Here is a 57,671-nt window from a genome sequence, read left to right on the forward strand (position 1 = left end):
AGCGCATTGGTCGCGTGCACGGCCTGCATGCCCTGGGCGCCCAGCAGCGCGCAACCGGCGACGGCGGCAGCGCGATCGTCATCCACCAGCAGCACCCGGCCGGCGGCCGTATCCCCGCCGCCCCCCTCGTGCCCTGCCACGGCCGGCATCGGCAGGCTTACCTGCACGCGCCACTGCCTGCCTTCGGCCGCGTGCACGCGCAGCGCACCACCCAGCGCGCCGGCCAGCCGCTCGGCGGCGGCAAGCGCGGCGCACAGCGCGTCCGCCGACGGTGTCGGCATGACCGCCGCGCGCCCGCCACGCGGCGCCACGCGGCCGGCGGCATCGAACGCCAGCAGCAGGCCGTCGCGTCCCAGCCGCCAGGCCACCTGCAGCACCACCCGCCCTGCCCCGGTCCGCCGGCCGAGGGTGCGCCCCACGGTATCCATCAGCTGGGCCAGCCGCTGTGGGTCGCCGTGCGCGCGCGCGCCCGCCTCCACGTGCAGGCACAGCGCCAGCGCGGTGCCGCGCCGGCAGGAGGCCACCACCTGCCGCGCGAGCCACTGCCGGTGCACGGCCACCACGTCGAAATCGATCGGTTGCAGCGGCGCGCAGCCGGCCTCGAGGCGGGCTTCATCCAGCGCCGCGTCGACCCGTGCCAGCAGGGCCTGGCCACCGGCCCGGATCTGCTCCAGCGAACGTCGCTGCGCGGCATGCAGCGGCGAGGCCAGCAGCAGCTCGCTCATGCCCAGCACCCCGGTCAGCGGGGTTCGGATTTCATGCCCGAGCGTGGCCAGGTAATGCGCCTTGGCCTGCGCCGAACGCAGGGTCAGGGCCAGACGTTGGCTGGACGCATCCGCGCGCCGGCCGCGCGCGACCCGGCGCAGTGCCGCCCAGGCGCCGACGCCGACCAGCAGCACGCCGGCGCCCACCCGTGCCCCTTCCAGCACCGGGTGGTACCAGCCGCTGCGTTCGACCTGCAGCAGCAGCGCCTGCGTTGACGACCAACTGCCATCGGCCAGCCGCGCCTGGAACTCCAGGCGATGCTCGCCCGGTGGCACCCGCGCAAAACCGCGGGTGCCACTGCGGCCCACCCGGATCCATTCGCGATCCAGTCCGCACACGCGGAACCGGTACTGCTGGCGCGCATGCACGGGCGCCCCCAGCAGGCGCACGCTTACCTGCAGGTCGCGGTCGCCGGGACGCAGCGGGATCACCGCCGCAGGCGGCAGCGTCTGCAGTGCGCCGTCGCGATACAGCTGTACCCGCTCGACCACCAGCGCCGGCTCGCTGCGACGGGCCGCCAGGCCCATCGGGTCGAAGCGCGTCGCGCGGCCGTGGCGGTCCACCGCCAGCATCTGCGTACCGGCAGGTTGCAGTTGCGCGTTGATCACCGCATCGGGCACGCCTTCGCTGCGCGTGTACAGCCGCACCAGGCCTTCGCGCGGGCGCAGCCGCAGCAGGCCGCGCGCACTGCTGGCCCACACCGCGCCGTGCGCGTCGGCGGCCAGCGATACCAGGCGCACTGCGGGCAGCCCCTGGCGGGCATCCACCTGCACGCCGGGTCGGGCCACGCCGTCCTGGATCTGATAGCGACTCACCCGCTCGGGGCTGGCCACCCACAGCGTCGCGGCATCGACGCCATGCAGGGCGGTAACGTCCCCTTCCACACCCGGTACCGGATGGAAGCGCCCTGCGTGCCAGCGGGCCAGGCCATGTCGTCCGCCCCACCACAAGCCAGCGCCCCCATCGCAGTGCAGCGCCAGGGGACCGCTCGGCGGCGCCTTCTCCAGCGCGTTCCAGCGCCAGCGTTGCGGGGCGGCACCGTCGGGCGGATGTCGTTCAATGATGGCGGCATCGAGCCGCCAACGACTGCCGTCCGCACAGGCCAGCTGCACCGGAGACCGGTCCGGGTCCAACAGCACGCCGCTCGCCGCAGGCGCCCCTGCAGGCATCGGGTCGATCGGCTGGAAGTGTTGCCAGTGGGGCGGCAGGCGCCAGACGCCCAGATGCCTGCCCAACAACCAGACGCTGCCATGGCGGTCCTCCATCGCCGTGCGGAACTGCGGCCGGTCCGGGCTGCCCAGCGGCGCCACCGCGACCTCCGGCACGGGTTCCGCGCCGGGCCGCCATACCTGCGCGTCGTCGCCCAGCCACGGCCCACCGCGACGGGACAGGCCCAGCGCGCGGGTGCCGGTACTGGCATCCACCGGATCCAGCCGGCCCGCGCGGGTCCAGCGCCACGGACCCGCTGCACTGCCCACCCAGAGGTCGCCTTCGGCATCCACCAGCAACGCACTGACCGGTGCGTCCGCCAACACCGCAGGGGCGGAAATGAAGCGACCCTCGCGCCAGCGCACCAGGCCGCGCGGCGTGCCGACCCAGAGCGTGCCATCGGCGGTCAGTGCCAGGTGGTCCACGCGCCGGTCGGGAAGACCATCGCCCCGCAGCGCGGGCAGGAACTGGCGCAGGCGTTGGTCCGGTCCCAGGCGGAACAGGCCGGCGTCGCGGCTGCCGAACCACACCGCACCTTCGGGCGTGGGCAGCAGCACGCCGATCGCCGCGTTGGCCAATGCCGGGTAACGCGTACGGTCGAAATGGACGATGTGGCTGCGGTCGGCCGACATCCGCATCAGCTGTCCGTGGGCCGTGCCGATCCACAGCTGGTCGTCGCTGTCGACCGCGATCGAGAGCAGCTGGTTGTCCGACAGGCCCTGCTCCCGGCGCCAGATCCGGAATCGCTCACCGTCGAACCGGGCCAGGCCATCGTCGGTTGCGAACCACAGATAGCCGACGCGGTCTTCCACCACCTGGTGCACCGCGTTGGACGGCAACCCGTCGGCGGTGGTGAAGCGCACGGCATTGGGCGGTGCCGCGCGCGCAACGCCGGCACACAGCAGGACGGCCAGCAGCACGGCCACGCAGCGCAGGCGCGAATGCATCGCCTCGATCACGCCGCCTCCAGCGCTGCTGCCAACCGCGTACCGGTCAGCGGCAGCCGCGCGAACCGCTCGAAACCGCCAGCCCGTGCATCGCGCTCGGCGCAGGCGTCGGCGCGCGCGGTCAGCGCCATCCGCCGCACCCCCGGCCACAGCCAGGGCAAGCGCGCACTGAGCCGCCCGCCCGCGACCAGCAGGTCCGGATCGGCCACGATCAGATCCCACGGTCCGGGGTCCACATCGTGCACCCAGGCATCCGCGTTGCGCACACCCACCACCTTGTGGCCCTGCGCGCGCAGCATCGCGCAGACCACCTCCACGGTCTCGGCCTCGTCCGGCGACAGCATCAGCATGATCCGCAACGGGGTTGCCGGAGCAGGCGCGCAGGCGGTAGCCGCCACTGTCGCGCCCGGCGGAAGCGGGTGCCAGGGGAGCAGCAACTGGAACTGCGTGCCCCGCCCGCGCTGGCTGTCCACCACCAGGCTGCCGCCCATGGCCTGGGCCAGTTCCCGGCTGATGGCCAGGCCCAGGCCGCTGCCGCCATGGCATGCCCCGGTCGCCGGCGCGTCCACCTGGCTGAAGCGCTGGAACAGCCGCTGCAGCTGCGCCGGGGTCATGCCCGGTCCGGTATCGGACACGCACAGCAGCACCCCATTGCCATCCGGTGCCGGCCGCGCGGCCAGGCGCACCTGTCCGTGCGCGGTGAACTTCAGTGCATTGCCGAGCAGGTTCAACAGGATCTGGCGAAGACGCTGCACGTCGCCGAGATAGCGGGTGTCCGGGTCCAGCGCACTGCTCCAGTGCAGGGCCAGCGCCTTGCGCCGCGCCACCGGCAGCAGCAGGGCGTGCAGCTCGCGGATCAGCTCGGCCAGCACGAACGGAACAGGCTGCAACTGCAGGCGGCCGGACTCGATGCCGGCCAGGTCCAGTGCATCATCCATCAGCTGCAGCAGATGATGTCCCGCCTGTTGCAGGCTGCCGACCTGCTCGCGTTGCAGGGGCGATAACGGTGACTGCAGCAGCAGCTCGCTCCAGCCGAGCACGGGCGTCAGCGGCGCGCGCACCTGGCTGCCAAGCTCGGCCAGGAAACGGCTGCGCTGCAGCGAGTCCTGTTCTGCGCGCTGCTCGCGCGCACGCGCCTGGCGTCGGCGCGCGCGTTGCCGTTGCCGCTGTTGATGCAGGCGCGACAGCCCGACCGCCACCAGGCAGATGGCGATGCCGGCGACGCTGCGCCCCACGGTTGTTTCCCACCAGCGCGGCACCACCCGCAACGGCAACTGGCGTACGCTCGACCAGGGTCCGCCGGCGTGGCGGGCCTGCACCAGCAGGGTATGGTCGCCGGCCGGCAGACGGGTAAACAGGCGCTGCGCCACCGGTCCGGTGTCGACCCAGCCCGGGTCCTGGCCGAGCAGGCGGAAGCGGTAGTGGATGCGGTCCGGGTCGCCGCGGCCCAGCAGGCGGACCGCCACGCGCACGTTGCGGTCGGCGGTCCCCAGGATCACCGGCTGCATCGACACCGGTACCTGGATGATCCGGCCATGGCGGCGCCGGCTCATCGCGTCGAATACCAGTACCGGGGGCGACACCGGCGTGCGCAGCGCGCGCGGGTCGAAGGCCAGCAGCCCGCCTTCGCGCATGCCCGCCACGACCGCGCCCGCACCGGTGCGCAGCAGGCGATGCGACAGCACTTCCTGCACCGGCAGGCCCTGCGCGGTGCCGAGCACCGTCACCTCACCCGGGCCCGGGTCGACCCGCACCAGTCCACGCGCCGCGCCGGCCCACGCCACGCCGTTGCCGCCCACCACCAGCGCTTCGGCGCGCAGCTGCGGGTAGCCTTCTGCAGGGCCAAGCCGGCGCAGGCGCTGCAGCCTTCCGTGCACGCGGCGGTACTGTTCCAGCGCGGCATCGCGGCTGATCCACAGCGTGCCATCGTCGGCCTCGGCGAGCGCCAGGCTTGCGCCCACGCCGTCTCCCGGTACCGGTTCAAAACGTTCGCGGGAGGGCGACCAGCGCATCGCACCGGCCGGATCGGTGGCCCACAGTTCGCCGTCGCGCGTGCACAGCAACTGGCGCAGCGGCAGGTCGTTCGCCAGACCCACCGCCTGCGGCGCGAGGTGACGCAGCCGCTCACCGCCTGGCGACCACTGCTGGATCGCCTGTGGGTGGGCCAGCCACACCTGCTCCTGCGCGCACACCTGCAGCGACAGCGCACCTTGCGGCGCGTGCAGGCCGAGTGGCCATGTCCGACGCTGTCCCTGCTGCGGGTCGTAGCGCAGCAGACGGTCCGCACTGGCCAGCCAGACCCGGCCACGCGCGTCCTCATCCAGGCCGACCGGCAGCGCGGTCACCCCGGCGTGCGGGTACGCACCGACATCGCGGCCGTGGCCGGTACGCAGGTCCAGGTGCTGCAGGCGCCCGCGGCTGCCGGCCACCCAGGCGTGGTGCGGACCCGACGCCGCCAGGGCCAGCGCGTAGTGACTGCCGATGCCCGGTGTGCCGTCGGCGACAGCGGGCAATGCGGTGAACTGCCGCCAGCGCCCCGACAGCCACCACAGCCCGTGGCGTTCGCTGACCCACCACAGGTCGCCGCCACGGTCTTCCCAGGCCTGGCGGATCACCACCGGACCCGGTGCGGCGCCCGGCGGCAGTACCAGCGACACCGGCAGCACGCGGCCGGCGTCGCGCCGTTGCAGGCCGCGTTCGCCGTGCTGCCACAGGGTTCCATCGGTACTGCGCAGCACGCTGCGGTCGCCGGGCTCGAGGCGGCGCGCTCGGGTGGCCGCCCCGACCGCCCAGCTGCCCCGCGCCGTGGTCACTTCGATGCCACCCTGCGGATCAGCCCACAGTGACTTGATCGGCGCTGCAGCGGAACCCGGCAGGGCGACGCGCGCGAAATGCGCACCCTGCCAGCGCCACAACGCCGCAGGCTGGGCGGCCCACAGCGTGCCGGTACTGTCGCGCACCAGCGCGATCACCGTCGCACCCGGCAGCGGGTAACGCTGCCATTGCCCATCGCGTGGAGACAGCGCATGGAGCTGCTGGTCGCTGCCGATGGCCCAGACCCGGCCATCGCCGCTGCTGCTGACCTGCCGCAGATGGCCCTGCCGCAGCGCAAGCGGGGCCGATGCCGACATCCGCTGGAAGCCGCTGCGATCACTGCCCATCATCACCAGCCCCTGGTTGGCGGTGCCGAGCCACAACCGGTCGCGCGCGTCGACGTGGATCGCGCGCAGGTCCACGTCCGGCAGGCCTTCCTCGCGCCGCCACTGGCGGAAGCGCTGTCCGTCGAATCGCATCAGGCCATCGCTGCCGGCCAGCCACAGGTAGCCGGAGGCATCCTCTGCGATGGCCCGCACCTGGGGATCGTGAAGCCCGTCGGGAATGCCAAGCAGGCGTGGCGCCGGAATCTGCACCACGGTCGGGTTGCCCGCCACCGGCCAGGCAAGCAGGCAGGCCAACAGCACCACGATGGCCCGGGCATGCAGGGTTGCGCGCGGAAGCGTCACCGTTCAGCGCAGCGTGATCGTTCTCATTGCTGCAACGGTAGAGCGTTCATCGGCCGCGCGCAGCGCCGGACCTGTAACGGCGTCACACTCGGGCGAATCAAGTTTTGAATGGATTTCGCGTTTTCAAATTGCGTTGCCTATGGCGAGATCGTCGCATCCGGCGTTCCGCGACGCTTCGCGCAGGCCTGGGCGATCGCCGAGACCAGCAGGTCGCCGGTCACCGGCTTGCGCAGGAAGCCGTCGAAGCCGGCCGCCAACACCTGCTGTTCGGCGTACGCATCCGAGCGCGCAGTCACCGCGATCAACGGCAGCGCGTAGCCCATCGCCCGTAGCTGCCCGGCAATGGCGATGCCGTCCAGCGCGGGCAGGTCGAGATCGAGCAGGCCTACGTCGAAACGACCGGCGGCCACTTCCGACAACGCGGCCAGGCCGTGCAACGCGTGCACGACCGCGTGGCCGCGCGCGCGCAGCAGGCCGGCGATCACCTCGGCCACGGTCGCGTCGTCCTCCACCAGCAGGATCCGCAGCGGCGGCAGGACCACCGGGCTGCCATCGGGGACCGCCGGCGATCCTGCGCCAGGGCGCTGGCACCACGGCAGCGGCAGGTGCACGGAGAAGCGCGCGCCCTGTCCGGGCTGGCTGTCGATCTCGATCCGGCCGCCCATCGCCACCGCCAGTTCCTGGCAGATCGCAAGACCCAGGCCGCTGCCGCCATAGCGCGAGGCCGTCCGCGGACCGTCGGCCTGTTCGAAACGATGGAACAGGCGTTCCTGCTGGTCGCGGTTGATGCCCGGGCCGGTGTCGGAGACCTCGAAGACGACGCCATTGCCGTGTTCGACCAGCTCGATGCCAAGCCCGACATGGCCGTGTTCGGTGAACTTGATCGCGTTGCCGAGCAGGTTCATCAGGATCTGGCGGACGCGCATCTCGTCGCCACTGAGCTGGACCGCGCCCGGCAGGGTGAAGCTGCGTTCGTAGGCCAGCCCCCGGTGGTGCGCCATCGGCTCCATCAACGCATCGACCTGGGCCAGCATCGAAACCAGGTCGAACGGCCGGATGTCCAGCTCCAGGCGCCCCGCTTCAATGCGCGCCAGGTCGAGCGCGTCGTTGACCAGCCGCAGCAGGTGGGCGCCGGCATGCTGGATCGAGGCCGCATACCCGCGCTGCAGTTCGTCCAGCGGCGTCGCCAGCAGCAGCTCGCTCATGCCCAGCACGCCGGTCATGGGCGTACGGACCTCATGGCCCAGCGTGGCCAGGAAGCGGCTCTTGGCCTGCGAGGCCTGCTCGGCGATCTGCTGCTTGTGTACGGTCAGCTGCCATTGCTGGCGCCGGCGCAGGCGCGCGCGGGCGAAGGCGGCCACCGCGGCCACCAGCAGCAGCCCCAGCATGACGTAGCCCAGGATCGCCCAGCTGCTGCGCCACCACGGCGGCTGCACGCGCACACTGATGGTGCGCGACGACGTCCAGTCGCCATGCGGCGTGGCCGCCTGCACGTCGATGGCGTACTCGCCGGAAGGCAATCGCGACAGCAGGCGTTCGCCGTCAGCGTTCTGCATCACCCAGTTCTGGTCATACCCGGACACGCGGTAGCGGTAGCGGTTGCCCATCGGGCTCGCATAGGACAGCAGCCGCGCGGAGATGATCAGGTCGCGGTCGTCAGGGCCGAGCAGCAGCGGCGCGTTGACCGGCAGCGACTGCTGGCCCTCGGCGTCGTCGCGGCGCACCTGGATGTTGTCGATGACCAGCTGCGAGGGAGGCAGCGCCAGGTCCGGTGCGTTCGGGTCGAACGCCACCAGCCCGGTGGCGGTCACCGCCAGCACGCGACCGTCGGTCCCCATCACCGGTGGGCGCCCACTGAACTCGATGTCCGGCAGGCCGTCGCGCTCGCCATACACGCGCAGCCGGCGCTCGCGCGGATGCCAGCTCACCAGGCCGCGCGGCGTGGTCGCCCAGACCTGTCCGTCCCGGCCCAACGCCAGGCCGCCGATCGACACCGGCGGCATGCCCTGGCCGGCGCCGACGCGCTCGCGCAGGGTCATGGACAGGCCATCCCAGCGGTAGCGCTCCAGGCCGCCCTTGCGCGCCAGCCAGGCTTCGTCCGGGCTGATCCAGACCATGTCATGGATGTTCCCCGGGGCGACGCCCGGGACCCGTTGGAAGCGATCGTCCTGCCAGCGCAGCAGCCCCATTTCCCCCAGGTCGCCCATGATCCAGAGCTGGCCGCGCGGATCGAACAGCATCTGTTCCACCGGCACGTCGACCAGGCCGCGGTCGGCGTCGACGCGGATCTCGTCGAGCAGCGTGCCGTCAGCGGCGCGGCGTTGCACGCCGAGGTTGGTGATCGCCAGCCACACCTCGCCATCCGGGGCCTGGCGGATCAGCTCGATGCGCTGGCGCACGTCGGTACCGCTGCCGATCTTCCACTCACGCAACTGGCCGCTGCGCGGCTGGTACAGCCCCAGCCGCCCGGCGCGGCCCAGCCAGAGCGCGCCGTCAGCACGGGGCAGCACCGAGCGCACCGCACCCACGCCGAGCTGCTTTTCAGCTGCGATCTGGCGCAGGTGTCCGCCCGCGTCGAGCAGGTACACGCCGTGCGCGCCGGCAATGTAATAGTCGTTGCCGGCCGCGGCGGCGCTGAGCAGGTAGGCGCTGTCCAGCGGCTTGCCGTCGAGCTGGTACCACGTGGAGAAGCGCTTCCAGTCCGGCGGCAGGTAGGCCAGTCCCTGGGTCAGCATGGCGAACCACAGCCCGCCTTCATGGTCCTGCAGCATGTCCAGCACGCCGCTGCGCTCGGTGAGGAAGCCGCTGCCGGCATCGCCGGCGAGCAGGCGCACGCGGTGCTCGTCGCCGCGGTACAGGCCGTCGGCGGTGCCGAGCCAGTAGCCGCCGTTGCGGTCGTGCACGACCGACGCGGCGCGCACGTCGGCGCTGGGCGTCCAGGGCGCCGGGCGCACGCTGTCGTCGCTGCCGATGCGGAACAGGCCGCCCTGGGTGCCGGCCCACACGGTGCCGTCGCGGTCGCGGGTCAGGCGGAACACGCTCTTGTCGCCCAGCACGTCCGCGGCGATGCGGGTGAACCCGGTGCCGTTCCAGCGCGCGACGCCGCTGCCAGTGCCGACCCAGACCCGCCCCTGCGGGTCGGACAGCATGCTGTAGATGGTGTCGCTGGGCAGGCTGTCCGGATCGGCGGGGTCGGCGCGGTACCGCACCAGGCTGCCGTCTTCGTCGCGGCGGCAGATGCCATGCGCGTTGGTGCCTATCCACAATGCCTTGCCGGCATAGGCGAGCGACCAGAACTGCCCCTCGCACAGAACGCTGATGTCGGGGAACTGCTCGAAGTGCTTGCGGTCCGGTCCCAGCATGCTCAGGCCGCCGCCATTGCTGCCGACCCAGACGCGGTCCAGCGGATCGACCAGCAACGTTTCGATTTCATTGCTGGGCAGCGAGCCGGGATCATCCGGCTCATTGCGCCATACCCGCAGGCCGACCCCGTCGACCCGCGCCAGGCCATCGTCGGTGGCCGCCCAGATATAGCCCTGGCGGTCCTGGGCGAGCGCCAGCACCATGCGCGACGGCATGCCTTCGGCGGCACCGAAGCGGCGCATGCGCGGTGTTTCTGCCGATGTCCCTGCGGCCCACAACGCCGACGGTACGGCACATGCGGCCAGTACCAGCAGCACGATGCCTGCCCGCCAACCGCGCGCGCTCAACGCCATCGAGTTCTCCCTGTAGGCGGCGATTGTCACACAGCGGGCGGTACTGCGCGCCTGGGGGCGCCACGATCTGTTGCAGCCATGGAGCTGCCGGGCATCACGGGGCAGCGCGTATGATCGGCCCAGCCCTGAACGGAGCCGGCCGTGATCCATCGCCTGACCCTTGCCCTGCTACTGTGCGCGACCCCGTGGGTAGCGTCCGCCGCGCCCGAGACCTACCGGCTCGACCCGGTGCACACGCGGGTGCTGTTCGCGGTGGAGCATGCGGGCTTCTCGCAGGCGCTGGGTACGGTGTCCGGCAGTGAGGGCACGCTGGCGTTCGACCCGGACGACTGGCGCAGCGCGACGCTGTCGGTCAGCGTGCCGTTGCAGCGCCTGGACCTGGGCGACGACAAATGGAACACGGCGGCGCTGGCGCGCAACCTGCTGGATGCAGAGCGGTTTCCCGAGGCACGCTTCGTGTCGAACCGCATTGAACCGGTCGATCCTACGCATGCCCGGGTGATCGGCGAGCTGACCCTGCATGGGGTGACCCGCGAGGTCACGCTGGAGGTGACGCTCAATGCGGTCAAGCGCCACCCGATGCCGCCGTTCCGCCGCACGGCGGGCTTCTCGGCGACGACCACGCTCAGCCGCAGTGCGTTTGGCGTGGATGCGTGGCCATCGATGATCGGCGATGAGGTGCAGCTGCGGATCGAGGCGGAAGCGGTACGTGATCGTTCGGCCGCCGATCCGCAGGACACACCGTCCGTCGAAGAGCCGGGAACTCCGGCGCCGACCGATGACTCGGACACTTCACCTTCGCCAGCCGGGACGCGCTCGCCATGACCATCCGAAACACCTCCGACCGCTGGGGCAACGTCAGCCAGGGCCTGCATTGGCTGATCGCGCTGTTGATCCTGCTGCTGGGCATCGTCGGGCTGACCATGGGCGAGCTGCCGCGTACGCCGAAGTATTTCTGGGTATACACGGCGCACAAGTCGCTGGGCATCACGGTGCTGGCGCTGGTGGCGCTGCGGCTGGGCTGGCGCGTCTACGCCGGTGCGCCGGAACCGGTGCCGGGTACGCCGAGCTGGCAGGAGCGGATCGCGTCGGCCACGCATTGGCTGCTGTATGTGCTGATGTTCGCGCTGCCGCTGTCGGGCTGGATCTACGATTCGGCCAGCGGGCTGCGCCCGTTTCGCTGGTTCGGGCTGGTGGAGATGCCCAAGGTGGTGGCGCCGAACCCGGGCGCGGCCGAGATTTCGCATGCGATCCACGAGTGGGGCTTCTGGCTGCTGATCGCGGTCGTGGTCGCGCACGCGGGCGCGGCGCTGTACCACCATCTGTTCCAACGCGATGCCACGCTGGCGCGCATGCTGCCGCAGGGCTGGCTCACCTCCCCCCAGAAGGATTGACGATGACCATCAAGCTCACCTCTCCCGCCGCCGTAGCCGCTGCGCTGGCCGGCCTCATGGCCACTGCGCCGGTGCTGGCCGCCGACTATGAGCAGGCGCCGGGCGCCGGTTCGCACCTGGCGTTCGCCACCAAGTACGACGGCGAGACCTTTACGGGCAGCTTTCCGGGCTTTTCGACCCGGCTGAGCTTCGACCCGGCGAATCCGGCCGCGGGCTCGCTGGACGTGACCATTCCGCTGGCCGGGGCAAAGAGCGGCAACAGCGACCGTGATTCGACCCTGCAGGGGGCGGAATTCTTCAACGTGGCCAAGTTCGCCGAGGCGCGTTACACCGCCAAGGGCTTCACCAAGGTTGCCGAGGGCAAGTACGAAGCCAAGGGCACGCTGGAGCTGCGCGGGGTGAGCAAGCCGGTGACCCTGAGCTTCGAGTGGAAGCCGGGCGCGAATCCGGTGCTGACTGGCAAGGCTACGGTCAAGCGCCTCGACTTCGGTGTGGGCGAAGGTGATTGGAAGGACACCAAGACCATTCCGAACGAGACTGCGATCAGTACGGTGGTGAAGTTCCAGGCGAAGTAACCCCTGATGCGTAGTGCCGGCCGCCGGCCGGCTCCTCGCATGACCCGGGACCCCGTGGAGCCGGCCGGCGGCCGGCACTACGCGGTGAAGGCTGCCACTTTCTCCGTATCGAATGGCCAGTCCAGCTCACGGCCTTTCGCATCTCTGAGTACCGGGACCCGGACCCCATATTGGGATTCGAGGTCCGCGTCATCATCAATGAACACAGTCTCCAGCCCCCTGACCCGGGCCTGGGCCAGTACGGCCAGGGCCTGGTCGCAGAGGTGGCAGTCGTCGCGCTGGTAAAGAATGAACATTTGGCTCCAGATCGTCGGAAAATGCTGCGCCGCAGCCAGGCCGCGCGCCGGGGACAGCATAGAATAGCGCTCCATCCGATACCCGCAGTTTGGCAATCATGGCTGTCAGCACGTTCGACGTTTTCAAGATCGGCATTGGCCCGAGCTCCTCGCACACCGTAGGGCCGATGAAGGCTGCCGAACGCTTCGTGCACCGCTGGCTGCTGGACCCGGGCTGCCTGCAGGACGTGGTGCGCATCCGTGCGGATGTGTACGGTTCGCTGGCCCTGACCGGGCGCGGCCACGGGACCGACAAGGCGGTGCTGCTGGGCCTGGAGGGCCAGCGTCCGAACATGATCGATCCGGACATCATTCCCGATACGCTGGAACGCATCCGCAGCACCAAGCGGATCCGGCTGATGGGTACCCATGAGATCGCCTTCGACGAGAAGCGCGAGCTGGGCCTGAACAAGCGCCAGAAGCTGCCGTACCACACCAATGGCATGCGCTTCACTGCGTACGACGCGCAGGAGCAGGTGATCGCCACGCGTGATTATTACTCGGTGGGCGGTGGCTTCGTGGTCAACCAGGACGATGCTGCCGACGACCGCATCGTGCCGGATGAGACCCCGCTGCCCTACCCGTTCAAGAGCGGCGACGAGCTGCTGGCGCAGACCGCGCGCAGCGGGCTGAGCATCGCGCAGCTGATGTTCGAGAATGAGAAGTGCTGGCGCAGCGAAGACGAGATCCGCGAGCAGCTGCGCGAGATCTGGAACGCCATGCAGGCCTGCGTGACCCGTGGCATCCGCCAGGAAGGTACGTTGCCGGGTGGGCTCCATGTGTCGCGGCGCGCGCCGGCGCTGTACCGCGAGCTGTCGTCCAAGCCGGAAGCGGCGATGCGCGACCCGCTGACCACGCTGGACTGGGTGAATCTGTACGCATTGGCGGTGAACGAGGAAAACGCGGCCGGTGGTCGCGTGGTGACCGCGCCGACCAATGGAGCGGCCGGGGTGCTGCCGGCGGTGCTGCATTATTTCGACCGGTTCTGCCCGGGCGCGAACGAACAGCGCGTGTTCGATTTCCTGCTGACCTCGGCGGCGATCGGCATCCTGTACAAGGAGAACGCGTCGATTTCGGGCGCGGAAGTGGGCTGCCAGGGCGAGGTGGGCGTGGCCTGTTCGATGGCAGCCGGTGGGCTGGTCGCGGCGTTGGGAGGCAACCCCAGCCAGATCGAGAATGCGGCCGAGATCGGCATGGAGCACAACCTGGGCCTGACCTGCGACCCGATCGGCGGGCTGGTGCAGATTCCGTGCATCGAGCGCAATGCAATGGGTGCGGTGAAGGCGATCAATGCGTCGCGCATGGCGATGCGTGGTGACGGCAAGCACAAGGTGTCGCTGGACAAGGTCATCAAGACCATGCGCGACACCGGCCGCGACATGCAGGACAAGTACAAGGAAACCAGCCGCGGTGGGCTGGCGGTGAACGTCATCGAATGCTGATGTAATGCGCGGGCGGTTATGCTCCAGTCTCCCCCACTGGAGACCGCCATGCGCATCCTGGCTGCCACCCTGCTTGCCTGCCTGCCCCTGACTTCGTTCGCTGCCGAGACCTACGACGAACGCCTGCAGGGATTCGATTACGGCTGGCCGGTCAATACCTTCCGCTTCGAGTCGCAGCGCCAGCCGCTGGAAATGGCCTATCTGGACGTGGCGCCAACGGGCGCCGCGATGGCCGGCACGGTGGTGCTGCTGCATGGCAAGAATTTCTGCGCCGGTACCTGGCGCGACGCGATCACGGCGCTGAGCGCAGCCGGTTACCGGGTGATCGCGCCGGACCAGGTGGGCTTCTGCAAGTCCAGCAAGCCGGAGCGGTACCAGTATTCGTTCGGGCAGTTGGCAGCCAATACCGAAGCGTTGCTGGCCCATTTGAATCTCGACAGCACCCAGGTGAACCTGGTCGGCCACTCCATGGGCGGCATGCTGGCCGCGCGATTCGCGCTGATGTATCCGCAGCAGCTGCGCACGCTGGCGCTGGTCAATCCGATCGGGCTGGAAGACTGGAAGGCCAAGGGCGTGCCGTGGCGCAGCGTGGATGCCTGGTATGCCAACGAGTTGAAGACCAGCTTCGACAGCATCAGGAAGTACCAGCTGGACGTGTACTACGGCGGCGACTGGACCCCGGAATACGAACACTGGGCGCGCATGCAGGCCGGCATGTACGCCGGTACCGGCAAGCAGGCGGTGGCGTGGAGCCAGGCGCTGACCTCGGACATGGTGTTCAACCAGCCGGTGGTGTACGAACTGCCGAACCTGCGCGTGCCGACGACCCTGTTCATCGGGCAGAAGGACCGCACGGCGATCGGACGCGACCTGGCGCCGCCGGCATTGAAGGCCACACTGGGCGACTACCCCGCGCTGGGCAAGGCCGCTGCAGCCGCGATTCCCGGTGCGACGCTGGTGACCTTCGACGACCTGGGACATTCGCCGCAGGTGCAGGATCCGAAGCGGTTCAATGCGACGTTGTTGAAGGCGCTCAGATAACGGGGGTCGGGTGGGTAGAGCCACGCCCTGCGTGGCTCTACCGGGCTCGGGTGATGGTCAGCACATCGTCGAGAAGCGCGGCCGCGGTGATGTCCGCGCCTGCACCGGGCCCCTGGATCAACAACGGTTGGGCGTTGTAACGGTCGCTGTGGATGGCGACGCGGTTGTCGGTCTGGGCGCCGCCGGCCAGGGGATGGTCGCGCGGGATGATGCGCAGGCCGACCGTGGCACCCTCGGCATCGAAGCCGCCGATGAAACGCAGGCAACCGCCCTGCTCGCGTGCCTGTTCCCATTGCGCGTGCAACGGCGCGTCGAGCAACGACAGCTGCTCGATTGCAGCAGCCGTCGGCAACGCGGCCAAGGCGGCAGGCACGAGCGACGTGACCTGCACCTGCTCGGCGCGCAGCGCGATGCCGCTGGCGCGGGCCAGGATCAGCAGCTTGCGGCGCACGTCTTCGCCGGACAGGTCCACGCGCGGATCCGGTTCGGTGTAACCCGCCGCCGCGGCCTCGCGCACCCAGTCCGAGAACGGACGCTGGCCGTCGTAATGGTGGAACAGCCACGCCAGCGAACCGGACAGCACGCCTTCGACCCGATGGATGCGGTCGCCGCCGGCGACCAGCCCACGCAGGCTGCTCAACAGCGGCAGGCCGGCGCCCACGGTGGCGCTGTCGCCGTAATGGGCGCCGCCGCCCTGGCCGCTGTCGGTGATCGCCTGGGCGCGGGCCAGCTGTGCGCCCTGCCCCAGCTTGTTGGCGGTGACCACGTGCACGCCACGCGCCAGCCACTGTTCATGCCAGTTGGCCACGTCATCGCTGGCGGTGGCGTCGACCACCACGTCGCCGCGCTGCAGGCCTTCGGCTTCGGCCCAGGGCTGCAGCACCGGTACGTCGCGTGCCGCGTCGTTGGCGTGCTGCAGGGCCTGCGCCGGCTGCTGCCCGCAGGCGCGTGCGGTGCGTGAGTTGGCCAGCCAGGAGAACTGCGGCAGGTCGATGCCGCGCGACTGCAGCGACTGGTAGCGCTGTACAAACGCGGTCCCCACGGTCCCGGTTCCCAGCAACGCCAGGCGGCGCGACGCCGGCCGTGCGAACGGCAGCACCGCGCTCATGCATCCACCCGTTTGCGTTCGGCCAGCTGCACCTGGCGGTCGATCACCGCCTGGGCACGTTCCAGCCCGGCCTGCAGGTCGGCCACCAGGTCTTCGGAGGCTTCGATGCCCACCGACAGGCGCAGCAGCCCTTCGCTGATGCCGGCATGCGCGCGCGCTTCGGCGGTCATGGCTGCATGGGTCATGGTGGCCGGGTGCGCGACCAGGCTTTCCACGCCGCCCAGCGACTCGGCCAGGGTGAAGCAGCGCAGTCCGTCGACAAAGGCACGTACCGCCGCGTGCGGGTCGTCGCCGGGGCACGAGGCCAGTTCGAACGACAGCATCGCGCCGAAACCGCTCTGCTGGCGCGCGGCGATCGCATGGCCCGGGTGGTCGGCCAGTCCCGGGTAATAGACCTGCGCGACGGCGTCACTGGCCGCCAGCAGCTGCACGATGTCGGCAGTGTTCTCCTGGTGCGCGCGCAGGCGCGCGCCCAGCGTGCGCAGGCCGCGCAGGGTCAGGAACGCGTCGAACGGCGAACCGGTCAGGCCGAGCGCATTGGCCCACCACACCAACTGCTCGTGCAACGCCGGGTCACGCGCGATCACCGCGCCCCCCACTACGTCGCTGTGGCCGTTGATGTACTTGGTGGTGGAGTGCAGCACCACGTCGGCGCCGAAGGCAATCGGCTGCTGCAGCGCCGGCGAGAGGAAGGTGTTGTCGACCACCACCTTGGCGCCCGCGCGGTGCGCGGCGTCGATCACGAAGCGCAGGTCGGTGATGCGCAGCAGCGGGTTGGACGGGGTTTCCACCAGCACCAGGGTCGGCGACTGCGCCAGCGCCTCGGCCAGCGAACGCGGATCGGTCAGGTCGGCGGTGACCAGGGTGAAGTGGCCCTTCTTCGCCAGTGCGTTGAACAGGCGCCAGCTGCCGCCGTAGGCGTCGTGCGGCACCACCAGGGTATCGCCCGGCTGCAGCAGCGCATTGAGCACCAGGTTGATCGCGCCCATGCCGGTGGAGGTGATGACGCCGCCGGCGCCGCCTTCCAGTTCGGCCAGCGCTTCGCCGAGCAGGTCGCGGGTGGGGTTGCCGCTGCGCGTGTAGTCGTACTGGCGCTTGTTGCCGAAGCCGTCGAAGCTGAAATTCGACGACAGCACGATCGGCGGGGTCACCGCCCCGTGCGCGGTATCGCGGTCGATCCCGGCGCGCACGGCGGCGGTGACACGGCTACAGGACGGTTCGGAACCGGCGGACTGGCTCATGCGTTTTCTCCCGGGGTACGAAATGCAGTGGCGAGGATCGCGTCGATGCGATCGGTTTCTTTGAGGAAGGCGTCGTGGCCATACGGCGAGCGCAGTACGCGCAGGCTGCCGCGCGGGCCCAGTCCCTCGACCAGGCCGACCAGGTCGGCCAGCGGCACCAGGCGGTCGCCCTCCACGGCGACCACCACGGTCGGCACGCCGATCGCGGCGGGGTCGACGCGGTGCAGGTCGATGGACTCGGACAGGCGCAGGTAGGCCTCCACCGGCGTGCGCGCGACGTACTGCGCACCGGCGGCGTCCAGGTAATCTTCGGCAGCCACGCGCACCCGGCCATTGACCACTTCCGGCGGCGCGTCGAAGCGCTCACCGAACTCTTCCGGGGTGCGGTAGCTGAGCATGGCGAACTGCCGCGCCAGCGCGAGGCCATGGTGCTCGGCGCACTGCAGCTGACCGAGGGCAACCGCGCGACGCTGCAGCGCGCGCCAGGCGGCGGCATACGGATGCGGGCGGTGCGCGCCGCTCACCGCGACCAGGCGGGCCAGGCGCTGCGGGTGGCGCACCGCGAACTGCTGCCCCACCAGCGCACCGTAGGAATAGCCGACGAAGCTCTGCAGCCGGGCAATGCCAAGATGATCCAGCAACAACGCCAGCGCGTCGGCCTGGTCGGCAGTGTCGATCGGCAGGTCGAGCGCACCGTCGGCGCCGATGAAGTCGAAGGCCAGCACCTGGCGCACGGCCGGATCCAGCGTGCGGCCCGCCGCGACCAGGCCTTCGGCCCAGCCCTTCTCGGGGAACTCGGCATTGGCGGCCACGTGGCGATGCGCGGAGATGCCACCGGCCAGCACCACCACCGGCGCGCCGGCGCGGCCGACCAGTTCGTAGCGCAGGCGCACCGGACGTGCACCGCCGTGGCGCATCGACAGCACCGCGGCGATCTCGCCGCGCACGGCGCTGCGCCCGGCATCGACCGGAATGCTCAGGGGGGCGAAGGATTCGGTGGCAACAGCAGCGGTGGCGAAACTCATGGCGGTATCCCGAGGAGGAAAACGGCCATCGAGCTTTCGCGGAGCTCGCGTTCGAAGCGCACGGTGCGTGCACGGTTCGAACCATCTTTCGGTGGACGCCACGGTCCCCGCAGGATTTGGCACCTACGCAGGTCGCTTGCGCGCCTGCGGGCTGCCCCGGCTTCAAAGGGCCTGTCCCTCTGCCGGTCTCGATGGTGGAGCCACGATGCCAGCCCTTTCGGCCGATGTCAATCCTTTCATCCGCATGAAGCGATATTGCATTTCCTCATGTAGAGTCCGCCGACCTTTCCGTGAAGATCGAACATGCGCCGGATCCTGCTGCTGCCGCTGCTGTTGTGCCCGCTGGTGACCGTTGCAGCCGGCGCCAGCCCGGCGGCCAGCTGGCGCACGGGTTGGGGCCTGGTGCCCACGGCCGATGCGACGGCGCAGGGAACGGTAGCCGGCCCGGTGGCCTCGCTGACGCTGGAGGGCGGCGCCCCGCAGTGGCAGGCCCGGGTCGAAAACCACCTGGCCGGCCCGGTCCAGGTGGCCCTGCGCCCGGGCGCCGGTGCCCCCGCGCTGCCCGGCCTGCCCCTGCAGACCGTGCTGCCAAGCTCGGCCAACAGGGTGGTGGCCCGGCTGCAGCTGCCTCCGGACGCCCAGCGGCTGGACCTGCTGCTCGACGCCGTGCCCGGCGACCCGTCCGCACGGCCGCAGGACGTGGCCTACCGGTTGCCGTTCGATGCCAGGCGCTTTCAGGTCACCCAGGCGCCGCAGGGCCGTTTCAGCCATGGCGACGCCGAAAACCGCGACGCGGTGGACTTCGCCCTGCCCGAAGGCACGCCGGTACTGGCCGCCCGCGCCGGCAAGGTGATGCAGGTCCAGGGCAATTTCAGCGGCAACGGCCAGGACCCGCTGCGCGACCGTGAGCGCGCCAACTTCATCCGGATCCTGCACGAAGACGGCAGCATGGCGGTGTACGCCCACCTGCGCGAGAACGGGGTGCTGGTGCGCAGCGGCCAGCGGGTGGAGGCCGGCCAGCGCATCGGCGTGTCCGGCAACACCGGCTTCAGTACCGCCCCGCACCTGCATTTCGTGGTCCAGGCCAATGTCGGCATGCAGCTGCGCTCGATCCCGGCCCGGATCGTGGCCCCACAGGGCGAGCTGCACTTCGCCCGTGAACAGGGCGATGCCGGCCAGGCGGCCACGCCCTGACCCGCCGAGGCGGGCAGCCCGGTATACTGATGGGCTTGTCTCTTTGAATAGCGCCCCGGGCGGGCGCGTGCCGCCATGTCCGAAGTCGCCACCGAAGCTGCGCGCCGCCGCACCTTTGCCATCATCTCCCACCCTGACGCCGGCAAGACCACGCTGACCGAAAAGCTGCTGCTGTTCGGCGGTGCGATCCAGATGGCCGGCTCGGTGAAGGGCCGCAAGGCCGCCCGCCACGCCACCTCCGACTGGATGGCGCTGGAAAAGGAACGCGGCATCTCGGTCACCTCGTCGGTGATGCAGTTCCCGTACGAAGGCAAGATCGTCAACCTGCTCGACACCCCCGGCCACGCCGACTTCGGCGAGGACACCTACCGCGTGCTGACCGCGGTGGACTCGGCGCTGATGGTGATCGACGTGGCCAAGGGCGTGGAAGAGCGCACCATCAAGCTGATGGAAGTGTGCCGCCTGCGCGACACCCCGATCATGACCTTCATCAACAAGCTCGACCGCGAAGGCAAGGAGCCGATCGACCTGCTCGACGAGGTGGAAAGCGTGCTCGGCATCCAGTGTGCGCCGGTGACCTGGCCGATCGGCATGGGCCAGCGCCTGAAGGGCGTGGTGCACCTGATCTCCGGCGAAGTGCACCTGTACGAGCAGGGCCGCAACTTCACCCGACAGGACTCGACCATCTTCCCGTCGATCGACTCGCCGGGGCTGGCCGAGAAGATCGGCGAGCGCATGCTGGCCGACCTGCGCGACGAACTGGAACTGGTGCAGGGCGCCAGCCATCCGTTCGACCTGGAGGCCTACCGCGCCGGCAAGCAGACCCCGGTGTTCTTCGGCTCGGGCGTGAACAACTTCGGCGTGCAGCCGCTGCTGGACTTCTTCGTCGAGCACGCGCCGCCGCCGCAGCCGCGCGAAACCACCGGGCGGGTGATCGCGCCGCAGGAAAACAAGCTGACCGGCTTCGTGTTCAAGATCCAGGCCAACATGGACCCGCAGCACCGCGACCGCGTGGCCTTCATGCGGGTCTGCTCGGGCCGTTTCACCGCCGGCATGAAGACCTTCCACGTGCGCAGCGGCAAGGACATGAAGCTGGCCAATGCGCTGACCTTCATGGCCAGCGACCGTGAGATCGCGGCCGAAGCGTGGCCGGGCGATGTGATCGGCATCCACAACCACGGCACCATCTCCATCGGCGACACCTTCACCGAAGGCGAAGCGGTGAGCTTCACCGGCATTCCGAACTTCGCGCCGGAGCTGTTCCGCCGCGCGCGCCTGCGCGACCCGCTCAAGCTCAAGCAGCTGCAGAAGGGCCTGGCCCAGCTGTCCGAGGAAGGCGCCACCCAGTTCTTCCGCCCGCTGATGAGCAACGACCTGATCCTGGGCGCGGTCGGCGTGCTGCAGTTCGACGTGGCGGCGTACCGGCTCAAGGACGAGTACGGCGTGGAAGCGGTGTTCGAGCCGGTCAGCGTGACCACGGCGCGCTGGGTGACCTGCAGCAACGAGAAGAAGCTGGAAGAGTTCCGCGAGAAGAACGCGAACAACCTCAGCATCGACGCGGCCGGCCACCTGGTCTACCTGGCCCCGACCCGGGTCAACCTGCAGCTGGCCCAGGAGCGCGCGCCGGACGTGCGCTTCGCCGCCACCCGCGAGGCGGCGCACAGCATTTCGGTCGGCTGACCGGGTGCACCGGCGGTGGCGCGTGCACGCGCGCGCCATCGCGGCGATGATAGGGGGGGAGCGGGCTCCCCCACCCCGCGCGACGATCATCGCCATGACCTCTGTTGCTTCCGTACGTGAAGAAATCGCCAGCGCCCTGACCCACGGGCTCGGCGCCGTTGCCGCGCTGGCCGGCAGCGCGGTCCTGATTACCCTGGCGGCCATCTATGGCGACGCCTGGCAGCTGGCCAGCGCCATCGTGTTCGGGGTGGCGCTGCTGCTGCTCTATACGGCTTCCACGCTGTACCACGCCATCCAGCACCCGGTCGCCAAGGGCCGGCTGAAGGTGTTCGACCACTGCGCGATCTACCTGCTGATCGCCGGCACCTACACCCCGTTCACCCTGATTGGACTGCGCGGTCCGTGGGGCTGGGGATTGTTCGCCGCGATCTGGGCGCTGGCCCTGTTCGGGGTGGTGTTCAAGCTGTTCTACACCGGCCGCTTCAAGCTGCTCTCGACGATCATCTATATCGCGATGGGCTGGATGGTGATCGTGGCGATCAAGCCGATGTGGTCATCGATCGACGGCTGGACGCTGGGCTGGCTGTTCGCCGGCGGGCTGTCGTACACGCTGGGCACCTACTTCTACCACCGCGAGTCGATCCCGTATTCGCACGCGATCTGGCACTTGTTCGTCATCGGCGGCTCTGTCTGCCACTTCGTAGCGGTGACGGCACAGGTGCTGTAACGGCTACGCTGACACGACGCTTACGTCTGCTTCGCGTTGTGTGCACGATGGGCGGGCAACCATGCGGGGGTGAATACTGAATCCGCTCAGGTTACGCCTCCCCCTTCCCGCCCGCGCTGGCGCCTGCGTCGCCCCGGTAAACGCGGGCAACGCTGGCTGGCCATCCTGGTATTCCTGTTCGCGCTGATCCTGCTGATCATCGCGTTGTGGGACTGGAACTGGTTCAAGGGACCGGTCGAGCGCGCGGTGCAGGCCAAGACCGGGCGCGAGTTCCATATCGGCGGCAATCTTGATGTGGACCTGGGGCGCACGCTGACGGTGCGCGCCGATGGGCTGACCTTCGCCAATGCGGAGTGGTCGAAAACCCCGCGCATGGCCAGCGCCGACCGCGCCGAGATCGATCTGCGTGCGTGGCCGCTGCTGCGTGGCCAGGTCCGTATTCCGGAAATCCGCCTGACCCGTCCGGACCTGTTGCTGGAAACGGCGCCGGGCAAGGACCAGCCCGGCAACTGGGATTTCCTGGGCCCGAGCGACGGTGAGCCGCCGGTGCTGCAGCGGCTGCTGGTTGATGACGGTCGTCTCAAGTTCCTGGACGCGGCAGGGAAGACCGACATCCTGGTGTCGCTCAACAGTGGCAAGCCGCGCACGGCAGACGGCGCCCCGCCGTTGCTGGTCAATGGCAAGGGCCGCTGGCAGGGCAATCCGTTCACGCTGGATGGCAACACGGAGTCGCCGCTGGAACTGACCAACAGCGACCATCCGTTCCGGATTCATCTGGACGGACGCGCGGGTGCGACCCGCGCAATCGCCAGTGGCACGCTGACCAATCCGTTCGCGCTGCGCACCTTCGACCTGGATTTCGCGCTCAGCGGCCAGGACATGGAGGACCTGTACCCGCTGATCGGGCTGGCCATTCCCTCCACGCCGCCGTATCGGCTCAAGGGGCGCCTGAAGCGCAACAACGATACGTGGCGTTACGAGAACTTCACCGGCGTGGCCGGTGACAGCGACCTGGGCGGCACGGCGCAGATCGAGGTTGGCGGTGAACGCCCGTTCCTCAAGGCGGACCTGGTATCCAAGCGGCTGGACTTCGACGACCTTGCCGGCTTCGTCGGCGCGCCGCCGAAAACCGGCGCGGGCGAATCGGCCAACGCCGAACAGAAGGCGGAGGCTGCGGCGCTTGCGGCAAAGCCCACGGTGCTTCCGGATACGCCCTACGACCTGAGCAAGCTGCGCGCGATGGATGCGGACGTGAAGTGGAAGGCGCAGCGGATCAACGCGCCAAAACTGCCGTTGGATGACATGGACGCGCACCTGAAGCTGGACGACGGACTGCTGCGCCTGGAGCCGCTGAATTTCGGCGTGGCGGGCGGCGACATCCGCAGCACGATCCGGATGGACGCGCGCAAGCCGACCATTTCTACGCAGCTGAAGGCGAGCATCCGCAAGGTGCAGCTGGGTGGATTGTTCCCCGACGCGAAGCTGGCCGAGCAGGCGTCGGGCGGGATCAGCGGTGAAATCGATCTTGCCGGCACCGGCAATTCGATCGCGGCGATGCTGGGCAGTTCGGACGGCAAGGTGGCGGTGGGCATGGGCCGCGGCCATATCGGCAACCTGATCATGGAGCTTGCGGGTCTGGACGTGGCGGAGTCGCTGAAGTTCCTGTTTACCGGCGACAGGCAGATCCCGCTGCGCTGCGCCTGGGGCGACTTCGGCGTGCAGCGCGGTTTGATGACCTCGCAGCAGATTGCATTCGACACCACGGACACGCTGGTACTGGGCGAAGGCACCATCGACCTCAAGCAGGAAAAACTCGACCTGCTGCTGCGTCCGCGCCCGAAGGACATCAGCATCCTGGCGCTGCGCTCGCCACTGCGCATTGGCGGCACCTTCAAGGACCCGTCGTTCCGCCCGGACTTCAAGGCCCTCGGCATCCGCGGCGCGATCGCGCTGACGCTGGGCAGCATCGCCCCGCCAGCGGCATTGCTGGCCACCATTGAAACCGGCCCGGGCGAAGATTCGAATTGTGGTGGGCGGTACGCGAAGTAGCGCCGGGCTCTGCCCGGCTGCGACGTGGATGCAATCTTGGTAGAGCCGGGCCCTGCCCGGCTGCTGTTGGATTCAGGCGAACAGCCGTGGGTTGCGAGGTGTCCCTGGTCAGGGCCGTCGGGCGCGGGTTTGTGGGGGACGCTGCAAGTACGTCCATGTAAGCTCATCGCCGCATCCATGCGGCTCGTGCCCCCTCAAACCCACCCCCGCCGACCCTCCGATAGTTGGCAGGTGGCCACAGGAAACCCCACTACACCGACGGACCACCCGCGTAGGGATATGCCATGCGTGTCTGATTTCCACACCGCACACGACCCTGTATGGGGGCGGCCGCCGGGTAGCCCCCGGAGGGACGCTAGAAAACATGGATGTTTTCTAGCAGCCTACATGGACGTATTCACGGCGTGTCCCGGAGCGGGGCTGCCCGGCGGCCGCCCCTGCACGTAAAAACAGAGACGCTGCTCTACGCGCAAAAACTCAGCCAGCAACTATGTACTGCTGCAACTGATCCAAGGTCTGCTTCTGCTCATCGATCACAGACTTCACAAGATCGCCAATTGAAATCACACCGATCACACCACCGCCATCCACCACCGGCAGGTGCCGGATGCGGTAATCGGTGACCAATTGCAGGCAATGCGCCACCTGCTCAGAAGGCGCCACCGTCACCACCTTGGCAGTCATGATGTCGCGCACCTTCGTCGTGCTCGACGAACGATCATGCAGCACGATCTTCCGCGCATAATCGCGCTCGGAAAGGATGCCGACCAGCTGGCGGCCGTCCATCACCACGACCGCGCCGATTCCTTTTTCGGCCATCAGCCGGATCGCGTCGATTACCGCCGACTCCGGACCTACCGCGAATACCTCAGGGGACTTGCCTTCCAACAGCTGTCGTACCGTGGTCATCTCGCTGCCCTCCACCGATGGGATGCACCGCCGAGTCTGCCACGAACGGTGCATGCCAGGTGTCAACCAGGTACAGCGGCCGCTGCTTGGATTCCTCGTACAGCCGGCCCAGGTATTCGCCGATCAGGCCCAGCGCGATCAGCTGTACCCCGCCCAGGAACAGGATCACCGCCATCATCGTCGGATACCCCGCCACCCGGTCGCCGTACAGCGCCGCCTTCACCACCACCCACGCGCCGAACACGAACGCCGCACTCGCCGTCAGCAGGCCCAGATAGGTTGCCGCCCGCAGCGGCGCCGTCGAAAAGCTGGTGATGCCCTCCAGCGCGAAATTCCACAGCTTCCAGAACCCGAACTTGGTGTCGCCCACCATCCGCGCGTGGCGGTGGTACGGCAGTGCCTTGCGCCGGAACCCCACCCAGCCGAACAGCCCCTTCATGAACCGGTGGCGTTCACGCAGCTGACCCAGTGCCTGCAGCGCGCGCGGCGACAACAGCCGGAAGTCGCCCGTGTCGGCCGGAATCGGCGTTTTCGACAAGCGCCCGATGACCCGATAGAACGCCGACGACGTGCCCCGCTTCAGCCAGGTCTCGCCATCGCGTTCCTGCCGCGTCCCGTAGATGTTGTCGTAGCCCTGCCGCCACAGCGCCACGAACTGCGGAATCAGTTCCGGCGGATCCTGGCCGTCCGCGTCGAGAATCATTGCCGCGCCGCCATCGACGAAATCCAGCCCTGCGGTAAGCGCCGCCTCCTTGCCGAAATTGCGCGACAAGCGCAGCAACCCGACGCTGTCGTCGGCCGCCGCCAGCGCCTGCATCACCTGCCAGGTCGCGTCCGTGCTGCCGTCGTCCACGTACACGATGCGGCCTTCGATGCCGTCCAGCCCATCCAGCACTGCGCGCAGCCGCGGATGCAGCAGCGGCAGCGCCATCGCCTCGTTGTGCGCGGCAATCACCAGGGTGAGGCGTTCATTGGACATGGCCGCTCAATCCTCCTGCAGGTAGGCATCGCCGCCCAGCTGCCGTGCCTGGCGCTGGATCCAGTTCGCCCGGCGCTGCACGTAGGGCCCCGGTCGCGCCGCATTGTAGCGGCGCGGCGCTGGCAGCACCGCCGCCAGCTTCGCGCTTTCCGCCGGCGTCAGCTTTGCCGCGTCCTTGTTCCAGAACTGCCGCGACGCCGCCTGCGCACCATAGATGCCATCGCCGAACTCGGCGATGTTGGCGTACATCTCCAGGATCCGCGACTTCGGCCACAGCGCCTCGATCAGCACCGTGTACCAGACCTCCAGCCCCTTGCGTACCCAGCTGCGGCCCTGCCACAGGAACAGGTTCTTGGCCACCTGCTGGCTGATCGTGCTGGCCCCGCGCAGCCGCCCGCCGCGCGCATTGTGGTCGCGCGCCTTCTCGATCGCCTTCAGGTCGAAGCCGTTGTGCTCCGGGAAGCGCTGGTCCTCGGCCGCCACCAGCGAAATCGGCAGGCTTGGCGCCATCTGGTCCAGGTCGCGCCACTGGTAATGCAGGCGGTAGCCCCAGTCGCGCTGGCCCAGCGCCTCCCCGTAGCGCCACAGCATCACCGTCGACAACGGCGGGTCGATGAAGCGCAGCACGGCCACCTGCAGCACGCTCCCGGCCACGAACAGCACCGGCAGCCACAACAGGTACTTCCAGCGCCAGCGACGCCGGCGCGACGGTTCCAGGCCCGGTTCGGCCTTGTGGTTGCTGCGCTCTGCCCCCATTACTGGTGCATCCTCTGCTTGCACGGTTGTCGGCGCATTATCCGGCAACACGCCCCCATTACTTAAGCGCAGCCACCGACCGATGACCGCCCAGACCGATTCCCTGCTCCGATTCCTGCTCCCCGCTGCCGGTGTGCGCGGCGTGCACGTCCATCTTGACGCCAGCTGGCAGGAGATCCTGTCGCACGGCAGCTACCCGCCGGCCGCCGCCGAGCTGCTGGGCGAGGCCTGCGTCGCTTCGGCGCTGTTCACCGGCCACACCAAGGTCGACGGCCGCCTCTCGATCCAGCTGCGCAGCAGCTCCCCGCTGCGCGCCCTGTTCGCCGAATGCACCGCCGCTGGCACCCTGCGCGGGATCGTCCAGCTCGCCGATGAGGGCGACGCCCCGCGCGACCTGACCACGCTGGGCGACGACGCCGTGCTGGCCGTCACCATCGAGAACCCGGGCCTGGACCCGCGCGAGCCGCAGCGCTACCAGAGCCTGGTCGGACTGGGTGCGGCCGCCCTGGACGAGGCCTTCGAAGACTATTTCCGCCAGTCCGAGCAGCTGCCGACCCGGCTGCTGCTGGCCAGCGACGGCACCCGCGCGGCCGGCCTGCTGCTGCAGAAGCTGCCCGGCGACGAAGGCGACAGCGACGGCTGGACCCGCGCCAGCGCCCTGTTCGAAACCCTGGGCAAGCAGGAACTGCTGGACGTGGCCGGGGACACCCTGCTGCTCCGTCTGTTCCATGAGGAGCAGGTGGAACTGCTGGGTGAGCGCGCGCTGCGCTTCGCCTGCTCCTGCTCGCGCGAGCGGGTCGAGGCCATGCTGCAGTCGCTGGGTGAGGAAGAAGCCCGTGCCGCCGCCGAGCCGACCGGCGCGGTTGAAATCCGTTGCGAATTTTGCGGACGGGAGTATCACTTTCCGTTGACGGAATTCGACATACTGTTCCACGACGCCGCCGTTCCCGTACCGGCTCCTGAACGGCTTCAGTAATCGTCACACGAGTTTTGTTCTGGGGAGAACCAAGACTTGTTAAGCCACCACTTGTTAAGAAATCATAAACGCCCTAGGATCAGTGTCCCGCTTCGGCGGGAACTTGTGCTCATCGCTGCTGTCTGAGAGTTCCCATGCGTTCCCTTCTGCGTCTACCGCTGGCCCTGATGATCGCCCTCGCCGCGATCCCGGGCGCGCATGCGCAGTCCAAGGCCCGCCAGGACAGCACCGTGATTCCGGTCTGGAACAAGGGCAGCGGCAAGGTCGAAGCCCTGCTCTACCTGGAACCCACCGGCGAACAGGCCGCTGGCGCACGCTGGCATTTCGGGCGCAGCTCGCTGGACGCGGCCTTCGGCCTGTCCTCGGGCGACTCGCTGGGCCTGCTCTGCAACAGCAGCCGGGGCACCAGCATCAGCGGCCTGGCCAGTCATTGCATGCTGGCCAGCCTGGGCGATGATGACGACAACGGCCTGAGCCGTCGGGTCACCGGTACCGCCGCGTTCAACCGTCCCGGCGGGCGCCTCGGCATCACCGCCGGCACCGGCAAGGACACCCTGCCGGCCTGGCTGGCCGGCCCGAACAAGTCGCCGGCGCTGCGCGCCGAGCAGAACGACCTCACCGTCTTCGGCCAGAAGAACATCGGCCGCGAAGGCTTCGTCTCCATCGGCGGAACCTACGCCAAGGCGCGCCTGGTCCCGTTGTCGGACATGTCGCCCGCGCTGGTCGACCGCTGGGACAGCAAGAGCCTCACCCTGGGCGCCGGCTACGGCAACTTCAGCGGCAACATCATCGGCCGCGTGGTCGACGTGCCGGGCCAGCCCGGCAAGTGGGAAGGCCTGGGCCTGGGCCTGACCTGGCGCACTCCGTGGAGCGGCCAGCTGACCGTAGGCGCAGAGAACGTGATCACCCGCGGCAAGAATCCGTTCGCCCCGCGCAACGAGAGCACCGACGAGGGCACCGTGCCTTACGTCCGCTACGAACAGGACCTGTAACCGCCTGCCCATGTCGCAGGCTGGACCCGGAAAGGCGCGCCCATGGCGCGCCTTTGTCGTTGTGGCGACCGCTGAACACGCCAACCTGATACAGAGCGTGACAAAACAACTGCAACTATTTTTCTCACATTTCACTAACAAATGAGATGACTGTCGCTTTCCACCTCTCCAGGGCATTGATCCACAAGGACTTTGCCGAATTTCACACAGATCACAGGCAACATTAACGCTACTTTAATTCTTGCGAAGTGGCAGTTACTATCGAGTCAGCCTAGTGGTCTTTGGTGCTTCAGTTGGCACCGCCCCGGGCAAACACCCCAGTGAATACCCAAGATTCCCTTGGAGAGAGAGAGCAATGAACTTTAAGTCCAACAAGCTGCGTGATGCAGTGGTCGTTGCACTGGTCGTCGCGGCCGGCAGCGCTACTGCGCAGGCCCAGGAAGCTACCGACAACACCACGAACCTCGACCGCATCTCGGTTACCGGTTCGCGCATCCGCCAGGTCGACACGGAAACCGCCCAGCCGGTCCTGACCATCAGCCGCGCCCAGATCGAACAGCAGGGCTTCAAGTCGGTCGCCGACATCCTGCAGAACATCCCGGCCGCGGGCTCTCCGGCCATCAGCCGTACCTCTCCGCTGAGCTCGGGTGAAGCGGTCGGTGGTTACTACATCGACCTGCGCAACCTGGGTGCCAACCGCACCCTGATCCTGATCGACGGCCGCCGCCTCGGCATCACCAACGACGGCCTGCAGGACGTTGCCTCGATTCCCTCGGCCATGGTCGAGCGCATCGAAATCCTGAAGGACGGCGCGTCCACCATCTACGGCTCCGACGCCATTGCCGGTGTGGTCAACATCATCACCCGCAAGGACTTCGAAGGCGCCGAAGCCAACGTCTACCTGGGCCAGTGGGACCAGGGCGACGGCCAGCGCCAGAACTTCGACTTCATCATGGGCTTCCGTGGTGAGCGCGGTTCGCTGACCGCCGGTGTCGAGTACACCGACGAAGATCCGGTGTGGGCGAAGGACCGCTGGTTCTCGCGTGACCGCTTCCCGACCGGCGAGAAGAGCGCTGCGCGTCCGGGCGGCCTCTCGGGCACCACCCAGTGGGGCCGGTTCGTGTACAACGGCGGCACCTACACCCTGCGCCGCGACGTGCCGGGCCTGGACGTGACCGACTTCGCCAGCTTCCGTCCGACCAACGGCACCGACACCTCGAACCCGGCGCTGGCTTCGACCGTGTACAGCGGCATCAAGCGCAAGTCGGCGTTCTTGAACGGCACGTTCGAGTTCAGCGACAACGTGCGCTTCGATACCAGCGTCATGTACACCGACCGCGACTCGTTTGCGCAGAATGCGGGTTACCCGTTCGCCAGCGCGAACTTCGACCTGAGCTCGGGCGGTCTGTCCGCTGACAGCGTGTTCAACCCGGTCGACACCGACGTGCAGTACGTGCGTCGTGGCTGGGAAGTGCCGCGTGAAGTGTTCAACAGCCTGACCACCACCCGCTTCACCGGTGTGTTCAGCGGCTCCTTCCAGACCGGCGAGCGTTACTGGGACTGGGAAGCAGGCTACCTGTACAACCAGAACAAGGGCACCCAGATCAGCACGGGTAACCTGAACACCTACGCCGTCGGCCAGGCCACCGGCGCGTCGTTCATCAATGCCGACGGTCTCGCCCAGTGCGGTACCGCCGCCAACCCGATTCCGCTGGGCAGCGGCCCCGGAGCCTGCACCCCGTGGAACCCGCTGATCCCGTTCGGCTACAACTCGCCGAACGGCCTGGACGATCCGAACGTGCAGGCCTACCTGTACCAGCCGGGCCAGGCGCTGTCGCGCACCACCACCAAGAACTACTTCGCCAACATCTCCGGCTCGATCCTGACCCTGCCGGGTGGCGACCTGGGCGTGTCGGTCGGCGTGGAGCGTCGTGAAGAAAGCGGCTCGTTCTCGCCGGACGCGCTGGCGCAGACCGGTATCTCCACCGATCTGGCCGCAGGCCCGACCGCTGGCGCTTACAACCTGAACGAAGTCTACGCCGAGTTCCTGGTGCCGATCCTGTCGGACGTGACCTTCGCCCGCGAACTGAGCATCACCGCGGCGACCCGTTACTCGGATTACGACACCTTCGGCGACACGTTGAACAGCAAGTTCGGCCTGAAGTGGAAGCCGATCGACTCGCTGCTGGTCCGCGGCACCTGGTCGGAAGGTTTCCGTGCTCCGACCGTGGCCGATCTGTACGGTGGCCTGTCGCAGACGTTCGAGGACTACACCGATCCGTGCGACACCGTGTATGGTCCGGCCGCGGGTAACGCACGCTGCCTGCAGGACGTGCCGGCTGGCTTCCGCCAGCTCAACGCCTCGGGCACCGCCCCGTCGCCGGGTCCGGGTGAGCAGACCAACGTGCCGTTCGTGACCGGTTCGACCCCGACCCTGACCCCGGAAACCTCCGAGTCCAAGACCTTCGGCTTCGTCTGGAGCCCGGAGTTCCTGCAGGGCTTCAACACCTCGCTGGACTGGTGGAACATCCGCATCGACAACACCATCGTTGCCGATACCCCGACCGACAAGCTCAATGACTGCTACCTGCGTGGCATCGAGTCGCGTTGCGAAGGCTTCACCCGTAACGGCGCGGGCAACATCACCTCTCTGAACTTCGGCCTGCGCAACGCCGGTTACGTGGAAACCGAAGGTTTCGACTGGGATATCAACTATCGCTTCGAAACCGGCTTCGGCAACTTCACCACCTCGATCCAGAGCACCTACGTCACCAAGAACGAGATCAAGCAGGACAACTCGGACAACCCGCCCAGCCAGACGAACGGCTTCGGTGGCAACTTCCGCCTGCGCTCGAACGCCACCATCAATTGGCAGCTGGATAACCTGTCGGTCACCTGGACCGCGCGTTACTACTCCGGCACCAAGGAAGAGTGCTTCTTCGACGACCGCTGCACCCTGCCGGATTACGCCGCGCCGGATACCGCGGGCCAGATCCTGTCGCAGAACGAGCTGGGCTCCAACACTTTCCACGACCTGCAGGTGGCTTACAACCTGCCGTGGAATGCGACGGTGGCCGTCGGTGCCAACAACGTGTTCGACCATTGGGCTGCTCCGGCCTACGCGCAGCCGAACTCGGGCTACTCGTACTACGGCGGCTTCGACATCGGTCGCTTCGTGTACATGAAGTACCAGCAGAAGTTCTGATCGCTCCACTGATCAGCACCTGACGCAGCAACGGCCCCGCAAGGGGCCGTTGTTTTTTGTGCAATGCCGCTGCCCACACCGTCGAACACGCACAAAAAAAGCCGCTTTCGCGGCTTTTTTGCTTCATCTGCAAAACGCCTCACCCGATCGGAATCAGCGTCTCGATCACATGCTCCACGTACGCTTCGAAATCCTCGCGTGCCGGCTTGGGCTGCTGCAGCTGCAGCGACAGCTGCAGGAAGCCCACGTACGCCGCATAGGCCAGCCTCGCACGGTGCTGCGCATCGGTACGGCTCAACCCGGCCTGGCGGAACGAGGCCACGAGATACTCCAGGCGACGGTGCGAGACGCGGTCGATCACCGGGCGCACCATCGGGTGGTCCAGTGCCTTGAGCAGTTCGCTGTAGATGATGTGCGGCTGCACCTCATGCGCCACCACCTGGAACAACTGGCGCAGGCGTGCGCGCGGATCGGGCACGTCTTCCAGGCTGCCGAACACCTGCTCCTGTTCGAACAGTTCCCAGCGCTCCAGCGCGGCCTGCAGCAGCGCATCGCGCGAGGGGAAGTGCCAGTAGAAACTGCCCTTGGTCACCCCGAGGCGACGCGCCAGCGGCTCCACCGCAACGGCGCCAACACCTTGTTCAGCGATCAGGTCCAAGGCGGCCTGCGCCCAGTCTTCCGCGCTCAGGCGGCTGTTGCGGCCGGCACGGGGCTCGCCGGCGGAAGCTTCAGGTTCATTCATGCTGACGATTTAACCATACGCCGGGGTCGGTTTGTGTGGAATTCACACTTCGACCATACCCATCGGTATTGACAGGCCAGAACGCAGGTCCATACTAGCCGGTATGGTAACGCCGACCCTCCGCCTGACTGCCGCCCACGACACCGTGCTGGCCGCCACCCGCAGCGCCCCCGGGCGTCGCGGCACCGTGCTGTTCGCCCATGGCTTCGGCCAGACCCGGCACGCCTGGACCGCCACCGCGCAGTCGCTGGAAACGGCCGGTTACCAGACCCTGGCCTACGACGCGCGCGGTCACGGCGATTCGGACTGGAACCCAGCCGACCTGCCCTATCACGGCGAACAGTTCGCCGATGACCTGATCGTGCTGGCCGGCGAACAGCCGCAGCCGCCGGTGCTGGTGGCGGCCTCGATGGGTGGCCTGTTCGGCCTGCTCGCCGAAGCGCGCTGGCCGGGCCTGTTCTCGGCCATGGTACTGGTCGACATCACCCCGCGCTGGGATACCGCCGGGGTCGAAAAGATCCTGATGTTCATGACCGCGCACCCGGACGGGTTCGCGTCGCTGGAACAGGCCGCCGACGTGATCTCCGCCTACATGCCGCACCGCCCGCGCAAGTCGGAAGACTCGCTGCGCGCACTGCTGCGCGAAGACGGCCACGGCCGCTGGCGCTGGCATTGGGACCCGCGCCTGGTCGCCGAACTGGCGCGCGACAGCGAACAGCACCAGGACGCGCTCGCCGAGGCGGCGCGCCAGGTGAAATGCCCGGTGCTGCTGGTCAGCGGCGGGCGCAGCACCCTGGTCACCCCGCAAACGGTGGCCGAATTCCTGGCGTTGGTACCGCACGCCCGCCACGTGCAGTTGCCGGAGGCCACCCACATGGTCGCCGGCGACGACAACAACGCCTTTACCGCTACTGTGTTGGACTATCTGGACGTGTTGCCCTCGGCCTCCGCCGTGGCACTGTCCGCCACAACCGAGCACGTCACCGGAGCACGCTCATGAGCTATGTCGTCCCCTTCCTTGCCATCCTGCTGGCAGGCGCCGTCGTCGCCTACCATCGCGGCCGGCTGATCACCTGGACGCTGGCCAGCCTGGCGCTGCTGGCGGCCTGCTGGTTCATTCCATACGTCAACCAGACCGCCACGATCGTGGCCGCGGCCGTCGTCGCCGTCATCGCCGTGCCGCTGCTGCTGCCGTTCATCCGCAAGCCGCTGCTGACCGCGCCGATGATGAAGGTGTTCCGCAAGGTGCTGCCACCGCTGTCGCAGACCGAGCGCATCGCCCTGGAAACCGGTTCGGTCGGTTTCGAAGGCGAGCTGTTCACCGGCGACCCGGACTGGAACAAGCTGCTCAACTACCCCAAGCCGCAGCTCACCGCTGAAGAACAGGCCTTCCTCGACGGCCCGGTGGAAGAACTGTGCGCGATGGTCAACGACTGGGAAATCACCCACGTCTACGCCGACCTGCCGCCGGAACTGTGGGCCTTCATCAAGAAGAACAAGTTCTTCGGCATGATCATTCCGAAGGAATACGGCGGCCTGGGCTTCAGCGCGCTGGCCCACCACAAGGTGATCCAGAAGCTGGCCTCGGTGTCGAGCGTGGTGAGCTCCACCGTCGGCGTGCCGAACTCGCTCGGCCCGGGCGAACTGCTGGTGCATTACGGCACCCAGGCGCAGAAGGACCAGTACCTGCCGCGCCTGGCCGACGGCCGTGAAGTCCCCTGCTTCGGCCTGACCGGCCCGTTCGCCGGTTCGGACGCGACCTCCATTCCCGACTACGGCATCGTCTGCCGTGGCGAGTGGAACGGCGAGCAGGTGCTCGGCGTCAAGCTGACCTTCGACAAGCGCTACATCACCCTGGCCCCGGTCGCGACCCTGATCGGCATGGCCTTCCGCATGTACGACCCGGACGGCCTGATCGGCCCGACCCGCGACATCGGCATCACCCTCGGCCTGCTGCCGCGCGACACCGCCGGCGTTGAAATCGGCCGCCGCCACTTCCCGCTGAACTCGACCTTCCAGAACGGTCCGATCCGCGGCAAGGACGTCTTCATTCCGCTGACCCAGCTGATCGGTGGCGCGGAAATGGCCGGCAAGGGCTGGAACATGCTCAACGAGTGCCTCGCCGTCGGCCGCTCGATCACCCTGCCCTCCACCGCCAGCGGCGGTGCCAAGGCCGGCGCGGTGGTCACCGGTGCCTACGCCCGCATCCGCAAGCAGTTCGGCCTCTCGGTCGGCCGTTTCGAGGGCGTGGAAGAAGCCCTCGCGCGCATCGGCGGCAAGGCCTACGCGATCAGCGCCCTGTGCCAGGCCACCGCGGCTGCGGTGGATCGCGGCGACGTGCCCTCGGTGCCGTCGGCAATCGCCAAGTACCACTGCACGACCATGAGCCGTGAAGTGATCTCCGACGTCATGGACGTGATCGGCGGCAAGGGCATCATCCTCGGGCCGCGCAACTTCGCCGGCCGCAGCTGGCAGGCCGCGCCGATCGCGATCACCGTGGAAGGCGCCAACATCATGACCCGCAGCCTGCTGATCTTCGGCCAGGGTGCGATCCTCTGCCACCCGTGGGTGCTGCAGGAAATGAAGGCTGCGCAGGACCCGGACACCAGGGCCGGCCTGCAGTCGTTCGACCGTAGCCTGTTCGGTCACATCCGCTTCGGCATCTCCAACGCGGTCCGCTCGTTCTGGCTCGGCCTGACCGGCGCACGCTTCGGCGCCGCGCCGGGCGACGCCTACACCCGCCGTTACTTCCGCAAGCTGGACCGTTACTCGGCCAACCTCGCGCTGATGGCCGACATCTCGATGATGACCCTGGGCGGCAAGCTCAAGTTCAAGGAATCGCTGTCCGGCCGCCTGGGCGACGTGCTGAGCCACGTGTACATGACCAGCGCCATGCTTAAGCGTTACCACGACGAAGGCGCACCGGCGGCCGACCAGCCGCTGCTGGCCTGGGCCTTCCATGACAGCGTGCACAAGATCGAAGAGTCGCTGTCGGCTGCGCTGCGCAACTTCCCGATCCGCCCGATCGGCTGGCTGATGTGGCTGCTGATCTTCCCGTTCGGCCGCCGCGCCGAAGCCCCCGGCGACCGCCTGGGCCACCGCGTGGCCGCGCTGCTGATGGCGCCCAACGAAGCCCGCGACCGCCTCGCCAGCGGCGTGTTCCTGACCCCGTGCGAAAACAATCCGGGTGGCCGCATCAACAGCTACCTGTCCAAGGCGATCATGGCCGAACCGGTCGAGCGCAAGTTCATCAAGGCACTGAAGACCAAGGGCATCGAAGCCCTCGACTTCACCGCCCAGCTGGACGAAGCCGTGGCCGAAGGCGTGATCACCCAGGACGAGCGCACCCTGCTCGAAGAGCTGCGCACGCTGACCATGGACACCATCACCGTGGACGACTTCGAACCGCACGAACTGCGTTCGGCCAGCTACTACGACCGCGAACGCAAGGACGCCCAGTCGCAGGCGGCATAACCGCCACCAGCAGCACCCCAACGGCGGACTTCGGTCCGCCGTTTTTTTTGAGGACGAACCCATGACCGCACCCCTGTTGACCCTCTACCACCGCATGCAACGCTGGCCGGCCGGCCAGTGGCTGTTCTCCCGCGCGGTCTGCTTCAAAGCCCCTTACTTCGCCAGCATCGCCCCGCGCATCACCCGCCTCGAACCCGGCCGCTGCGAAGGCCGCATCGCCCACCGGCGCAAGGTCACCAACCACATCGGCACCGTGCACGCGATCGCCCTGTGCAACCTGGCCGAACTCACCGCCGGCCTGATGGTCGACGCCTCGCTGCCACGCGGCATGCGCTGGATCCCGAAAGGGATGGAAGTGAAGTACCTCGCCAAGGCGGTGGGAACCCAGCACGCGGTGGCGGTGCCGGAGATTCCGATTGTCTCGGCGGCGGCGGGGTATGGGCTGCCGGTGAAGGTTGTCGTCAGCGATGACGGCGGCACTGCTGTGTTTGAAGCGAAGATCGAGATGTGGGTGTCGCCGGTGAAGCGTGGTTGATTGCCTGTTCCGCTCAAAGCAGCGCTTCAGTGCTACGTGCAGGGGCGGCCGCCGGGCAGCCCCGCTCCGGGACACGCCGTGAATACGTCCATGTAGGCTGCTAGAAAACATCCATGTTTTCTAGCGTCCCTCCGGGGGCTACCCGGCGGCCGCCCCCATACAGGGTCGTGTGCGGTGAGGAAGAGCAGCCGGGCAGAGCCCGGCTCTACCGCCTTTGGATGACTCACCTGCCCACTATCGGAGGGTCGGCGGGGGTGGGTTTGAGGGGGCACGAGCCGCATGGATGCGGCGATGAGCCTACATGGATGTATTTACGGCGTCCCCCACAAACCCGCACCCGACGGCCCTGACCAGGGAAACCATGCAGACGGCTGCTGTTCGCCTGAATCCAACAGCAGTCGGGCAGAGCCCGGCTCTACGGACGGTGTGCAATCCGGGATGGTGTGGACGTACGACATGCAATCATGCAGGCACGAATTGCCAGGCGATCACGGCGAGGATCGCCGGCACTGCCTGGATGAAGAAGATCCGCCGGTTGACGCTGTACGCCCCGTAGCAGCCCGCCACGATCACGCAGCCCAGCATGAAGTTCACCAGCATCGGCAGGTGATCGAACAGGCCCCAGAACAGGCCTGCCGCCAGGAAGCCGTTGTACAGCCCCTGGTTGGCCGCCAGTACCCGCGTCAGCTCCGCCTTCTCCGGCGTGTTGCGGAACGTCTTCAGCCCCAGCGGGCGCGTCCACAGGAACATCTCCAACACCAGGAAGTACACGTGCAACAGCGCGACCACCAGGGTCAGGATTACAGCGGTCCAGTACATGCGCACACCTCGAACAAGTTGGAAACAGCTTACTCCGGCCGCTCCGCCGGCAGCTTCTTTTCTTCGCGCAGCAGCCCGAACGCCGCCGTCGTCATGATCCCCGCCACCACCAGCCCGCCCGCGAACACCGCACTCGAACCGAACACCGACAGCCCCTTGTGTACCCACGCGAACGTCAGGTCGCCCGCTCGGTACACCACCGTGTCGATCGCCGCGCCCGCCTTGTAGCGCCACTGCCGGTCCACCCGCGTGAAGATCGTCTCCCGCGCCGGCTTCGCCAGCGAAAACTCACTCGCCCGCGTCAGCACCTGCACGATCGCCACCATCACCGGCAGCGGCGACGCCGCCAGCACCGAAAACCCCGCAATGATCGCAAAGCCCGGAATCAACAGCGCCGGCGCGATCCCGAACCGCGACAACAACCAGCGCGTCACCCCCAGCTGCAGCACCAGCGTCAGCGCATTGATCGCCAGATCGATCCGCGAATAGAACGCCGTGCTTGCCGCCGCATCCGTATACAACCGCCGCACGATCGACGCCTGCTCGTTGTACAGCAGCGTCCCGATCCCCACCCCGAACACCACCATCACCGCCAGCCAGCGCAGCAGCGGCTCACGCGCGATCAGCCTCAGCCCATCCAGCACGCCCCCGCCCATCGGCGTCTCCCCCGACACCAACTGCTGCTCCCGCTCGCGCGCCACCGCCCACAGGCGCAGCCGCCAGATGCAGAACAGGCAGATGCACAGGAACCCCGCCGACACCAGCATCAGGTTCGCGATCCCCACCCGCTGCACCAGCGTCGACGTCAGCGTCGGCCCCAGGAATGCCCCGATCGTCCCCGCCGCCCCGATGTACCCGTAGAACGCCCGCGCCTGCACGTTCGAGAACACGTCCGCCATGAAGCTCCAGAACACCGCCACCGCGAACAGGTTGAACACCGCCGCCCAGAAGAAGAACAGCATCCCCCGCCCCGGCACCCCGCTGTCGAACAGCACGTAGAACCCCAGCAGCGTCGCAATGAAGAACCCGTACACCAGCGGCAGGAACACCCGGCGCGGATAACGGCTCACCAGCGCCCCGTACAGCGGCTGCAGGATCACCATGATCACGAACACCCCCGTGAACAGCACCTGCAGCACGAAGTCCTGCAGCGCGATCCCGCGCCCCGCGAACCACCCGATCAACGCCGGCGGGAACACCGCCTGCAGGTCCGCCGACGCCGCCATCGCCTCCCGCACCGGGCGCAGCACGTAATACCCGCTGAGCAGGCAGAAGAAGTACACGCACGCCCACAGCAGCGGCGGCGACTGGCGCAGCGCCGCGCGCAGGCCGGTCGGCGCGGTCGAAGGTACGGCGGTCATGGCGCGTGCGCATTCCGGGCGATAAAGCGCGCACGGTAAACGATGCACCGCAACATCGCCAGTGGTGCCTTATGCTGGCCCGATCACCGTTGGGGAGCGGGCATGTACGACTACATCATCATCGGCGCCGGATCGGCCGGCTGCGTCCTGGCCAACCGGCTCAGCGCCGACCCGCACTGTCGCGTCCTGCTGCTCGAAGCCGGCCCGCGCGACCGCAACCCCTTCATCCACATGCCCGCCGGCCTCGCCCGCCTGGTCAACAACCGCAGCATCAACTGGAACCTGTACACCGAACCACAGCCCGCCCTCGACGGGCGCCGCCTGTGGTGGCCGCGCGGCAAGGTGCTCGGCGGCTCCAGCGCCATCAACGCCATGTGCTACGTGCGCGGCGTGCCCGCCGACTACGACCGCTGGGCCGCCGCCGGTGCCTCCGGCTGGGAATGGGCACAGGTGCTGCCCTGGTTCCTGCACAGCGAAGCCAACAGCCGCGGGGCCAGCGAATGGCATGGCGACGCCGGGCCGCTCTCCGTCGCCGACCTGCGCCACCACAATCCCCTGTCCGACGCCTTCATCAACGCCGCCGTCGAAGCCGGCCACGCCCGCAACCCCGACTTCAACGGCGCAAGCCAAGCCGGTGTCGGCCTCTACCAGGTTACCCAGCGCGACGGTGCACGCTGCTCCAGCGCCACCGCCTACCTGCGCCCCGCGCGCGGCCGCCGCAACCTCACCGTGCTGACCGGCGCACGGGCGCGCGCACTGAGCTTCCAGGGCGACACCGCCACCGGGGTGTACTTCCACCAGCATGGCGCGCACCGGCACGCACTGGCCGCGCGCGAGGTCATCCTGAGCGCCGGTGCGATCCACTCGCCACACCTGCTCATGCTGTCCGGCATCGGTCCCCATCGCCAGCTGCGCGCGCACGGCATCAGCACCCGCGCCGACCTGCCCGGTGTCGGCGGCAACCTGCAGGACCACCTCGACATCTGCACCCTCGTGCACACCCATCCCGGGGTCAGCTACGACCGCAGCAACCAGGCCCGCATCGCCTTCGACTACTTCCTGCGCGGGCATCGTGGCGCCGGCACCAGCAACATCGCCGAAGCCGGCGGCTTCGCCCGCTCGCCGCTCGCCCCCGACGCCGGTGCCGACGTGCAGTTCCACTTCGTGCCCGCCATGCTCGACGACCACGGCCGCCACCGCCTGCCCGGCGACGGCTACACCCTGCATGCCTGCGCGCTGCACCCGCGCAGCCGCGGCCGCATCCACCTGCGCGATGGCGACCCCACTTCGCCCCCCAGGATCGAACCCAACTATTTGGGCGATGCCGACGGCCACGACCTCGCGATGATGCGGCACTGCGTGCGCATGTCGCAGCAGATCCTCGCCCAGCCGGCCTTCGACCGCTGGCGCAGCGCACCGATCTTTCCCGCGCGCACCGACCTGGACGACGCCGCGCTGGACGCCTTCATCCGCGCCAAGGCCGAAACCATCTACCACCCGGTCGGTACCTGCGCGATGGGCCAGTACGCCGATGCCGTGGTCGACCCCCAGCTGCGCGTGCACGGCGTGCGCGGGCTGCGCGTGGTCGACGCCTCGGTCATGCCCACCCTCGTCAGCGGCAACACCAACGCGCCCACGATCATGATTGCCGAGCGCGCCGCCGCCTGGCTGCGCGACACCTGAACAGGCCCTCACATGCGGCCATTCTTCCCCTGCAAAAACCGGGCCTTTTCAATGCGATACGCATTCATCTTCGCTCAATTTGTGCAATCACGAAAAGCGGCGCTAGAATCGGCCCAAGCAGCTGCGCACAGGCCTTACACGATGAAAGAAAACAGCAGGCGCCGTCCGATCCGTTCGGCGGCCACCGGTTTGCTGGGCATGCTCATGCCCATCGCCATGTCGTCCACCGCCCAGACCCCGAGTGCGGCCCCGGCCGCCTTCCCGGTCAACATTGAAAACAGCGCCGCGCCTGCCATCGCGCATACCCAGCCCGCCGCCTACCGGGCCACCTCGACCACCCCGACCGTGCTGCCACCGGCCGCCGGCTTCAACGTGGCCAACATCGAATCCATGGCCCAGCAGCTCACCTATGGTGAGCGCGTGCCCGGCATGGCGGTGGCGATCGTGCAGGGCGGCCGCGTGCTCAGCGCGCGCGGCTATGGCGTTACCGACGTCAACAACCCGCAGATGGTCGACGCGCACACCGTGTTCCGCCTGGCGTCGCTGTCCAAGGCCTTCGCCGGCACCATGGCCGGCCTGCTGGTCAACGACGGCACCCTGCGCTGGGACAGCAAGGTCACCGACTACGTGCCCGGCTTCCAGCTGAGCACGCCAGAGGCGACCGACAAGCTGACCGTGGCCGACCTGCTCAGCCATCGCGTCGGCCTGCCGTACAACGCCTACGACCGCGACGTGGAAGCCAACGCCGAGTACTACACGCTCACCCACAAGCTCGCCTCGACCTCGCTCAAGTGCCAGCCGGGCGACTGCTACGCGTACCAGAACGTGGCCTTCAGCCTGATCGGCGACGTCGTGTACGCCGCCTCCGGCAGCTTCTACGAGCAGTCGGTGGAACGCCGCCTGTTCAAGCCGCTGGGCATGGACGATGCCAGCCTGGGCCTGGCCGGCATCCAGGCCAGCTCGCGCTGGGCGCGTCCGCACGTGCGCAGCCGCAATGGCTGGGTGTCGCTGACCCCCAAGCCCACCTACTACCGCCTGGCGCCTGCCGCGGGCGTCAATGCCAGCGCCAGCGACATGGCGCAGTGGCTGCTCGCCCACACCGGTCACCGCCCCGACGTGCTGCCGGCGCCACTGCTGGCCACCCTGCATTCGACCCTGATCAACACCCCCGGCGAAATGCGTTCGGGCTGGCGCCGCGAACGCCTGCACTCGGCAGGTTACGCGCTGGGGTGGCGCAACTTCGATTACGCCGGGCATGAAGTGATCTTCCATGCCGGTGCCGTGCAGGGCTATCGCGGCCTGGTCGCGCTGGTCCCCGAGCGCGACCTCGGCATCGCCATCATGTGGAACGGCGAAAGCAGCCTGCCCAGCGGCCTGCTGCCGACCGTGCTCGATGCGGCCATGGGCCTGCCCGCGCAGCGTTGGCTGGACGTGGATACGGACTTCGGCAGCGACAACCTGATGACGGAAGACAGCAGCCCCGGCAAGCGGAAGGGTGTGTCTTCGGATCGGGCGGTGGCTTCGCCGCGGTAAGGCGATCCGGATGATGGATGCTGAAAAGCGGCCTACGGGCCGCTTTTTTTTTTGGTGCACGCTTCATTGCCGCTGGTGCCGGCCGGTGGCCGGTTCCTGACACCGCCTGGGCCGGCCAGCGGCCGGCGCTACCTATCGGGATCAACGTTCGTTGATCCCTCGCGGGAGGGATTTTTTTTGCCGCGCAAAAAAAAACTCCCTCCCGCTGGGCTGCCGGGAAGGAGTTTCAGGTACGGCTATCGGGAATCGATCAGATCAGCGGTGCCGGGGTTGCCGGCAGGGCGACCGGTGCAGCCTTCTTCTTGCGGACCGCCGGCTTGCGCTTGGCGACCTTCTTCACTGCCTTCTTGGCCGAAGCCTTCTTGGCGGCCGGCTTGCGCGCGGTGGCCTTCTTGGCGGTGGCCTTCTTGGCGACCTTGCGGACGGCCTTTTTGGCGGTCTTCTTGGCAGCGGCCTTCTTGGCTACCTTGCGGACGGCCTTCTTGGCGGTCTTCTTGGCAGCCGCCTTCTTGGCTACCTTGCGGACGGCCTTCTTGGCGGTCTTCTTCACTGCCTTCTTGGCGGTCTTCTTGGCGGCGGCCTTCTTGGCGACCTTGCGGACCGCCTTCTTTGCCGTCTTCTTCACTGCCTTGCGGGCAGTCGCCTTCTTGGCTGCCTTCTTTACCGTCTTCTTGGCAGCCGCCTTCTTGGCTACCTTCTTCACGGCCTTCTTGGCAGCCGCCTTCTTGGCGACCTTCTTTACGGCCTTTTTGGCGGCCGGCTTTTTCTTCGCAGCTTTCTTGGTTGCCATGGGATTGGCTCCTCGTCAGTGATCTATGGAGTTGAAACGCCCAGGTAAAACAAACCCGCCATTACAGCGTTGCGGGGACCGCCGTCGCGTCATGCGCGTCGTGACGGATACGGGGATACCGACCAGGAACTGCCAGGCAGGTATCGAAGGTGGGGGTGACCTTGCATTTCACCGGAGGAAGCGAACCCGACTCCACCGTCCTCGGACGCGCGGTGGATGTTCTGGTTGTGCTTCGCGACTGGATGTCGATTCGGTTGGCTCGTTTCGCAGGCAAGGTCTGCTGAGGCGAAACCTAATCACGCTTTTTTTGACTGTCAACAACCCCCGCGAAAAAATTTCACATGGCGGGGGGCCGACGCGCCCGCGCGCCACCCTCTGCAGGCGCCCGTCGGGACCGTGTCGAACCGACTCGAACCGACGCGCGCGTCAGGATCTTCGTCAATGCGTTGAAAGAAAAACACTTAAAAGAAGCACTTTCGCTTCAACGCCCTGCATGCAGCACGCGCCAACGCCACGCCGCGACGCGGATGCCATCGAACGCGCAAGCGCTTCCCGCACGGCGCCAAAACGGGGGCGAAAACTTTTCACATCCGGCAACGCTTTTTGCGTCCGGATTCGCGCAACTGCGCAAACTTTTGGCGGCCACCGGGCACCGCCTTCTTGCCGGTTACGTGCATCGGCCAAAAAAAAACGGCCGCACCAGGCGGCCGTTTCTGTTCCGGGAAGACGCGGATCAGTTGTCCTCGTCGTCCAGGCCTTCGGCGTAGTCGTCCGGTTCCAGCAGGTCGTTCAACTCGTCCTTGTTGGACAGCTCGACCACGAACATCCAGCCGTCGCCGTAGGCGTCTTCGTTGATGGTTTCCGGCTTGTCGGCCAGGGCGCTGTTGACCTCGACCACCTTGCCGGAGACCGGGCTGTACACGTCCGAGGCAGCCTTGACCGACTCGACCACCGCGATCTGCTCGCCGGCCTTGGCATCGGCGCCGACTTCGGGAAGCTCGACGTAGACCAGGTCGCCGAGCAGGCCCTGGGCATGGTCGGAAATGCCGACGGTGACGCGGCCGTTGCCTTCAACGCGCGCCCACTCGTGGGACTTGAGGAATTTGAGGTCGCCGGGGATCTCGCTCATGGGACTGCTCCGAAGATTTACAGGGGGTCAGGAAAACGCGGGTAGTGTAACCGGATGGAACGCAGCTCAGCCTTCGCCGAGAACGCCGGGCTGCGCCTGGCCTTCGCGTACGAACGGGAACTTGACCACGCGCACCGGCACCTGCCGGCCGCGGATGTCCACGTGCACCTGGCCGAGTTCGCCGGCCGGCACACGTGCGAAGGCGATGCCCTTGCCGAGGGTCGGCGAGAATGTACCGGACAGGATCTCGCCGCTGCCGCTGGCGGTGTTCACTGCCTGGCCGTGGCGCAGCACGCCCTTCTCGTCCATCACCAGGCCGATCATCTGGCGCGCGTCGCCGGCGGCCTTCTGCGCTTCGAGCACGTCGCGGCCGATGAAGTCGCGGCCTTCGTCCAGCGCCACCGTCCAGGCCAGCGCGGCTTCGAACGGGCTGATCGCCTCGTCCATGTCCTGGCCATACAGATTCATGCCGGCTTCCAGGCGCAGCGTGTCGCGCGCGCCCAGACCGGCAGGACGTACGCCGGCGCCGGCCAGTGCATTCCAGAACGCGACCACCTGGTCCTGTGCGACCAGGATCTCGAAACCGTCCTCGCCGGTATACCCGGTGCGCGCGACGAACAGCGGCGCGCCGCTGGTTGCAGTGGCCTCGAGCGCGGCGAAGCGGCCCAGCTTCTGCAGCGCGGCGCGGTCGCTCTCGGCAACCAGGCCGATCACCTTCTCGCGCGCGGTCGGGCCCTGCACGGCGATGATCGCCAGGTCTTCGCGCTCGGTGACCGCCACGTCGAAGGCCGCAGCCTGTTTGCGGATCCAGGCCAGGTCCTTCTCGCGGGTGGAGGCATTGACCACCATGCGGAAGAAGTCCTCACCCAGGTAATAGACGATCAGGTCGTCGATCACCCCGCCCTGCGCATTGAGCATGCACGAGTACAGCGCCTTGCCCGGGACCTTGAGCTTGTCCACCGAGTTGGCCAGCAGGCGGCGCAGGAACGCACGCACCTTCTCGCCGCGCAGGTCGACCACGGTCATGTGGCTGACGTCGAACATGCCGGCGTCGGCACGCACCAGGTGGTGCTCGTCCAGCTGCGAGCCGTAGTGGATGGGCATGTCCCAACCGCCGAAATCGACCATCTTGGCGCCGAGCGCGCGGTGGGTATCGTTGAGAAGCGTTTTCTGGGTCATGACCACAATCCGGGGGATCGAAAAAAACCGGCCTTCATTATCCCAGAACCGCCCCGTCAACGCCTGCGGCGGTGCGCAATGCTGACGCGCAGCCACTGGGCGTGGCTCTACCGGATCAGACCTGCTGCACTTTCAACGTCATGCCGTCCACGGCTACCACCCGCACCGGAGTGCCGGCGGGCAGGTCGGGGCCGGCCACCATCCAGAACGCATCATCGACCTTGGCGCGGCCAACGCCGGCCACGATCGGCTGGTCCAGCGCCACCACCCGCCCGATCAGCTGCTCGGCGCGCCGGTTCAACAACGGCGCGTCGGTCTCGCGCGCACGCGTGCGCCCCCACTGCCGGTAGCACTGGATCGAGACCACGCTGAGCAGCACGAACGCCACCACCTGCCACAGCAGCGGGATGTCGGCGAACACGGCCACCAGCACGAACACGGCCGCCGCGCCGATCCCGATCCAGAGCATGAACGCGCCCGGCGCCAGGGCCTCGGCGGCGAACAGCACCAGCGCCAGTGCCCCCCACGCGACCACTTCCCAGCGCATCTCAGCCTCCGATGCGCGGCGGCACCGCGCGGGTGGTCTTCTTTTCTTCCTGCCTGGCGAACGCTTCCTTGGCCAGTTCCGCCACGCCGGCGATGGAGCCGATCACGCCGCTGGCTTCCATCGGCATCAGCACCAGCTTCTGGTTCGGCGAGGTCGCCAGTTCCTTGAACGCTTCCACGTACTTCTGCGCGATGAAGTAGTTGATGGCCTGCACGTCGCCACTGGCGATCGCCTCGGACACCACCTGGGTGGCCTTGGCTTCTGCTTCGGCCAGGCGCTCGCGCGCTTCGGCGTCGCGGAACGCGGCTTCCTTGCGCCCTTCGGCCTCCAGCACGGCGGCCTGCTTCTCGCCATCGGCGCGCAGGATCTCGGACTGGCGCGAGCCTTCGGCTTCGAGGATCTGCGCGCGCTTTTCACGCTCGGCCTTCATCTGCCGGGCCATCGCGTCGAGCAAGTCGCGCGGCGGCTGGATGTCGCGGATCTCGATGCGGTTGACCTTCACCCCCCACGGATTGGTGGCATGGTCGACCACGCTCAGCAGCTGGGCGTTGATCACCTCACGCTGGCTCAGCGATTCGTCCAGGTCCATCGAGCCGATCACGGTACGGATGTTGGTCTGCACCAGCGCAATCATCGCCACTTCCAGGTTGGCGACCTCGTAGGCGGCCTTGGACGCGTCCAGCACCTGGAAGAACACCACGCCGTCCACGCGCACCGCGGCGTTGTCCTTGGTGATGACTTCCTGGCTGGGCACGTCCAGCACCTGCTCCATCATGTTCACCTTGCGGCCGACCCCGTACACGATCGGGATCAGGAAGTGCAGGCCGGGGGTCATGGTGTGGGTGTAGCGGCCGAAGCGCTCGACCGTCCACTCGTAACCCTGCGGGACCATGCGCACGGCCTTGAACAGGATCACCACGGCCACGAAGGCGAGGATCAGCGAGAAAAACACGGTTGGAAACATGGGGTACTCCTTTCCCGGACGTAACCCCGAATATACCGCCGATCGTGGCCCCCGCTTGCCTAGGTTGCGCGCGGCGCGAACATGATCACCGCCATGCCGGCCAGGCACAGCCCGACCCCGAGCAGATCCCAGCGGCTGGGCCGGATCCCGTCCACCACCCACAGCCAGGCCAGCGCGGTGCCAATGTAGACACCCCCATAGGCGGCGTACACGCGCCCGCTGGCGGCTGGGTGCAGGGTCAGCAGCCAGGCGAACAGGGCCAGGCTGGCGGCCGCCGGCAGCAGCAGCCACGCGCTGCCATCGCGTCGCAGCCACAGCCAGGGCAGGTAGCAGCCGACGATCTCGGCCACGGCGGTCAGCACGAACAGCAGGAACGTGTTCACGAGGCCGCTTCGCCGGCCTTGGCCTGCTCCCACAGCTGTTCCTGCGCCTGCAGGTCGAGCTCGGCCATGGCCTGGCCGTTGGCGGCGGCCTGCGCTTCCATCGCGCGGAAGCGGCGTTCGAACTTGTGGTTGGCGTGGCGCAGCGCCGCGCCGACGTCCACCTTCGCGTGACGGGCCAGGTTGGCGCAGACGAACAGCAGGTCGCCCAGTTCCTCCTGCAGCCGGGCCTGGTTGTCCTCGACCGGGCCGCGCGCGAATTCGGCGGCCACTTCATCCAGTTCCTCGCGCACCTTGTCCAGCACCGGCGCCGGGCCCGGCCAGTCGAAACCGACCCGCGCCGCGCGCGCCTGCAGCTTCACCGCACGCTGCCATTCGGGCAGCCCGCGCGAGATCCCGGCCAGCGCGGAGTGGTCGGCGTCGCCCTTGGCGGCACGTTCGGCGCGCTTGATCGCTTCCCAGTTGGTGTTGACGTCTTCGGCACCATCGACCTGCACCTGCGCAAACACGTGCGGGTGCCGGCGGGTCATCTTGTCGCTGATCGCGCGGGCCACCTCGGCGAACCCGAACGCGCCCTGCTCGCTGGCCATCTGCGCATGGAACACCACCTGCAGCAGCAGGTCGCCCAGTTCGTCGCAGAGATCGTCCATATCGCCGCGGTCGATCGCGTCGGCCACTTCGTAGGCTTCTTCGATGGTGTACGGGGCAATGCTGGCGAAATCCTGCTGCAGGTCCCATGGGCAACCGTCGCGCGGATCGCGCAGGCGCGCCATGATGCCCAGCAGGCGGTCCAGTTCGGCAGGTGCGGACATCGGTGCTCCGGTCAGTCGGGAAGCCAGGTGCGCCACGGCAGGCGGGTGTCGCCCAGGGCGATGAAGTCGCCGTTCAACAGGGTTTCGCGGCGGTTGTAGCGGAACGGCTTGCCGGTGGCGGCCGAGAGCACCGCACCGCCGGCGGCATGCAGCACGCACTGGCCGGCGGCGGTGTCCCACTCGGCGGTCGGGCCCAGCCGCGGGTAGACGTCCAGGGTGCCTTCGGCGAGCCGGCAGAATTTCAGCGATGAGCCCTGCGCGACCACCTCGATCTCGCCCATGCGGTCCAGCAGCGCTTGGGTCTGTTCGCTGCGGTGCGAGCGGCTGGCGGCGACCTGCAGCGGCGGCAGCGCCGGGGTGCGGGTGCGCAGCACCGAGTCGTGCAGGCCGTCGCGGCGGTAGGCCAGTTCGCCACGCATGGCGTGCCAGGCGACGCCGCTGACCGGCGCCAGGACCACGCCGAATGCGGGCGCGCCCTGGTAGATCAGCGCGATGTTGACGCTGAACTCGTCGTTGCGCTTGACGAACTCGCGGGTGCCGTCGAGCGGATCGACCAGCCAGTAGGCGCCCCAGTGGCGGCGCACTTCCCACGGCACCTGCGCCGATTCCTCGGAGAGGATCGGCAGGTCCGGGGTCAGCTGTCCAAGGCCACGCAGGATCACCTGGTTGGCGGCCAGGTCGGCCGCGGTCACCGGGCTGCGGTCGGACTTGATCTCCACGTCGAACGGACTGGCATACACCTCGCGGATCGCCGCGGCGGCGTCCTGGGCGATGGCGATCACCGTTTCGCGCAACGCGGTGGTGAGTTTGATCATTCCCTGCGTTCCAGCCACTGCCGGGCGATGAACAGCGCGGCCAGCGAGCGGCCTTCGGAGAAGTCCTCGCGCAGCATCAGCTGGTCCAGTTCGGCCAGTTTCCACGGCACCACTTCCAGCTCTTCGGGTTCGTCGCCGACCAGGCGCTCCGGGTACAGGTCGCGCGCCACCACCAGGTACGACAGGTGGCTCATGTAGGTCGGGGCCAGGGTCATCGCGCGCAGCACGTCGACCCGCCGCGCGCCGTAGCCGGCTTCTTCCTTCAGTTCGCGGTCGGCGGCCTGCTCCGGGGTTTCGCCGGCGTCGATGCGGCCCTTGACCAGGCCCAGCTCGTAGCGGTGCACGCCGGCAGCGTATTCACGCACCAGCAACACGGTCTCGTCGTCCAGCATCGGCACCACCACCACCGCCCCATGGCCGCGGCTGACCAGGCGTTCGAAACGGCGGCGTTCGCCGTTGGAGAACTCCAGGTCCAGGTGCTGGCGCTGGAACGGGCCGCTTTCCTCGTCCGTGATCTGGTGGATGGTGGGCAGCGGACGGGTCATGCGAACTGGCTCTTGGAGATCGATAGAATGCAGGCAGGTGAAAACGTGTCCATGAGCCCGAAATGCTAGCAGACCCAGCCCCCCTCACGCTGGCCGACCAGTGGCGGCAACGCGACCTGGCCGTGCTGTGGCACCCGTGCACGCAGATGCGCGAACACCCCGACACCTTGCCGCTGGTGCCGATTGCACGGGGTGAAGGCCCGTGGTTGATCGATCACGACGGGCATCGTTACCTGGACGCGGTGAGCAGCTGGTGGACCAACCTGTTCGGCCACGCCGAACCGCGCATCGGCGCGGCCATCGCGCGCCAGGCCACCCAGCTGGAACAGGTAATGCTGGCCGGCTTCAGCCATGAACCGGCGGTGCAGCTGGCCGAACGGCTGCTGGCGATCGCGCCGCGCCAGGCCGGACGCGCGCCGTTGTCCAAGGTGTTCTACGCCGACAATGGCTCGGCCGGGGTCGAGGTCGCGCTGAAGATGGCCTTCCACTACTTCCGCAACCGCGGCGAACTGCACCGCACCCGCTTCGTGGCGCTGGAGAACGGCTACCACGGCGAAACCCTGGGGGCGTTGTCGGTGGGCGACATCCCGCTGTACCGCCGCGTGTACGCGCCGCTGCTGACCGAGGCGCTGTTCGCGCCCTCGCCGGACGCATACCTGGCCGAACCCGGGCAGAGCGCGGCGCAGCGCGCGCACGAGGCTGCCGATCGCCTGGCCGACCTGTTCGACCAGCACCCCGGCGAGATCTGCGCGGTGATCCTGGAGCCGCGCCTGCAGTGCGCCGGGGGCATGCGCATGCACGACCCGGTGTACCTGAAGCGTGCGCGCGAACTGTGCGACGCCAATGGTGCGTTCCTGATCGCCGACGAGATCGCCACCGGCTTCGGCCGCACCGGCACCCTGTTCGCCTGCGAACAGGCCGGGGTGATGCCGGACCTGCTGTGCCTGTCCAAGGGCCTCACCGGGGGCTTCCTGCCGCTCGCCGCGGTGCTGGCCACCCAGGCGCTGTACGACGCGTTCCTGGACGACAGCCGCGAGCGTGCGTTCCTGCACTCGCACAGCTACACCGGCAACCCGCTGGCCTGCGCGGCCGCGCTGGCGACACTGGACATCTTCGCCAGCGAGGACGTGATCGCGCGCAACCGCAGCACCGCCGAGGTGATGCGCCGGCTGGCCGCGCCGTTCACCGATCACCCGCAGGTCGCCGACGTGCGCCAGGCCGGCATGGTCGTAGCGTTCGAGCTGACCCGCAACGGCGACAGGCGCACGCCCTTCCCTGCCGAAGCGCGGGTCGGGCTGCGCGCCTACAACGCAGCGCTGCGACGCGGCGTGGTGCTGCGCCCGCTCGGCAACGTGCTGTACTGGATGCCTCCCTACTGCGTGGAGGACGAACACCTGGACCTGCTGGCCCAGACCACCCTGGCTGCCATCGAGGAAGCTGTTGCATGCGCGTGACCCGTTCCTACGTCGATCTCCCGCTGGCCGTGGGCCAGACCGTGTCGTTGCCCGAAGAGGTGGCCAACCACCTGGTGCGGGTGATGCGCCTGCGCGAAGGCGAAGGCTGCGTGCTTTTCAACGGCGACGGCCACGATTACAGCGCCACGCTGGTGGAATCGGGCAAGCGCGAGGCGCGTGTACAGATCGTCTCGGCACAGGCCCTCGACAACGAGTCGGCGCTGTCGATCACCCTGCTGCAGGGCATCGCCCGTGGCGAGAAGATGGACCTGATCCTGCAGAAGGCCACCGAACTGGGGGTGCAGGCGATCGTGCCGGTCAATGCGGAACGCACCGAGGTGAAGCTCGATGCCGCGCGGGCGGAGAAGCGCCTGGCGCACTGGCGCAGCGTGGTCGTGTCGGCCTGCGGCCAGTCCGGTCGTGCCCGGGTGCCCACGGTGGCGCCGCCTCAGAACCTGCAGGAGGCCGCGCTGGCGATGCCGGCAGCGGCGTTGAAGCTGACCCTTGATCCGGTGGGCGAACACCGGCTGTCGACATTGTCGGCCGCGCCCGGCGGCGTGGTGATTGCGATCGGGCCGGAAGGCGGCTGGTCGCCGCGCGATCGGTTGGCGCTGCAGCAGGCCGGTTTCCAGGGGCTGCAGCTGGGGCCGCGGATCCTGCGTACGGAGACGGCGGGGTTGGCGGCGATTGCCGCGATCCAGGCGCGCTTGGGCGACCTGGGGTAGCAGCCACGCAGGGCGTGGCTCTACCGGGTTTTTACGCCGGCAGGGCTTCGTCCAGCGCGGTTTCCAGCGCGTCCAGGTCCGGCAGCAGCGCGCTCAGCTCGCCCAGCAGCACGCGCATGTGCACGCCCGGCGGCAGGGCTTCTTCCGACGCGTCGGCGAGCAGGCCGTCGCGCGGCACCGAGATCAGCTGCGGGAAGTTCGGCGTCACCAGCGCGAAGTACGGGCGCTTGGCATTGCCGCCCAACGCCTTGAGTACCACGACTTTGTTCTTGACCACGCCCTGCTCTTCGCCGAGCCCGGCGTGGCGCGCGAACGACATCAGCGGGACGTCCCAGCCCTGCCACTGGATCTGGCCGAGCAGCCAGGCCGGGGTGTCGGGCACCGGGGTAACACTGGCGGCGGCCAGCATTTCAGCCACCGTCGCGTTCGGGACCAGGACCCGGTCGTGGCCGGCCTGGATCAGTACTCCGCGGATTTCGTCGTTGCTGGCGTAGCTCATGGTGTGCTTCCTGAAAGTGACATGGCGCGGCGATTACTCGCTCACGCCCCAGCGTTCGGCGATGGCGGCGGCCAGCTGCGGCGGATCGCCCGCGGCCATGCCGGCGGCGACCACGGCATTGGCGGCGACCGGGTCGTAGCAGCCGTCACCGGTCTGCCCGGCCACCCAGGCGCCGGCCACGGCCAGCGACAGCACGTCGTCCAGCACGGCCACGTCGCTGCCGCTGAGCAGCACCACGGCGCTGTGCGCCGGCGGCAGCGCGGCCACCTGGATGCCCTGCGCATCGGCAGTGAAGTACAGGCCGCGGTTGCGGACCGCCACGCCCACGTCGTCCGGCAGGATGTAGGCATTGCCGGCCAGTACCGGCTGGTCGGACTCGGCCAGCAGCACCGGCAGCGCCGACACCCGCGCAATCTGCTTGACCAGGTTGCCGTAACGGCCGCCGTCCAGGCGCATGTAGACCAGCACCGGCGTGGCCAGCCCGGCGGGCAGCGCGGCCAGCAGGCGGCGCAGCGCGTCGGGGCCGCCAATGCCGGCCAGGACCAGCACCGCACCCGGCGCGGAACCGTCCGGCGCAACCTCCGGTTCCAGTTCGACCAGGGAAAGGCTCGGCGTATCGAATGCGTCGTTGATCGGCGGCGCGCTGGCCGGTGCAGTCGGCACGGCCGGCGGCGCAACGGTGTCTTCGTCGACCAGCGACCAGCTGCTGTGGTCGCCCAGCGGCGCGCGCGGCGCAGCAGGAGCATCCACCGGCACCGGCGGCGGCACGCTGGCCGGTGCTGCGGCAGGCGCCGCCTGCATCGCGGCCAGCGCTTCTTCCAGCGACATCGGCTCGCTGTACGCCTCCGGCGGCGTGTACAGGCCGTCGGTGGGCACGTCGGCCGCGGCGTCGAAGGCCTCGCGCACGTGGAATTCCAGCGGCGCATCGGCATGCCGTTCGGCCGGGGTCTGCGGCAGGCCCGGTTCGGGCTGCAGCAGGCCGTCCTGCTCCGAGCCCGGCGGCAGCACGTCCTGGTGGCCGTGCAGCTTGGCCACCAGGTGGCGCGCCCAGCGCTGGGCTTCCCAGCCCTCGCGGCGCGCCGCCAGTTCGGCTTCGTCGAAGATCACGGTGAGTTCGGGCGACGCCAGCACCGGGTCGAGGCGCTCCAGCGCATCCTCGACGGCCGGCTCCAGCGCGATCAGCACCGCGCCGGCGTCCACGCCGCCGAGGGTTTCAGCATCGACGCTGTTGGGGTCTTCTTCCAGCACCACGGTCGCACCGGCCTGGGCCAGCGCTTCGCGCAGGCGCTCGCGCGCCGGCCCGACCCGTGCCAGCAGTGCCACCAGCGGCAGCGGGTTCAGGTCATTCGCGGGCACGGGCGATCCCCAGCAGGTCATACACGTTTCGCATCAGGTCCAGCTCCTGGTACGGCTTGCCCAGGTAACGCTGGACACCGATTTCGAAGGCGCGTTGACGGTGCTTGTCGCCGCTGCGCGAGGTGATCATCACGATCGGCACGCCCTTGTAGCGCGGATCGGCGCGCATCGCGGTGGCCAGTTCATAGCCATCCATGCGCGGCATTTCAATGTCAAGCAGCATCAGGTCGGGCACGCGTTCTTCCAGGCGCTCCAGCGCTTCGATGCCGTCGCGGGCGACGGCCACTTCGAAGTTGTGGCGCTCCAGGATGCGGCCGGTGACCTTGCGCATGGTCAGCGAGTCGTCGACCACCATCACCAGTGGCGCCTGGCGGTCGCTGGCCTGGGTGGCCGGGGCGACCGGCTTGAGCGGGTTGGCCTGGTAGCGACGCACCAGCGGCGCGACGTCCAGGATCACCACCACGCGGCCATCGCCGGTGATGGTGGCGCCGTAGATACCCGGCACCGATGCGATCTGCAGGCCGACCGGCTTGACCACGATTTCGCGGTTGCCCAGCACCTGATCGATCGCCACGGCCGCGCGCAGTTCACCGGCACGGACCAGCAGCAGCGGTACCTGGGCCTGGCCTTCGGCACGGGCCTGGCCCTGGCCGACCAGCGTGCCGAGGTCGTGCAGCACGAACTCTTCGCCGCCGTAGTGGTAGCCGCCCTCGGCCGACTCGAAACGCTCGCGCGAGATCCGGCCGATACCGCTGACCGAGGCCACCGGGACCGCGAAAGTGGTGTCGCCGATCTGCACGAACACCGCCTGGGTGACCGCCAGGGTCTGCGGCAGGCGCAGGGTGAAGGTGACGCCCTTGCCCGGCACCGAGTGGATGTCCACCGTGCCGCCGAGCTGGCGCACTTCGTTGTGCACCACGTCCATGCCCACGCCACGGCCGGCCAGCTGGCTGACCTGGTCGGCGGTGCTGAAGCCGGCCGCGAAGATCATCGCGTCCAGTTCGGCGTCGGACAGGACCGCGTCGGGCTCGACCAGGCCGCGCTGTTCGGCGCGGCGACGGATCGCCTCGCGGTTCAGCCCGGCACCGTCATCGGCCACTTCCAGCACGATTTCCGAGCCTTCGCGGCGCAGGCGGATGGCGATCTCGCCTTCCTCCGGCTTGCCGGCGGCGCGGCGCTGTTCCGGCGTTTCCAGGCCGTGCGCAACAGAGTTGCGCAGCATGTGTTCCAGCGGCGCGACCATGCGGTCGAGCACGTTGCGGTCCAGTTCGCCGTGGGTCCCGTCCAGTGTCACGTGGACCTGCTTGCCGGTGTCCTGGCCGGCCTGGCGCACCACGCGGCGCAGGCGCGGCACCAGGCCGTCGAACGGCACCATGCGCGCACGCATCAGGCCGTCCTGCAGTTCCGAGCTGACGCGGGACTGCTGCTGCAGCAGTACGTCGTACTGGCGCGACAGGTCGTCCAGCACGCCCTGCAGGCCGCCAAGGTCGGCTGCGGATTCGTTCAGCGCGCGGCTGAGCTGCTGCAGGGTGGAGAACCGGTCCAGTTCCAGCGGGTCGAAGCTGTGGTCCACCTGCTCCTGCTCGCGCTGGTAGCGGGCCACGATCTGGGCTTCGGTTTCCAGGTCCAGGCGGCGCAGCTGGTCGCGCAGACGCGCATTGGTACGGTCCAGTTCGCCCATGGCGCCGCGGAAGGCACCGAGCTGCTGTTCCAGGCGCGAGCGGTAGATCGCCACTTCACCGGCGTGGTTGACCAGGCGGTCGAGCAGGTCGGCGCGCACTCGCACCTGTTCCTGCTGCGGACGGGCCAGGCTGTCCTCGTCGTTGGAGGCTTCCAGCGGCACCGGCGCCGACAGCGGCGCGGAGGCCACGGCGGTGTCGATCGCCACCGGTGCGACGTCGGCCGGGACGGAGTCGGTCCCGGTGGCATCGTCGCGGCCCAGGGTGCGCTGTTCGAACGCGGCGATCAGGTCGTCGGGCATCGCCACGTCGCGATGGCGGCCGGTGCGGGTCAGCATCTGGTGCAGGCGGTCGAAGCCCCGCTCCAGCAGCTGCACGTCGCTGCGGTCGATATCGGTACGGTTGGCGGCGACCGCTTCCAGCAGCGACTCGATGCCGTGGCCGAGGTCGCCGATGGCGTTGATCCCGGCCATGCGTGCGCCACCCTTCAGGGTGTGCAGGTCGCGCTGCAGGCCGGCCAGGGCCTCGCGGTCCTCCGGTGCGGCGCGCAGCTCGCTGATCAGGCCATCGCAATGGTCGAGCAGGTCCTTGCCTTCTTCAACGAAGATGTCGACCAGCTCGCGGTCGAGCACGCTGAAGTCCAGCGAACCGGCGTCGTCGAGCTCGTCGGCGGCGGTTTCGGCTTCGGTTTCGGCTTCGGCCTGGACGTCGACCTCGGCCGTTGCCGGGGCGTCTTCCAGCTCGAACAGCGGCTGCGCGGTCGAGGGCTGCTCGACCTCCGCTTCGGCGAACGCGTCGGCTTCGTCCAGGGTCGGATGGGACGCATCCAGGCTGAGTACCGGTGCATCGTCGCTGGAAACCGGGGCGTCGGGGCCGTCGACGATGGTCAGGCCATCGTCCAGCGCCTGCTGCAGTTCCACGCTGTCCCCGAAGGCCGGGGCCGGCGGCAGCACGTCTTCGAGCTCGTCGACAAGCGCTTCGTCGGCAACGCTGTCGGTCGCGGCTTCGACGACGTCGCTGACCTCGGCGACTTCCACGACTTCGATTTCTTCAACCGCGTCGGTAGCGTCGAGGGTTTCGTGCAGCGCTTCTGCTTCGGCTGCCTCCAGCTCGATGGCCTGGACCGCTTCTTCCGCAGCCGGCACGGGCTGTGCATAGAAGCGCGACAGATCGTCGGCGCCGGTCAGCTCCACGCTCTCCAGGCCGTGGTCGACGATCTCGGCGGTCGGCGCTTCCACGGCAGCCACGTCTTCCAACGGCGCAGCGACCGGTGCGTCGAACGAGGTAACCAGGCCGGCGTCGAAGTAAGCCGACAGGTCATCGCTGCCGGTCAGTTCATCGACCACCAGCGCATCGGGTGCGTCGGCGACCTCGACGGATTCGGCAACCGCAGGTTCATCGACGACGGTCAGGTCGTCGGCGTCCACGATGGCCTGCTGCAGGGTGCTGTCGGTGCTGTCGTCGGCGATGGCATAGCCATCGCGTTCGTCGAACTGGGCCGAGAACGCGGCCAGCTCGTGCGCGGTGACGTCGTGCGCGTCGCGCGACGCGTCGGCTTCGGCATCGCGTTCAGCGTCGAGGTCAACCTCGAGCGTCTCGACCTCGTCGCCGTCCAGGTCCGCACCGTCTTCGGCCACCAGTGCCGGCCAGCGTGCTTCGGGCAGCGTTGCGGCCAGCGCCTGCAGGCGCTGCGCCAGTTCGGCCTGCGACGGAATGCGCGGCGCTTCGGCCTGCAGCGCGGCCATGGTGGCGCGGATCGCGGCGGCAGTGGCGGTGAGCGCGTCGACACCGTCGGCATCGGGGACCGCGTCGGCGGCCAGCGACCGCTTGATGAAGGTTTCCGCCCCGCCGGTGACGGCGGTGATCTCCGGCACGTCGGTCATCGCGAACGCACCGTTCATGGTGTGCACCGCGCGCAGCAGGCTGTCGGTCACCGGCTGCGGTGACGCCTGGGCGTCCTGCAACCAGGCCTGCAACGTGGCGTGGTGGGCCTCCACTTCAGCTTCCAGGATCTCGCGCAGTACTTCGTCGATGTTGGCCGGGGTGCCGCTCAGTTCCGGCTCGACCGCTTCAACGGTTTCCACCGGCGCGGCCACCGGGACCGAACGCTGCAGCGGCACGTGGAAGGTTTCTTCGCCTGCACCCACGCGGTCGGCGATGGCCTGCATGGCCTGCAGGTCGGCGCTGACACGGCTGCCGTCGCGCAGCGCGGCATTCAGCTGCGGCAGCACTTCGTAGGCCTGGGTGACCATGGCGACCACCGCCGGCGAGGCCGGACGGCTGCCATCCAGCACGCGGTTGAGCATGCCTTCGATCTTCCAGCTGAACTCGCCGAGCGTACGCGCGCCGACCAGGCGCCCACTGCCCTTCAGGGTGTGGAACACGCGGCGGATCGGGCGCAGGCGGTCCATGTTGTCCGGCGCCATGCGCCAGACCGGCAACAGGTTGCCCAGGTTGACCAGTTCTTCGTCGAATTCTTCGATGAAGACGTCGCGGATGTCCTGGTCGATGTTCTCGCCATCGTCCTCGAAACCGGCGTCGATGGTGGTGTCCAGCTCGGCTTCAGCGGCGGCGGCCGCCTCCACGTCGCCCACGGCGGCGGCGGGCGCCACGTCCGGGGTAGTGGAGAACTGCGCAGCGGCGACGTCCAGCTCGGCCAGGAAGCGGGCCGACTCGTCGTCCAGTTCGATCGTGCTGATGACCGCTTCCTGCACGCCACCGGTGGCGAGGGGTGCGGCCGCTTCGATCAGTTCGATGCCCTGCTCGTCTTCGACGGCAGCGACCGGCTCGATGATCTCATCGGCAGGTGCGGCGACGTCCTCGAGCGGCGCGTCCACGGTCAGCGGGGTCTCTGCAGCGGGTTCAATCTGCACCTGCAGGAA

44 protein-coding genes and 1 riboswitch (2 of these 45 only partly in view) are annotated in these 57,671 nt (G+C 68.4%); of the genes, 19 read left to right on the forward strand and 25 right to left on the reverse strand.

Annotated elements, in window-relative coordinates:
- The 3 genes from PDM28_RS14230 to PDM28_RS14240 all read right to left on the reverse strand — a co-directional run.
- Positions 1-2,933: the 5' portion of a hybrid sensor histidine kinase/response regulator gene (locus tag PDM28_RS14230; protein ID WP_311182527.1), read on the reverse strand. Its footprint begins 268 nt before the window's first position; 2,933 of the gene's 3,201 nt are visible here — the first part of the coding sequence; the start codon lies at positions 2,931-2,933; its stop codon lies off the left edge, out of view.
- On the reverse strand, positions 2,930-6,424 hold the full coding sequence (locus tag PDM28_RS14235) for an ATP-binding protein (protein ID WP_311182528.1): 3,495 nt from the start codon (positions 6,422-6,424) through the stop codon (positions 2,930-2,932). The genes PDM28_RS14230 and PDM28_RS14235 overlap by 4 nt, the downstream gene beginning before the upstream one ends.
- Before the next feature lie 137 nt (positions 6,425-6,561).
- Positions 6,562-10,140, reverse strand: a complete 3,579-nt coding sequence (locus PDM28_RS14240) for a hybrid sensor histidine kinase/response regulator (protein WP_311182529.1) — start codon at positions 10,138-10,140, stop codon at positions 6,562-6,564.
- 141 nt (positions 10,141-10,281) lie between these two features.
- Here PDM28_RS14240 and PDM28_RS14245 point away from each other — a divergent pair, with 141 nt between their 5' ends.
- From PDM28_RS14245 to PDM28_RS14255, 3 genes are read left to right on the forward strand one after another with little or no spacing between them, the layout of a single operon-like run.
- Positions 10,282-10,965: a YceI family protein gene (locus PDM28_RS14245; protein ID WP_311182530.1), complete on the forward strand. Its 684-nt coding sequence runs from the start codon at positions 10,282-10,284 to the stop codon at positions 10,963-10,965.
- Positions 10,962-11,534 carry a cytochrome b gene (locus tag PDM28_RS14250; protein ID WP_311182532.1) on the forward strand — a complete coding sequence of 191 codons (573 nt, stop codon included), beginning with the start codon at positions 10,962-10,964 and terminating at the stop codon, positions 11,532-11,534. The genes PDM28_RS14245 and PDM28_RS14250 overlap by 4 nt, the downstream gene beginning before the upstream one ends.
- Before the next feature lie 2 nt (positions 11,535-11,536).
- Entirely contained in the window at positions 11,537-12,109 is a 573-nt protein-coding gene (locus PDM28_RS14255; RefSeq protein WP_311182533.1) for a YceI family protein, read from the forward strand.
- 77 nt (positions 12,110-12,186) lie between these two features.
- Here PDM28_RS14255 and PDM28_RS14260 read toward each other — a convergent pair whose 3' ends face one another.
- Positions 12,187-12,405: a glutaredoxin family protein gene (locus tag PDM28_RS14260; protein ID WP_311184700.1), complete on the reverse strand. Its 219-nt coding sequence runs from the start codon at positions 12,403-12,405 to the stop codon at positions 12,187-12,189.
- 98 nt (positions 12,406-12,503) lie between these two features.
- Between PDM28_RS14260 and PDM28_RS14265 the strand changes: the two genes are divergently transcribed.
- Together PDM28_RS14265 and PDM28_RS14270 are read left to right on the forward strand one after the other, a co-directional pair.
- A complete protein-coding gene (locus PDM28_RS14265) occupies positions 12,504-13,886 on the forward strand; it encodes an L-serine ammonia-lyase (RefSeq protein ID WP_311182535.1) in 1,383 nt (460 codons plus the stop codon).
- Positions 13,887-13,934: 48 nt separating this feature from the next.
- Positions 13,935-14,927: an alpha/beta fold hydrolase gene (locus tag PDM28_RS14270; RefSeq protein WP_311182537.1), complete on the forward strand. Its 993-nt coding sequence runs from the start codon at positions 13,935-13,937 to the stop codon at positions 14,925-14,927.
- 37 nt (positions 14,928-14,964) lie between these two features.
- Here the strand turns inward: PDM28_RS14270 and PDM28_RS14275 are convergent, their stop codons facing one another.
- Genes PDM28_RS14275 through metX form a run of 3 tightly spaced genes read right to left on the reverse strand, consistent with a single transcriptional unit; the run spans position 14,965 to position 18,301 of the window.
- The gene (locus PDM28_RS14275) at positions 14,965-16,035 is read right to left on the reverse strand and encodes a homoserine dehydrogenase family protein (protein ID WP_311182538.1); all 1,071 of its coding nucleotides are present in this window, start codon (positions 16,033-16,035) and stop codon (positions 14,965-14,967) included.
- Positions 16,032-17,276 (reverse strand): O-succinylhomoserine (thiol)-lyase, encoded by a 1,245-nt coding sequence (locus PDM28_RS14280; RefSeq protein ID WP_102945379.1) that lies wholly within the window; start codon positions 17,274-17,276, stop codon positions 16,032-16,034. The genes PDM28_RS14275 and PDM28_RS14280 overlap by 4 nt, the downstream gene beginning before the upstream one ends.
- Positions 17,273-18,301, reverse strand: coding sequence for a homoserine O-succinyltransferase MetX (metX, locus tag PDM28_RS14285; protein ID WP_311182539.1), 1,029 nt, complete (start codon positions 18,299-18,301; stop codon positions 17,273-17,275). The genes PDM28_RS14280 and metX overlap by 4 nt, the downstream gene beginning before the upstream one ends.
- A gap of 78 nt (positions 18,302-18,379) precedes the next feature.
- A riboswitch (SAM riboswitch) is annotated at positions 18,380-18,499 on the reverse strand.
- 105 nt (positions 18,500-18,604) lie between these two features.
- Between metX and PDM28_RS14290 the strand changes: the two genes are divergently transcribed.
- From PDM28_RS14290 to PDM28_RS14305, 4 genes are all read left to right on the forward strand, one after another.
- Positions 18,605-19,495: a M23 family metallopeptidase gene (locus PDM28_RS14290; RefSeq protein ID WP_311182541.1), complete on the forward strand. Its 891-nt coding sequence runs from the start codon at positions 18,605-18,607 to the stop codon at positions 19,493-19,495.
- Positions 19,496-19,570: 75 nt separating this feature from the next.
- Positions 19,571-21,175 carry a peptide chain release factor 3 gene (locus PDM28_RS14295; RefSeq protein WP_070209206.1) on the forward strand — a complete coding sequence of 535 codons (1,605 nt, stop codon included), beginning with the start codon at positions 19,571-19,573 and terminating at the stop codon, positions 21,173-21,175.
- A 94-nt stretch (positions 21,176-21,269) separates the two neighbouring features.
- Positions 21,270-21,902: a PAQR family membrane homeostasis protein TrhA gene (gene trhA / locus PDM28_RS14300; RefSeq protein WP_425507605.1), complete on the forward strand. Its 633-nt coding sequence runs from the start codon at positions 21,270-21,272 to the stop codon at positions 21,900-21,902.
- Positions 21,903-21,971: 69 nt separating this feature from the next.
- Positions 21,972-23,951 (forward strand): AsmA family protein, encoded by a 1,980-nt coding sequence (locus tag PDM28_RS14305; RefSeq protein ID WP_102945375.1) that lies wholly within the window; start codon positions 21,972-21,974, stop codon positions 23,949-23,951.
- A gap of 477 nt (positions 23,952-24,428) precedes the next feature.
- Here PDM28_RS14305 and PDM28_RS14310 read toward each other — a convergent pair whose 3' ends face one another.
- Genes PDM28_RS14310 through mtgA form a run of 3 tightly spaced genes read right to left on the reverse strand, consistent with a single transcriptional unit; the run spans position 24,429 to position 26,595 of the window.
- Entirely contained in the window at positions 24,429-24,860 is a 432-nt protein-coding gene (locus PDM28_RS14310; protein WP_311182543.1) for a CBS domain-containing protein, read from the reverse strand.
- Positions 24,820-25,839, reverse strand: a complete 1,020-nt coding sequence (locus tag PDM28_RS14315) for a glycosyltransferase family 2 protein (protein ID WP_311182544.1) — start codon at positions 25,837-25,839, stop codon at positions 24,820-24,822. The genes PDM28_RS14310 and PDM28_RS14315 overlap by 41 nt, the downstream gene beginning before the upstream one ends.
- Before the next feature lie 6 nt (positions 25,840-25,845).
- Positions 25,846-26,595, reverse strand: a complete 750-nt coding sequence (gene mtgA / locus PDM28_RS14320; protein WP_311182545.1) for a monofunctional biosynthetic peptidoglycan transglycosylase — start codon at positions 26,593-26,595, stop codon at positions 25,846-25,848.
- Positions 26,596-26,677: 82 nt separating this feature from the next.
- On the opposite strand from mtgA, the gene hslO reads away from it, so the two are divergent.
- The 3 genes from hslO (at position 26,678) to PDM28_RS14335 (ending at position 31,768) form a co-directional block, all read left to right on the forward strand.
- Positions 26,678-27,571 carry an Hsp33 family molecular chaperone HslO gene (hslO, locus tag PDM28_RS14325; protein WP_102945371.1) on the forward strand — a complete coding sequence of 298 codons (894 nt, stop codon included), beginning with the start codon at positions 26,678-26,680 and terminating at the stop codon, positions 27,569-27,571.
- A 167-nt stretch (positions 27,572-27,738) separates the two neighbouring features.
- Positions 27,739-28,563, forward strand: a complete 825-nt coding sequence (locus tag PDM28_RS14330; protein WP_172448111.1) for an XOO1806 family protein — start codon at positions 27,739-27,741, stop codon at positions 28,561-28,563.
- Positions 28,564-28,918: 355 nt separating this feature from the next.
- Positions 28,919-31,768 carry a TonB-dependent receptor domain-containing protein gene (locus tag PDM28_RS14335; protein WP_311182546.1) on the forward strand — a complete coding sequence of 950 codons (2,850 nt, stop codon included), beginning with the start codon at positions 28,919-28,921 and terminating at the stop codon, positions 31,766-31,768.
- Between the two features lie 139 nt (positions 31,769-31,907).
- On the opposite strand, the gene PDM28_RS14340 is transcribed toward PDM28_RS14335, so the two are convergent.
- Positions 31,908-32,510, reverse strand: coding sequence for a TetR/AcrR family transcriptional regulator (locus tag PDM28_RS14340; RefSeq protein ID WP_068853700.1), 603 nt, complete (start codon positions 32,508-32,510; stop codon positions 31,908-31,910).
- Between the two features lie 103 nt (positions 32,511-32,613).
- Between PDM28_RS14340 and PDM28_RS14345 the strand changes: the two genes are divergently transcribed.
- The 3 genes from PDM28_RS14345 (at position 32,614) to PDM28_RS14355 (ending at position 36,519) form a co-directional block, all read left to right on the forward strand.
- A complete protein-coding gene (locus tag PDM28_RS14345; protein ID WP_311182549.1) occupies positions 32,614-33,510 on the forward strand; it encodes an alpha/beta fold hydrolase in 897 nt (298 codons plus the stop codon).
- Positions 33,507-35,984 (forward strand): acyl-CoA dehydrogenase, encoded by a 2,478-nt coding sequence (locus tag PDM28_RS14350; RefSeq protein ID WP_311182550.1) that lies wholly within the window; start codon positions 33,507-33,509, stop codon positions 35,982-35,984. Before PDM28_RS14345 ends, PDM28_RS14350 begins: the two co-directional genes overlap by 4 nt.
- 61 nt (positions 35,985-36,045) lie before the next feature.
- The gene (locus tag PDM28_RS14355; RefSeq protein WP_311182551.1) at positions 36,046-36,519 is read left to right on the forward strand and encodes a hotdog fold domain-containing protein; all 474 of its coding nucleotides are present in this window, start codon (positions 36,046-36,048) and stop codon (positions 36,517-36,519) included.
- Positions 36,520-36,981: 462 nt separating this feature from the next.
- On the opposite strand, the gene PDM28_RS14360 is transcribed toward PDM28_RS14355, so the two are convergent.
- Complete coding sequence (locus PDM28_RS14360; RefSeq protein ID WP_070209451.1) at positions 36,982-37,338, reverse strand: DUF1304 domain-containing protein; 357 nt, start codon at positions 37,336-37,338, stop codon at positions 36,982-36,984.
- A 29-nt stretch (positions 37,339-37,367) separates the two neighbouring features.
- Positions 37,368-38,699: an NTP/NDP exchange transporter gene (locus PDM28_RS14365; RefSeq protein WP_311182552.1), complete on the reverse strand. Its 1,332-nt coding sequence runs from the start codon at positions 38,697-38,699 to the stop codon at positions 37,368-37,370.
- 102 nt (positions 38,700-38,801) lie between these two features.
- Between PDM28_RS14365 and PDM28_RS14370 the strand changes: the two genes are divergently transcribed.
- Both PDM28_RS14370 and PDM28_RS14375 read left to right on the forward strand, forming a co-directional pair.
- Positions 38,802-40,382, forward strand: a complete 1,581-nt coding sequence (locus tag PDM28_RS14370; RefSeq protein ID WP_311182553.1) for a GMC family oxidoreductase — start codon at positions 38,802-38,804, stop codon at positions 40,380-40,382.
- 141 nt (positions 40,383-40,523) lie between these two features.
- Complete coding sequence (locus PDM28_RS14375; RefSeq protein ID WP_311182554.1) at positions 40,524-41,915, forward strand: serine hydrolase domain-containing protein; 1,392 nt, start codon at positions 40,524-40,526, stop codon at positions 41,913-41,915.
- Between the two features lie 250 nt (positions 41,916-42,165).
- Here PDM28_RS14375 and PDM28_RS14380 read toward each other — a convergent pair whose 3' ends face one another.
- The 9 genes from PDM28_RS14380 to nudE all read right to left on the reverse strand — a co-directional run bounded on the left by PDM28_RS14380 (position 42,166) and on the right by nudE (position 49,076).
- On the reverse strand, positions 42,166-42,705 hold the full coding sequence (locus PDM28_RS14380; RefSeq protein WP_068853707.1) for a histone: 540 nt from the start codon (positions 42,703-42,705) through the stop codon (positions 42,166-42,168).
- Positions 42,706-43,438: 733 nt separating this feature from the next.
- Positions 43,439-43,834 (reverse strand): glycine cleavage system protein GcvH, encoded by a 396-nt coding sequence (gene gcvH / locus PDM28_RS14385; RefSeq protein WP_102945361.1) that lies wholly within the window; start codon positions 43,832-43,834, stop codon positions 43,439-43,441.
- Between the two features lie 66 nt (positions 43,835-43,900).
- Complete coding sequence (gene gcvT, locus PDM28_RS14390; protein ID WP_311182555.1) at positions 43,901-45,013, reverse strand: glycine cleavage system aminomethyltransferase GcvT; 1,113 nt, start codon at positions 45,011-45,013, stop codon at positions 43,901-43,903.
- A gap of 115 nt (positions 45,014-45,128) precedes the next feature.
- Positions 45,129-45,560: an NfeD family protein gene (locus PDM28_RS14395; protein WP_311182556.1), complete on the reverse strand. Its 432-nt coding sequence runs from the start codon at positions 45,558-45,560 to the stop codon at positions 45,129-45,131.
- Position 45,561: 1 nt separating this feature from the next.
- Positions 45,562-46,524, reverse strand: coding sequence for an SPFH domain-containing protein (locus PDM28_RS14400; RefSeq protein WP_311182557.1), 963 nt, complete (start codon positions 46,522-46,524; stop codon positions 45,562-45,564).
- A gap of 59 nt (positions 46,525-46,583) precedes the next feature.
- On the reverse strand, positions 46,584-46,907 hold the full coding sequence (locus PDM28_RS14405) for a YnfA family protein (protein ID WP_070208783.1): 324 nt from the start codon (positions 46,905-46,907) through the stop codon (positions 46,584-46,586).
- A complete protein-coding gene (mazG, locus tag PDM28_RS14410) occupies positions 46,904-47,716 on the reverse strand; it encodes a nucleoside triphosphate pyrophosphohydrolase (RefSeq protein WP_311182558.1) in 813 nt (270 codons plus the stop codon). The genes PDM28_RS14405 and mazG overlap by 4 nt, the downstream gene beginning before the upstream one ends.
- Before the next feature lie 11 nt (positions 47,717-47,727).
- A complete protein-coding gene (gene cysQ, locus PDM28_RS14415) occupies positions 47,728-48,531 on the reverse strand; it encodes a 3'(2'),5'-bisphosphate nucleotidase CysQ (protein ID WP_102945356.1) in 804 nt (267 codons plus the stop codon).
- A complete protein-coding gene (gene nudE / locus PDM28_RS14420; protein WP_311182559.1) occupies positions 48,528-49,076 on the reverse strand; it encodes an ADP compounds hydrolase NudE in 549 nt (182 codons plus the stop codon). The genes cysQ and nudE overlap by 4 nt, the downstream gene beginning before the upstream one ends.
- Positions 49,077-49,138: 62 nt before the next feature.
- Here nudE and bioA point away from each other — a divergent pair, with 62 nt between their 5' ends.
- Positions 49,139-50,530: an adenosylmethionine--8-amino-7-oxononanoate transaminase gene (bioA, locus tag PDM28_RS14425; RefSeq protein WP_311182560.1), complete on the forward strand. Its 1,392-nt coding sequence runs from the start codon at positions 49,139-49,141 to the stop codon at positions 50,528-50,530.
- The gene (locus tag PDM28_RS14430) at positions 50,521-51,255 is read left to right on the forward strand and encodes a 16S rRNA (uracil(1498)-N(3))-methyltransferase (protein ID WP_311182561.1); all 735 of its coding nucleotides are present in this window, start codon (positions 50,521-50,523) and stop codon (positions 51,253-51,255) included. The genes bioA and PDM28_RS14430 overlap by 10 nt, the downstream gene beginning before the upstream one ends.
- Before the next feature lie 31 nt (positions 51,256-51,286).
- Here the strand turns inward: PDM28_RS14430 and PDM28_RS14435 are convergent, their stop codons facing one another.
- The 3 genes in view from PDM28_RS14435 to PDM28_RS14445 are tightly spaced (at most 33 nt apart) and all read right to left on the reverse strand, a layout consistent with a single transcriptional unit that may run on beyond the window.
- Entirely contained in the window at positions 51,287-51,754 is a 468-nt protein-coding gene (locus PDM28_RS14435; RefSeq protein WP_102945352.1) for a chemotaxis protein CheW, read from the reverse strand.
- A 33-nt stretch (positions 51,755-51,787) separates the two neighbouring features.
- Entirely contained in the window at positions 51,788-53,110 is a 1,323-nt protein-coding gene (locus PDM28_RS14440) for a chemotaxis protein CheB (RefSeq protein WP_425507606.1), read from the reverse strand.
- Positions 53,097-57,671, reverse strand: partial view of a hybrid sensor histidine kinase/response regulator gene (locus PDM28_RS14445; protein WP_311182563.1) — the 3' portion only. The gene runs 1,890 nt beyond the window's last position; 4,575 of the gene's 6,465 nt are visible here — the last part of the coding sequence; the start codon falls outside the window, past its right edge; it ends in the stop codon at positions 53,097-53,099. The genes PDM28_RS14440 and PDM28_RS14445 overlap by 14 nt, the downstream gene beginning before the upstream one ends.

The sequence above is a fragment of the Stenotrophomonas aracearum genome, assembly GCF_031834615.1.
Lineage (GTDB): Bacteria > Pseudomonadota > Gammaproteobacteria > Xanthomonadales > Xanthomonadaceae > Stenotrophomonas > Stenotrophomonas aracearum.

Excerpts from the sequence above, each read along its gene's own strand:
- PDM28_RS14350 (WP_311182550.1), top strand. The coding sequence starts at position 33,507 with ATGAGCTATGTCGTCCCCTTCCTTGCCATCCTGCTGGCAGGCGCCGTC.
- PDM28_RS14395 (WP_311182556.1), bottom strand. The coding sequence starts at position 45,560 with ATGCGCTGGGAAGTGGTCGCGTGGGGGGCACTGGCGCTGGTGCTGTTC.
- PDM28_RS14310 (WP_311182543.1), bottom strand. The coding sequence starts at position 24,860 with ATGACCACGGTACGACAGCTGTTGGAAGGCAAGTCCCCTGAGGTATTC.
- nudE (WP_311182559.1), bottom strand. The coding sequence starts at position 49,076 with ATGACCCGTCCGCTGCCCACCATCCACCAGATCACGGACGAGGAAAGC.
- PDM28_RS14330 (WP_172448111.1), top strand. The coding sequence starts at position 27,739 with ATGATCGCCCTCGCCGCGATCCCGGGCGCGCATGCGCAGTCCAAGGCC.
- bioA (WP_311182560.1), top strand. The coding sequence starts at position 49,139 with ATGCTAGCAGACCCAGCCCCCCTCACGCTGGCCGACCAGTGGCGGCAA.
- PDM28_RS14260 (WP_311184700.1), bottom strand. The coding sequence starts at position 12,405 with ATGTTCATTCTTTACCAGCGCGACGACTGCCACCTCTGCGACCAGGCC.
- PDM28_RS14435 (WP_102945352.1), bottom strand. The coding sequence starts at position 51,754 with ATGAGCTACGCCAGCAACGACGAAATCCGCGGAGTACTGATCCAGGCC.
- PDM28_RS14335 (WP_311182546.1), top strand. The coding sequence starts at position 28,919 with ATGAACTTTAAGTCCAACAAGCTGCGTGATGCAGTGGTCGTTGCACTG.
- PDM28_RS14340 (WP_068853700.1), bottom strand. The coding sequence starts at position 32,510 with ATGAATGAACCTGAAGCTTCCGCCGGCGAGCCCCGTGCCGGCCGCAAC.
- PDM28_RS14240 (WP_311182529.1), bottom strand. The coding sequence starts at position 10,140 with ATGGCGTTGAGCGCGCGCGGTTGGCGGGCAGGCATCGTGCTGCTGGTA.
- PDM28_RS14360 (WP_070209451.1), bottom strand. The coding sequence starts at position 37,338 with ATGTACTGGACCGCTGTAATCCTGACCCTGGTGGTCGCGCTGTTGCAC.
- PDM28_RS14270 (WP_311182537.1), top strand. The coding sequence starts at position 13,935 with ATGCGCATCCTGGCTGCCACCCTGCTTGCCTGCCTGCCCCTGACTTCG.
- metX (WP_311182539.1), bottom strand. The coding sequence starts at position 18,301 with ATGAGTTTCGCCACCGCTGCTGTTGCCACCGAATCCTTCGCCCCCCTG.
- PDM28_RS14380 (WP_068853707.1), bottom strand. The coding sequence starts at position 42,705 with ATGGCAACCAAGAAAGCTGCGAAGAAAAAGCCGGCCGCCAAAAAGGCC.
- PDM28_RS14345 (WP_311182549.1), top strand. The coding sequence starts at position 32,614 with ATGGTAACGCCGACCCTCCGCCTGACTGCCGCCCACGACACCGTGCTG.
- PDM28_RS14290 (WP_311182541.1), top strand. The coding sequence starts at position 18,605 with ATGCGCCGGATCCTGCTGCTGCCGCTGCTGTTGTGCCCGCTGGTGACC.
- PDM28_RS14275 (WP_311182538.1), bottom strand. The coding sequence starts at position 16,035 with ATGAGCGCGGTGCTGCCGTTCGCACGGCCGGCGTCGCGCCGCCTGGCG.
- PDM28_RS14365 (WP_311182552.1), bottom strand. The coding sequence starts at position 38,699 with ATGACCGCCGTACCTTCGACCGCGCCGACCGGCCTGCGCGCGGCGCTG.
- PDM28_RS14375 (WP_311182554.1), top strand. The coding sequence starts at position 40,524 with ATGAAAGAAAACAGCAGGCGCCGTCCGATCCGTTCGGCGGCCACCGGT.
- PDM28_RS14255 (WP_311182533.1), top strand. The coding sequence starts at position 11,537 with ATGACCATCAAGCTCACCTCTCCCGCCGCCGTAGCCGCTGCGCTGGCC.
- cysQ (WP_102945356.1), bottom strand. The coding sequence starts at position 48,531 with ATGATCAAACTCACCACCGCGTTGCGCGAAACGGTGATCGCCATCGCC.
- PDM28_RS14265 (WP_311182535.1), top strand. The coding sequence starts at position 12,504 with ATGGCTGTCAGCACGTTCGACGTTTTCAAGATCGGCATTGGCCCGAGC.
- hslO (WP_102945371.1), top strand. The coding sequence starts at position 26,678 with ATGACCGCCCAGACCGATTCCCTGCTCCGATTCCTGCTCCCCGCTGCC.
- PDM28_RS14315 (WP_311182544.1), bottom strand. The coding sequence starts at position 25,839 with ATGTCCAATGAACGCCTCACCCTGGTGATTGCCGCGCACAACGAGGCG.
- mazG (WP_311182558.1), bottom strand. The coding sequence starts at position 47,716 with ATGTCCGCACCTGCCGAACTGGACCGCCTGCTGGGCATCATGGCGCGC.
- gcvT (WP_311182555.1), bottom strand. The coding sequence starts at position 45,013 with ATGACCCAGAAAACGCTTCTCAACGATACCCACCGCGCGCTCGGCGCC.
- PDM28_RS14250 (WP_311182532.1), top strand. The coding sequence starts at position 10,962 with ATGACCATCCGAAACACCTCCGACCGCTGGGGCAACGTCAGCCAGGGC.
- PDM28_RS14355 (WP_311182551.1), top strand. The coding sequence starts at position 36,046 with ATGACCGCACCCCTGTTGACCCTCTACCACCGCATGCAACGCTGGCCG.
- PDM28_RS14295 (WP_070209206.1), top strand. The coding sequence starts at position 19,571 with ATGTCCGAAGTCGCCACCGAAGCTGCGCGCCGCCGCACCTTTGCCATC.
- PDM28_RS14370 (WP_311182553.1), top strand. The coding sequence starts at position 38,802 with ATGTACGACTACATCATCATCGGCGCCGGATCGGCCGGCTGCGTCCTG.
- gcvH (WP_102945361.1), bottom strand. The coding sequence starts at position 43,834 with ATGAGCGAGATCCCCGGCGACCTCAAATTCCTCAAGTCCCACGAGTGG.
- PDM28_RS14430 (WP_311182561.1), top strand. The coding sequence starts at position 50,521 with ATGCGCGTGACCCGTTCCTACGTCGATCTCCCGCTGGCCGTGGGCCAG.
- PDM28_RS14280 (WP_102945379.1), bottom strand. The coding sequence starts at position 17,276 with ATGAGCCAGTCCGCCGGTTCCGAACCGTCCTGTAGCCGTGTCACCGCC.
- mtgA (WP_311182545.1), bottom strand. The coding sequence starts at position 26,595 with ATGGGGGCAGAGCGCAGCAACCACAAGGCCGAACCGGGCCTGGAACCG.
- trhA (WP_425507605.1), top strand. The coding sequence starts at position 21,270 with ATGACCTCTGTTGCTTCCGTACGTGAAGAAATCGCCAGCGCCCTGACC.
- PDM28_RS14400 (WP_311182557.1), bottom strand. The coding sequence starts at position 46,524 with ATGTTTCCAACCGTGTTTTTCTCGCTGATCCTCGCCTTCGTGGCCGTG.